Origin of the sequence: Pseudoxanthomonas taiwanensis (assembly GCF_010093135.1) — a bacterium.
Lineage (GTDB): Bacteria > Pseudomonadota > Gammaproteobacteria > Xanthomonadales > Xanthomonadaceae > Pseudoxanthomonas > Pseudoxanthomonas taiwanensis.
This window is the reverse complement of record NZ_PDWK01000016.1, coordinates 1-49,002: the sequence shown is the minus strand read 5'-3', so window position 1 is coordinate 49,002 and position 49,002 is coordinate 1. Positions and strand designations below refer to the sequence as shown.

At 70.6% G+C, this 49,002-nt stretch carries 43 protein-coding genes and 6 pseudogenes; 25 read left to right on the top strand and 24 right to left on the bottom strand.

What is annotated here, in order from left to right; translation table 11 throughout:
- A partial coding sequence (locus tag CR938_RS04880; protein WP_162123924.1) for a GIY-YIG nuclease family protein occupies window positions 1–958 on the bottom strand: 958 nt, incomplete at its 3' end.
- Window positions 959–993: 35 nt separating this feature from the next.
- Window positions 994–1,809, bottom strand: coding sequence for an alcohol dehydrogenase catalytic domain-containing protein (locus CR938_RS04875; protein ID WP_246190975.1), 816 nt, complete (start codon window positions 1,807–1,809; stop codon window positions 994–996).
- Window positions 1,810–2,160: 351 nt separating this feature from the next.
- Between CR938_RS04875 and CR938_RS04870 the strand changes: the two genes are divergently transcribed.
- From CR938_RS04870 to tadA, 5 genes and pseudogenes are all read left to right on the top strand, one after another.
- The gene (locus CR938_RS04870) at window positions 2,161–2,706 is read left to right on the top strand and encodes a dihydrofolate reductase family protein (protein ID WP_162123923.1); all 546 of its coding nucleotides are present in this window, start codon (window positions 2,161–2,163) and stop codon (window positions 2,704–2,706) included.
- Between the two features lie 118 nt (window positions 2,707–2,824).
- A complete protein-coding gene (locus CR938_RS04865; protein WP_162123922.1) occupies window positions 2,825–3,811 on the top strand; it encodes an aldo/keto reductase in 987 nt (328 codons plus the stop codon).
- Window positions 3,812–4,016: 205 nt separating this feature from the next.
- On the top strand, window positions 4,017–4,694 hold the full coding sequence (locus tag CR938_RS04860) for a type 1 glutamine amidotransferase domain-containing protein (protein ID WP_162123921.1): 678 nt from the start codon (window positions 4,017–4,019) through the stop codon (window positions 4,692–4,694).
- A 126-nt stretch (window positions 4,695–4,820) separates the two neighbouring features.
- A pseudogene (locus CR938_RS14565) lies at window positions 4,821–5,213 on the top strand (GNAT family N-acetyltransferase); the annotation flags it as partial.
- Window positions 5,214–5,393: 180 nt separating this feature from the next.
- On the top strand, window positions 5,394–5,846 hold the full coding sequence (tadA, locus tag CR938_RS14560) for a tRNA adenosine(34) deaminase TadA (RefSeq protein WP_246190977.1): 453 nt from the start codon (window positions 5,394–5,396) through the stop codon (window positions 5,844–5,846).
- An 8-nt stretch (window positions 5,847–5,854) separates the two neighbouring features.
- On the opposite strand, the gene CR938_RS04850 is transcribed toward tadA, so the two are convergent.
- On the bottom strand, window positions 5,855–6,310 hold the full coding sequence (locus CR938_RS04850) for a DUF2721 domain-containing protein (protein ID WP_162123919.1): 456 nt from the start codon (window positions 6,308–6,310) through the stop codon (window positions 5,855–5,857).
- 78 nt (window positions 6,311–6,388) lie between these two features.
- Here CR938_RS04850 and orn point away from each other — a divergent pair, with 78 nt between their 5' ends.
- Window positions 6,389–6,958, top strand: a complete 570-nt coding sequence (gene orn, locus CR938_RS04845) for an oligoribonuclease (RefSeq protein WP_162123918.1) — start codon at window positions 6,389–6,391, stop codon at window positions 6,956–6,958.
- A gap of 55 nt (window positions 6,959–7,013) precedes the next feature.
- Window positions 7,014–7,862, top strand: coding sequence for an EcsC family protein (locus tag CR938_RS04840; RefSeq protein WP_162123917.1), 849 nt, complete (start codon window positions 7,014–7,016; stop codon window positions 7,860–7,862).
- A gap of 448 nt (window positions 7,863–8,310) precedes the next feature.
- On the opposite strand, the gene ppsA is transcribed toward CR938_RS04840, so the two are convergent.
- Entirely contained in the window at window positions 8,311–10,692 is a 2,382-nt protein-coding gene (ppsA, locus tag CR938_RS04835) for a phosphoenolpyruvate synthase (protein ID WP_162123916.1), read from the bottom strand.
- 116 nt (window positions 10,693–10,808) lie between these two features.
- On the opposite strand from ppsA, the gene ppsR reads away from it, so the two are divergent.
- The 6 genes and pseudogenes from ppsR (at window position 10,809) to CR938_RS04805 (ending at window position 14,959) form a co-directional block, all read left to right on the top strand.
- A complete protein-coding gene (gene ppsR / locus CR938_RS04830; RefSeq protein WP_162123915.1) occupies window positions 10,809–11,669 on the top strand; it encodes a posphoenolpyruvate synthetase regulatory kinase/phosphorylase PpsR in 861 nt (286 codons plus the stop codon).
- 102 nt (window positions 11,670–11,771) lie between these two features.
- A pseudogene (locus tag CR938_RS04825) lies at window positions 11,772–12,275 on the top strand (DUF1249 domain-containing protein).
- Between the two features lie 10 nt (window positions 12,276–12,285).
- Window positions 12,286–13,287 (top strand): LLM class flavin-dependent oxidoreductase, encoded by a 1,002-nt coding sequence (locus tag CR938_RS04820; RefSeq protein ID WP_162123914.1) that lies wholly within the window; start codon window positions 12,286–12,288, stop codon window positions 13,285–13,287.
- 221 nt (window positions 13,288–13,508) lie between these two features.
- Window positions 13,509–13,718: a cold-shock protein gene (locus tag CR938_RS04815; RefSeq protein WP_024867930.1), complete on the top strand. Its 210-nt coding sequence runs from the start codon at window positions 13,509–13,511 to the stop codon at window positions 13,716–13,718.
- Window positions 13,719–14,075: 357 nt separating this feature from the next.
- A pseudogene (locus CR938_RS04810) lies at window positions 14,076–14,543 on the top strand (glutathione S-transferase family protein); the annotation flags it as partial.
- A 29-nt stretch (window positions 14,544–14,572) separates the two neighbouring features.
- Window positions 14,573–14,959 (top strand): ferritin-like domain-containing protein, encoded by a 387-nt coding sequence (locus CR938_RS04805; protein ID WP_162123913.1) that lies wholly within the window; start codon window positions 14,573–14,575, stop codon window positions 14,957–14,959.
- Between the two features lie 61 nt (window positions 14,960–15,020).
- Here CR938_RS04805 and CR938_RS04800 read toward each other — a convergent pair whose 3' ends face one another.
- The 9 genes from CR938_RS04800 to CR938_RS04765 form a co-directional block, all read right to left on the bottom strand.
- A complete protein-coding gene (locus tag CR938_RS04800; protein ID WP_146472076.1) occupies window positions 15,021–15,479 on the bottom strand; it encodes a DUF421 domain-containing protein in 459 nt (152 codons plus the stop codon).
- Window positions 15,480–15,488: 9 nt separating this feature from the next.
- The gene (locus CR938_RS04795) at window positions 15,489–15,995 is read right to left on the bottom strand and encodes a hypothetical protein (RefSeq protein ID WP_162123912.1); all 507 of its coding nucleotides are present in this window, start codon (window positions 15,993–15,995) and stop codon (window positions 15,489–15,491) included.
- 112 nt (window positions 15,996–16,107) lie between these two features.
- Window positions 16,108–18,225: a peptidase domain-containing ABC transporter gene (locus CR938_RS04790; RefSeq protein ID WP_162123911.1), complete on the bottom strand. Its 2,118-nt coding sequence runs from the start codon at window positions 18,223–18,225 to the stop codon at window positions 16,108–16,110.
- A gap of 36 nt (window positions 18,226–18,261) precedes the next feature.
- Window positions 18,262–18,651: a hypothetical protein gene (locus CR938_RS04785; protein WP_162123910.1), complete on the bottom strand. Its 390-nt coding sequence runs from the start codon at window positions 18,649–18,651 to the stop codon at window positions 18,262–18,264.
- A 61-nt stretch (window positions 18,652–18,712) separates the two neighbouring features.
- Window positions 18,713–18,871 (bottom strand): class IIb bacteriocin, lactobin A/cerein 7B family, encoded by a 159-nt coding sequence (locus CR938_RS04780; RefSeq protein WP_162123909.1) that lies wholly within the window; start codon window positions 18,869–18,871, stop codon window positions 18,713–18,715.
- Between the two features lie 42 nt (window positions 18,872–18,913).
- Window positions 18,914–19,171 carry a hypothetical protein gene (locus tag CR938_RS04775; RefSeq protein WP_162123908.1) on the bottom strand — a complete coding sequence of 86 codons (258 nt, stop codon included), beginning with the start codon at window positions 19,169–19,171 and terminating at the stop codon, window positions 18,914–18,916.
- Entirely contained in the window at window positions 19,168–19,407 is a 240-nt protein-coding gene (locus CR938_RS04770) for a membrane-fusion protein (protein ID WP_246190974.1), read from the bottom strand. The genes CR938_RS04775 and CR938_RS04770 overlap by 4 nt, the downstream gene beginning before the upstream one ends.
- A gap of 37 nt (window positions 19,408–19,444) precedes the next feature.
- Complete coding sequence (locus CR938_RS14785) at window positions 19,445–19,573, bottom strand: hypothetical protein (RefSeq protein ID WP_281350222.1); 129 nt, start codon at window positions 19,571–19,573, stop codon at window positions 19,445–19,447.
- Between the two features lie 76 nt (window positions 19,574–19,649).
- Window positions 19,650–20,915, bottom strand: coding sequence for an HlyD family secretion protein (locus CR938_RS04765; protein WP_162123906.1), 1,266 nt, complete (start codon window positions 20,913–20,915; stop codon window positions 19,650–19,652).
- Between the two features lie 143 nt (window positions 20,916–21,058).
- Here CR938_RS04765 and CR938_RS04760 point away from each other — a divergent pair.
- From CR938_RS04760 to CR938_RS04750, 3 genes and pseudogenes are all read left to right on the top strand, one after another.
- A pseudogene (locus CR938_RS04760) lies at window positions 21,059–21,274 on the top strand (glutathione S-transferase C-terminal domain-containing protein); the annotation flags it as partial.
- Between the two features lie 41 nt (window positions 21,275–21,315).
- Window positions 21,316–22,868: pseudogene (locus CR938_RS04755) on the top strand (protein adenylyltransferase SelO).
- Between the two features lie 45 nt (window positions 22,869–22,913).
- Window positions 22,914–23,462 carry an adenine phosphoribosyltransferase gene (locus tag CR938_RS04750; protein WP_019397330.1) on the top strand — a complete coding sequence of 183 codons (549 nt, stop codon included), beginning with the start codon at window positions 22,914–22,916 and terminating at the stop codon, window positions 23,460–23,462.
- A gap of 108 nt (window positions 23,463–23,570) precedes the next feature.
- Here CR938_RS04750 and dbpA read toward each other — a convergent pair whose 3' ends face one another.
- Both dbpA and CR938_RS04740 read right to left on the bottom strand, forming a co-directional pair.
- The gene (gene dbpA, locus CR938_RS04745; protein WP_162123905.1) at window positions 23,571–24,947 is read right to left on the bottom strand and encodes an ATP-dependent RNA helicase DbpA; all 1,377 of its coding nucleotides are present in this window, start codon (window positions 24,945–24,947) and stop codon (window positions 23,571–23,573) included.
- 62 nt (window positions 24,948–25,009) lie between these two features.
- A complete protein-coding gene (locus CR938_RS04740) occupies window positions 25,010–26,056 on the bottom strand; it encodes a YeiH family protein (protein ID WP_162123904.1) in 1,047 nt (348 codons plus the stop codon).
- 97 nt (window positions 26,057–26,153) lie between these two features.
- Here CR938_RS04740 and CR938_RS04735 point away from each other — a divergent pair, with 97 nt between their 5' ends.
- Together CR938_RS04735 and CR938_RS04730 are read left to right on the top strand one after the other, a co-directional pair.
- Window positions 26,154–27,059: a LysR family transcriptional regulator gene (locus CR938_RS04735; RefSeq protein ID WP_162123903.1), complete on the top strand. Its 906-nt coding sequence runs from the start codon at window positions 26,154–26,156 to the stop codon at window positions 27,057–27,059.
- A 24-nt stretch (window positions 27,060–27,083) separates the two neighbouring features.
- The gene (locus CR938_RS04730) at window positions 27,084–28,952 is read left to right on the top strand and encodes an ATP-binding cassette domain-containing protein (RefSeq protein ID WP_162123902.1); all 1,869 of its coding nucleotides are present in this window, start codon (window positions 27,084–27,086) and stop codon (window positions 28,950–28,952) included.
- Between the two features lie 250 nt (window positions 28,953–29,202).
- On the opposite strand, the gene CR938_RS04725 is transcribed toward CR938_RS04730, so the two are convergent.
- Both CR938_RS04725 and CR938_RS04720 read right to left on the bottom strand, forming a co-directional pair.
- Window positions 29,203–29,643, bottom strand: coding sequence for a barstar family protein (locus CR938_RS04725; protein WP_162123901.1), 441 nt, complete (start codon window positions 29,641–29,643; stop codon window positions 29,203–29,205).
- A complete protein-coding gene (locus CR938_RS04720) occupies window positions 29,640–30,098 on the bottom strand; it encodes a guanyl-specific ribonuclease (RefSeq protein ID WP_162123900.1) in 459 nt (152 codons plus the stop codon). The genes CR938_RS04725 and CR938_RS04720 overlap by 4 nt, the downstream gene beginning before the upstream one ends.
- A 195-nt stretch (window positions 30,099–30,293) precedes the next feature.
- Between CR938_RS04720 and CR938_RS04715 the strand changes: the two genes are divergently transcribed.
- Complete coding sequence (locus tag CR938_RS04715) at window positions 30,294–30,905, top strand: superoxide dismutase (protein ID WP_162123927.1); 612 nt, start codon at window positions 30,294–30,296, stop codon at window positions 30,903–30,905.
- 233 nt (window positions 30,906–31,138) lie between these two features.
- Here CR938_RS04715 and CR938_RS04710 read toward each other — a convergent pair whose 3' ends face one another.
- Genes CR938_RS04710 through CR938_RS04700 form a run of 3 tightly spaced genes read right to left on the bottom strand, consistent with a single transcriptional unit; the run spans window position 31,139 to window position 36,179 of the window.
- A complete protein-coding gene (locus CR938_RS04710) occupies window positions 31,139–34,318 on the bottom strand; it encodes a multidrug efflux RND transporter permease subunit (RefSeq protein WP_162123899.1) in 3,180 nt (1,059 codons plus the stop codon).
- Window positions 34,319–34,354: 36 nt separating this feature from the next.
- Entirely contained in the window at window positions 34,355–35,518 is a 1,164-nt protein-coding gene (locus CR938_RS04705) for an efflux RND transporter periplasmic adaptor subunit (RefSeq protein ID WP_162123898.1), read from the bottom strand.
- 37 nt (window positions 35,519–35,555) lie between these two features.
- Complete coding sequence (locus CR938_RS04700) at window positions 35,556–36,179, bottom strand: TetR/AcrR family transcriptional regulator (RefSeq protein WP_162123897.1); 624 nt, start codon at window positions 36,177–36,179, stop codon at window positions 35,556–35,558.
- A 133-nt stretch (window positions 36,180–36,312) separates the two neighbouring features.
- Between CR938_RS04700 and CR938_RS04695 the strand changes: the two genes are divergently transcribed.
- The 6 genes from CR938_RS04695 to CR938_RS04670 all read left to right on the top strand — a co-directional run bounded on the left by CR938_RS04695 (window position 36,313) and on the right by CR938_RS04670 (window position 46,002).
- Entirely contained in the window at window positions 36,313–41,430 is a 5,118-nt protein-coding gene (locus CR938_RS04695; protein ID WP_211365178.1) for an NAD-glutamate dehydrogenase, read from the top strand.
- Between the two features lie 114 nt (window positions 41,431–41,544).
- Window positions 41,545–42,315 carry an NAD kinase gene (locus CR938_RS04690; protein WP_162123896.1) on the top strand — a complete coding sequence of 257 codons (771 nt, stop codon included), beginning with the start codon at window positions 41,545–41,547 and terminating at the stop codon, window positions 42,313–42,315.
- 58 nt (window positions 42,316–42,373) lie between these two features.
- Window positions 42,374–42,571 carry a hypothetical protein gene (locus CR938_RS04685; protein ID WP_211365177.1) on the top strand — a complete coding sequence of 66 codons (198 nt, stop codon included), beginning with the start codon at window positions 42,374–42,376 and terminating at the stop codon, window positions 42,569–42,571.
- A gap of 13 nt (window positions 42,572–42,584) precedes the next feature.
- Window positions 42,585–44,300 carry a GmrSD restriction endonuclease domain-containing protein gene (locus tag CR938_RS04680; RefSeq protein ID WP_162123895.1) on the top strand — a complete coding sequence of 572 codons (1,716 nt, stop codon included), beginning with the start codon at window positions 42,585–42,587 and terminating at the stop codon, window positions 44,298–44,300.
- Window positions 44,301–44,544: 244 nt separating this feature from the next.
- Entirely contained in the window at window positions 44,545–45,030 is a 486-nt protein-coding gene (locus tag CR938_RS04675) for a hypothetical protein (protein ID WP_162123894.1), read from the top strand.
- 45 nt (window positions 45,031–45,075) lie between these two features.
- Window positions 45,076–46,002 carry a 5'-nucleotidase gene (locus tag CR938_RS04670; RefSeq protein WP_162123893.1) on the top strand — a complete coding sequence of 309 codons (927 nt, stop codon included), beginning with the start codon at window positions 45,076–45,078 and terminating at the stop codon, window positions 46,000–46,002.
- 17 nt (window positions 46,003–46,019) lie between these two features.
- Here CR938_RS04670 and CR938_RS04665 read toward each other — a convergent pair whose 3' ends face one another.
- The 4 genes and pseudogenes from CR938_RS04665 to CR938_RS04650 all read right to left on the bottom strand — a co-directional run.
- Window positions 46,020–47,057: a protein-glutamate methylesterase/protein-glutamine glutaminase gene (locus CR938_RS04665; protein WP_162123892.1), complete on the bottom strand. Its 1,038-nt coding sequence runs from the start codon at window positions 47,055–47,057 to the stop codon at window positions 46,020–46,022.
- Window positions 47,057–47,650 carry a chemoreceptor glutamine deamidase CheD gene (gene cheD, locus CR938_RS04660; protein ID WP_281350221.1) on the bottom strand — a complete coding sequence of 198 codons (594 nt, stop codon included), beginning with the start codon at window positions 47,648–47,650 and terminating at the stop codon, window positions 47,057–47,059. Before cheD ends, CR938_RS04665 begins: the two co-directional genes overlap by 1 nt.
- Window positions 47,647–48,516 (bottom strand): CheR family methyltransferase, encoded by an 870-nt coding sequence (locus tag CR938_RS04655; RefSeq protein ID WP_162123891.1) that lies wholly within the window; start codon window positions 48,514–48,516, stop codon window positions 47,647–47,649. The genes cheD and CR938_RS04655 overlap by 4 nt, the downstream gene beginning before the upstream one ends.
- Window positions 48,517–48,635: 119 nt before the next feature.
- Window positions 48,636–49,002: pseudogene (locus CR938_RS04650) on the bottom strand (methyl-accepting chemotaxis protein); the annotation flags it as partial.

Here is a 49,002-nt window from a genome sequence, read left to right as displayed (position 1 = left end):
CGTCCGTAAGGCGGGGAAACCCGCCAAAAACCGCCCTGCACGGGCGAAATCCGGCTCGAAAGCGACGCCAGGCCGGCGCCACGATGCCGCAATCCGGGCGGCAGAGCGGGTTGTTCAGACCTTCCTTAAGGGAGCGCCCCTTGCTGTCCTTCCACTCGGCGCGTCCATTGGAGGACCGGCCCAGCATCACGCCTGCCGCCGTGGAAGGCGAGTTGAAGGTGTAGTCCTGGCTGAGCCTGTAGGTCTCTCCGTCGGTGACCAGGACGCCCTTGTCGATGAGCGACTTGCGCAGCTCGATCAGATAGGGGTGGCAGGAGGGGACCGTCGCCCGTGCCGCCCGGGACCCGGCAAGCACCACGAAACCCTCGCTGCTGTCGAGGCCGCGCGCCTCTATTCCTTTCGACCTGAGGAACAGCAGATCGCGGTCGGAACGCAAGGCGTCCGCCACGGCCTTTTCGAACAGGTTCACGCCCACCACGGGCAGGCACAGCAACAGGTCGCCCAGGAAGCCCTCGGCGTCGGCGACATCGGCCTCCGACAGGTTGGGGCGCTGGGGGATGTTGCCGTTGTCGAGTTCGGCACGCTTTGCCGCCGCCGCCAGCTCGACAAGCCGGGCTTCCAGATACTGGACGTGGGCCTTGTTGAGGTTCTGGTCCTTGCTGGTGAACACGGCGGCGTGAGTCCAGAAGTCCTTCTGTCTGGCGTGCTGGTCCAGCCTGGGCAGCACGACGTCGCCTTCGCCAATGTACACTCGGGGCAGCTGTCCTGTCTCGCTCGGCCCCCAGAGGACGTAAACACCGGTGCGGCCCACTTCCGGGCGCTTGCGCGCTTCGGCGTACTGCGCCCGCGGAAAGACCAGTCCCTGTCCGGTCCAGTTGGATTTTTCGATGATGCGAAGCCCTTCCGGCTCTCCCGAAGGGATGAAGATGCGGACAGAGAATCCTTTCGTATGGGCCATTGCGTCAAACCTTTGCCAATGAAGTGGATGTGGGTTTACGGCACCACCACCGCCGCCCCGCTGAGTCGGCCCTCGCGCAGGTCGGCCAGCGCCTCGTTGGTGGCGGCGAGCGGGTAGGGCGTGGCGTGCACCTGCAGCGGTTCGCGGGCGGCCAGCTCCAGGAACTCGCGGCCGTCGGCGCGGGTGAGGTTGGCCACGGACACCAGTTCGCGCTCCTCCCACAGCAGGCGGTAGGGGAATGAGGGGATGTCGCTCATGTGGATGCCGCCGCACACCACGCGGCCGCCCTTGCGCACGGCGGCCAGGGCGGCCGGCACCAGCCCGCCGACGGGCGCGAAGAGGATGGCGGCGTCCAGGCGTTCCGGTGGCGGCTCGTCGGAGCCGCCGGCCCAGGTGGCGCCCAGCGTGCGCGCGAAGGCCTGCGCGACCCCGTCACCCGGGCGGGTGAAGGCGTACACACGCCGGCCCTGGCGGATGGCGACCTGGGCGATCAGGTGGGCGGCCGCGCCGAAGCCGTACAGGCCCAGCGTGCGGCCGTCGCCGGCGGCCTTGAGCGCGCGCCAGCCGATCAGGCCGGCGCACAGCAGCGGCGCGGTGTGCAGCGGGTCGGCGTGTGCCGGCAGGGGCAGGCAGAAGCCGGCCTCGGCGATGGCGTGGGTGGCGAAGCCGCCGTCGCGTGTGTAGCCGGTGAAGCCGGGGGCATCGCAGAGGTTCTCGCGCCCGGCGGCGCAGTAGTCGCAGTGGCCGCAGGTGTGGCCCAGCCAGCCCACGCCCACCTTCCGGCCGAGGGCCGGAGCGTCCACGCCTGGGCCGGTGGCCTCCACCACGCCCACGATCTCGTGCCCGGGCACCCGCGGCAGGGCGGGTGGGGCAGTTCGCCGTCCACCACGTGCAGGTCGGTGCGGCACACCGCGCAGGCCAGCACGCGCAGCCGCACCTGTCCCGGGCCGGGCGCGGGCAGCGGCCGTGTCTCCCGCACCAGCGGCTGACCCGGCCGGTGCAGGACCATCGCGTGCATCATTCCCTCTGGCGGCATGCGTGCTTCCCCGGCGCAGGGCGCGGCCCCGTGCCGGCGCCATGACTGCCTCCACATCCTAGCGGCTTGCCGGGTGGTGTGGCCCGCGGGCGGCGCGGTCACCGTGTCGACCGCCCGGCCGTTGGATCGTCCTGCCGGGGGAGTGAGCTCCGACGGAGTCCGCGCCATGCCCCGCATCATCTGCTCGATCAACGCCACGCTCTCCGGCACCTGCCACCACGGGGACGTGGTCGCCGACGCCGACCACCACCGCTATGCCGCCGCGCTGGCGCGCTCGGCCGCGGCGCTGCTGCTGGGCCGGGCCACGTACGAGCTGTTCGCCGCCTTCTGGCCACGGGCGCTGCACCGTCGCGACCTGCCGGCGGAGGTGCTGGAGCTGGCCCGGGTGCTGGATGCAAACCCCCGGATCGTCGTGTCCGGCCGCGAACCGGCCCCGGCCTGGCCCGGCACCACCCGGGTCGCCGGCCTGGAGGCGCTGCGCGCCACGCTGGCCGGCATCGGCGGGAGCGTGGTCCTGTTCGGCAGCCCCGGACTGGCCGCTTCGCTGGCCGCGGCGGGAATGCTCGACGAGGTGCACATCCTCCTGCAGCCGCTGTTTGCCACGCGCGGCCCGCGGCTGCCGCCCCTGCGGGCGGGCCAGGCCTTCCGCACCGTGTCGGCGGAGCGTTTCGGCTCCGGCGTGGTGCTGCTCCGCTGCCGGCCCGCGGGCTGAGGCGGGCCGCGGGCCGCAGGCTTGGGGGGCGCCGGCCCGGTGCTGCATCATGGCCCGGCGGCAGGCCCCGCCGGTGTCCGCCGGCGCCCGCGCGTCTGCCTTCCCCCGAGAGGTTCCCATGCAAAAGAGAGTGTTCGGACGTACCGGCCGCCAGGTCGGCGAGATCGGCTTTGGCGCCTGGGCCATCGGCGGCGCCTGGGGCCGGACCGACGATGCCGAGTCCATGGCGGCCCTGCACGCCGCGCTGGACGCGGGCCTGGACTTCATCGACACCGCCGACGTGTACGGCGACGGCCATTCCGAGCGGCTGATCGCCCGCGTGCTGAAGGAGCGCGACGGCCCGCGCCCGTTCGTGGCCACCAAGGCCGGCCGCCGCCTGCCGGAGCAGGTGGTGGAGGGGTACACCGCACAGAACCTGTCGGCCTGGATCGAGCGCAGCCTGCGCAACCTGGAGGCCGACACGCTGGACCTGGTGCAGCTGCACTGCCCGCCGACCGACGCCTACTACCACCCGGAGATCTTCGAGGCGATGGAGCGCCTGGTGGAGCAGGGCAAGATCCGCCACTACGGCGTCAGCGTCGAGCGGGTGGAGGAGGCCCTCAAGGCCATCGAGTACCCGGGCGTGGCCAGCGTGCAGATCATCTTCAACATGTTCCGGCAGCGCCCGGCGGAGCTGTTCTTCCGGCAGGCGCAGCGCCGCAACGTGGCGGTGATCGTGCGCGTGCCGCTGGCCAGCGGCCTGCTGACCGGCAAGTTCGGCCCGGACACCACCTTCGCCGAGGACGACCACCGCCGCTTCAACCGCCACGGCGAAGCCTTCGACGTGGGCGAGACCTTCGCCGGCGTGCCCTACGAGGTGGGCCTGGTCGCGGTGGAGAAGCTGCGCCCGCTGGTGCCGGAAGGCGCCACCCTGGCGCAGCTGGCGCTGCGCTGGATCCTGATGCACGAGGCGGTGACGGTGGTGATCCCGGGTGCGCGCAACCGCCAGCAGGCGCTGGCCAACATCGCCGCGGCCGGGCTGCCGGCGCTGCCGCCGCAGACCATGGAGGCGGTGGCCCGCATCTACGAGCAGGACATCAAGCCCTGGGTGCACCAGCGCTGGTGATCCGGGCGGGCGGGGCGCCCCCGGCATCCGGCGCGCGCCTGTGAATGCGCTTCAGGATTGGCGCGCAACAATTTGAATTTCCGAGTGTTTATTATCTGGCGCACGGTGGCGGCGGGCGGATGCCCGCCACGCCGCCATGCGGCAAGCTGATGGCACGCGGGCCGGCCACGGCCCGCCTTCCTTCCCCGACAGGAGAGTGCACGGCATGAAGATCCTCATGGTGCTGACTTCCCACGACCGCCTGGGCGAGACCGGCGAGAAGACCGGCTTCTGGCTGGAGGAGCTGGCCGCGCCGTACTGGCGCTTCCGTGACGCCGGGGCGGAGATCGTGCTGGCCTCGCCCAGGGGCGGCCAGCCGCCGCTGGACCCGCGCAGCGGCGCGCCGGAGGCGCAGACGGAGGACACCCGCCGGTTCCAGGCCGACGCCCGGGCCATGGCCGCGCTGGCCGCCACCCGGCCCCTGGCCGAGGTGTCCATGGACGACTTCGACGCGCTGTTCTACCCGGGCGGCCACGGCCCGCTATGGGACCTGGCCGAGGACGCGCGCTCGGTGGCGCTGATCGAGCGCGCCGAGGCCACCGGCAAGCCCATCGGCGCGGTCTGCCACGGTCCGGCCGCACTGCGCCGCGCGCGCCGGCCGGACGGTGCGCCGCTGGTGCAGGGCCGCCAGGTCACCGCCTTCAGCGACAGCGAGGAGGCAGCCGTGGGCCTGACCGCGGTGGTGCCGTTCTCGGTGGAGGCCATGCTGCGCGGAAACGGCGGCCGGTACTCGAAGGCGGCCGACTTCCAGCCCTACGTGGTCACCGACGGCCGCCTGGTCACCGGCCAGAACCCGGCTTCGTCCGCGCCCGCCGCGGAGGCCCTGCTGGCCCTGCTGCGCTGAAACCCCGGCCGGCGCCGTCCTCCGGTGGCGCCCGTTTTTCGGCTCCCCTTTGCCGCCCCCGGTCCGGCCCGCGCCGCGCGCACCGTCCGGCTCCCGGCGCACGCGCCGCCTTCCTCCGCCCGTTCCATGCAGACCGAAGAACCTTCCCTGCGCATCGCCCCCGCCGGACGGGGCGACCGCGACGCCTTGGCCGCACTGCTGGTGGAGACCGTGGCCCACAACGGCTCGGTCGGCTTCATGCATCCTCTGCCGCTGGAGGAGGCGCGCGCCTTCTGGGCCGGGGCGCTGGAGGCGGCCGAGCGCGGCGAGCGCGTGGTCCTGTGCGCCTGGCGCGGCGGCCAGCTGCTCGGCACCGGCTCGCTGGCCCTGGTGCAGGCGCCCAGCCAGCCGCACCGCGCCGAGCTGACCAAGGTGATGACCGCCACCGCCGCGCGCGGACTGGGCGTGGGCGCGGCGCTGGTGCGCGCCCTGGAGCAGGCCGCGCGCGAGCGCGGGCGCCGGCTGATCACCCTGGATGCCTCGCTGGTGGAGGGGGCCAGCGGCTTCTACCGCAGGCTGGGCTACCACGTGGCCGGCGACATCCCCGAGTACGCCTACAAGCCGCTGGGCGGGCTGGGCGCCACCCGGGTGTTCTGGAAGCTGTTGGACGCGCGCGAGCCGCCCGCCGCCGCGGCCGACCCGGCCACGGACGAGCGCTTCATGCGCCACGCCCTGGCCCTGGCCGAACGCGCCGAGCAGGAGTACGACGAGGTGCCGGTGGGCGCGGTGCTGGTGTCGCCGGACGGGGAGGTCGTCGGTGCGGGCTGGAACCGCAACATCCGCGACCACGACCCCAGCGCCCACGCCGAGATCGTGGCCATGCGCCAGGGCGGGGCCCGGCTGGGCAACCACCGCCTGGTCGGCTGCACCCTGTACGTGACCCTGGAGCCCTGCGCCATGTGCGCCATGGCCATGGTCCACGCACGTATCGCCCGCGTGGTGTACGCCGCCACCGACCCCAAGACCGGCGCGGCCGGCAGCGTGTTCGACCTGCTGGCCGACCCGCGCCACAACCATCGCGTGGCGGTGACCGGCGGGGTGCTGGCGGCCGAGGCCGGCACGCGCCTGACCAACTACTTCCGGCGCAAGCGCGGCAAGCCGCCACTGACCTGACCGCGGCCTCAGCCGCGGCGCGCCCGCGGCCGGTGGTCCATCTCCTCCTGGATCGCGGTGACCGCGAGGGTGGATTCGCGGGCGAGCAGCAGGCTGGCCGAGAACATGCACAGCACGCCGCCGCTGGCCAGCCACACCGGCACGACGCCGAGGCGGTGCCCGGTGAAGGCGTCCAAGGCGATGGCCAGGCTGGTGGCGACGAAGAAGGTGATGGCCCCGTACAGCAGCTGGCCGGCGCGCAGGATGATGGTGCTGCGCCGGCGCTGCAGCGCCACCCGCTTCTCGTAGAGGGCGCGCTGGTCCGGGTCGTCCAGCTCGGCCAGCTCGCGCAGCAGGGTGCGGGTGCGGTCGATGATGCGCGCCAGCCGGTTGTTGGCCGACAGCAGCAGCGAGGCGGTGGCGGTCAGGAAGAACGCTGGCGCCAGCATCGCGGTGAGCACGGCGTGGTCGGTGGACGGACTCATCGGCTCCGGTACGCGCGGGGGGCTGCGCTATCATGCCAGCCCACGCGCGGCAGACAAGCGCACACCGGAACACTCGCAATGGGCCAAAACGCAGCACAGGACCGTCTGATCTGGATCGACCTGGAGATGACGGGGCTGGACACGGACCGCGACTCCATCCTGGAGATCGCCACCGTGGTGACCGACGCCAACCTGGAAGTGCTGGCCGAAGGCCCGTCGCTGGCCATCGCCCATCCGCTGGCCACCCTGGAGGCGATGGACGAGTGGAACCGCAACCAGCACCGGTGCTCCGGCCTGTGGCAGCGGGTGCTGGAGAGCGACGTGACCCTGGCCCAGGCCGAGGCGCGCACGGTGGCCTTCCTCAACCAGTGGGTGCCGGCCAAGGCCTCGCCGATGTGCGGCAACTCCATCTGCCAGGACCGCCGCTTCCTGCACCGGCTGATGCCGCGCCTGGAGCAGTACTTCCACTACCGCAACCTGGACGTGAGCACGATCAAGGAACTGGCCCGGCGCTGGGCGCCGCAGGTGCTGGCCGGCGTGCAGAAGCAGGGCGCGCACACCGCCCTGGCCGACGTCCACGACTCCATCGCCGAGCTACGCCACTACCGCCGCTACATGGGCGAGCTGGGCGGCCTGCCTTCCGCCTGAACCGGCGCTGCAGGGGTGCGTTCCGCCCCGCGGCCGCGGCGGCTAGGATGCGGGCATGAGCCTGCCGCTTCCCGCCAACGGTCCGGCGCGCGCCCCGCGCGACTGGGCCGATCTGCAACGCGCCGTCGCCCTGCTGGAGGCGCTGACGCTGACCGCGCGCATGGCCGACCTGGCCGGCGCGCCGCTGGAGTTCGCGGTCAGCCGTCTGCCGGAGGGTGTGTCGCGGCGCATCCACGCCGCCGCCGAGGCGGCGCTGTACAAGGCCGTGCAGGTGGCGCTGTGGAGCCTGGACAACGCTCCCGGCAAGCCCGCCTCCACGGGCTGGCACAAGCTGGCCGCGGCCGGCGCCGGCGCGGTGGGTGGCGCCTTCGGCCTGGGCGCACTGCTGCTGGAGCTGCCGGTCTCGACCACGATCATGATGCGCGCGGTGGCCGATGTCGCCCGCAGTGAGGGCTTCGACCTGCAGGATCCGGAGACCCGCCAGGCCTGCCTGGAAGTCTTCGCGCTGGGCGGCCGCTCGCCGGGCGACGATGCCAGCGAGACCGGCTACTACCTGGCGCGCGGCTTCGTCGCCGACGTGGTCCGCCACCTCTCGGCGGAGCTGGCTGGCGGTGCCGGCGCGCAGGGCCTCACCCTGGGCCTGGGAGCGCGCGAGGCGGGCAAGTGGCTGGCACGGCTGGTGGAGAAGGTGGCCGGCCGTTTCGGCGTGGTGGTGACCGAGAAGTTCGCCGCGCAGGCGGTGCCGGTGATCGGTGCCACCACAGGCGCCACGCTCAACACGCTGTTCACCGGCTACTACCAGGATGTGGCGCGCGGGCACTTCATCGTGCGTCGGCTGGAACGCCGCCACGGCGCCGACGCGGTGCGCGAGGCCTACGCCCGCATCGCCCGCGCCGGGCGCTGAGGCCGGGTTGCGGGTGTCCTGGGCGGCGTGCAACCGCCACGCGGCCGGGGCCTTGCCCTGAAGCGCCGCGTTGGATGCCGGCTCCGGATGGCTCCGTCGGGTCGCCGCTGACGCGGCTCCTACAGCGACGGGCGCTGTTCTGCAGGAGCCGCGTACGCGGCGACCCGGCCGGCGATCCAGGGCGACGGTCAACCGCCACCTGGCCGGGGCCTTGCCCTGAGAAGCGCCACGTTGCATGCCGGCTCCGGATCCCCCGGGTCGCCGCTGATGGTGTTCTGTAGGAGCCGCGTACGCGGCAACCCGGCCGGCGTATCCAGGGCGACGGTCAACCGCCACCTGGCCGGGGCCTTGCCCTGGAAGCGCCGCGTTGGATGCCGGCTCCGGATGGCTCCGTCGGGTCGCCGCTGACGCGGCTCCTGCAGCCGGTGCCCGTGTCCTGGCCCGCCGCTCAGGCGGCGTTGGCGGCCTTCAGCTTGGCCAGGCGCAGCCAGGTGTCCACCACGGTGTCGGGGTTGAGCGAGACCGACTCGATGCCTTGTTCCATCAGCCACTGGGCCAGGTCCGGGTGGTCGGACGGGCCCTGGCCGCAGATGCCGACGTACTTGCCCTTGGCGCGGGCGGCCTTGATGGCCATGGACAGCATCTTCTTGACCGCCGGGTTCCGCTCGTCGAACAGGCCGGCGACGATGGACGAGTCGCGGTCCAGGCCCAGGGTCAGCTGGGTCATGTCGTTGGAGCCGATCGAGAAGCCGTCGAAGATCTCGAGGAACTCCTCGGCCAGCAGCGCGTTCGAGGGCACCTCGCACATCATGATGATCTTCAGGCCGTTCTCGCCCTGGCGCAGGCCGTTCCTGGCCAGCACCTCGATGACCTTGCGGCCTTCCTCGAGGGTGCGCACGAACGGGATCATGACCCACAGGTTGGTCAGGCCCATGTCGTTGCGCACGCGAAGCACGGCCTTGCACTCGAGCGCGAAGGCGTCGGCGAACGAGGGATCGACGTAGCGGCTGGCGCCGCGGAAGCCGATCATCGGGTTCTCCTCGTGCGGCTCGTAGTTGCGGCCGCCGATCAGGTTGGCGTACTCGTTGGACTTGAAGTCCGACAGGCGCACGATCACCGGGTTCGGGGCGACCGAGGCGGTGATGGTGGCGATGCCTTCCTTCAGGCGCTCGACGTAGAAGTCCACCGGCGAGGCGTAGCCGGCCATCTTTTCGTCGATCAGCTTCTTCGTGGCGGCATCCTGGCGGTCGTACTCGAGCAGGGCCTTGGGATGCACGCCGATGTGGCTGGCGATGATCATCTCCAGGCGCGCCAGGCCGATGCCGGCGTTGGGCAGCTGGCCGAAGTCGAAGGCGCGCTCCGGGTTGGCCACGTTCATCATGATCTTGAGCGGGGCCTCGGGCATCGCCGTCAGGTCGGTGGTGGTGCACTCGAAGGGCAGGGTGCCCTCGTAGATGTAACCGGTGTCGCCCTCGGCGCAGCTGACCGTGACCGGCTGGCCGTCCTGGATGGCGTCGAGCGCGTTGCCGGTGCCGACCACGGCCGGCACGCCCAGCTCGCGGGCGATGATCGCGGCGTGGCAGGTGCGGCCGCCGCGGTTGGTGACGATCGCCGCCGAGCGCTTCATCACCGGCTCCCAGTCGGGGTCGGTCATGTCCGCGACCAGCACGTCGCCGGGCTGCACGCGGTGCATGTCGTCGAGGCTGCGCACCACGCGGGCTACGCCGGTGCCGATCTTCTGGCCGATGGCACGGCCCTCGGCGAGCACCTTGCCGCGCTTCTCCAGCGTGTAGCGCTCGATCCGGGTGGCCTTGGCACGCGACTTCACCGTCTCCGGGCGCGCCTGGACGATGAACAGCTTGCCGGTGACGCCGTCCTTGGCCCATTCGATGTCCATCGGGCGGCCGTAGTGCTGCTCGATGGTCAGGGCCTGGCGGGCCAGCTCGTGCACGTCCTCGTCGGAGATCGAGAACGCGCGGCGCAGTTCGGCCGGGGTGTCCTCGATCCGCACGCGCTCGCCCGGCACGTCGGAATGCACCATGCGGATGGCCTTGGCGCCGAGCGTGCGGCGCAGGATGGCCTGCTTGCCGGCCCGGAGCGTGGGCTTGTAGACGTAGAACTCGTCCGGGTTCACCGCGCCCTGCACGACCATCTCGCCCAGGCCGTAGCTGGAGGTGATGAACACCACGTCGCGGAAGCCGGACTCGGTGTCCAGGGTGAACATCACGCCCGAGGCGCCCACGTCCGAGCGCACCATCAGCTGCACGCCGGCCGAGAGGAACACGTCCTCGTGCTTGAAGCCGTGGTGCACGCGATAGGCGATGGCGCGGTCGTTGTACAGCGAGGCGAAGACCTCCTTGACCTTGCGCACCACGTCGTCGGCGCCGGTGACGTTGAGGAAGGTCTCCTGCTGGCCGGCGAACGAGGCGTCCGGCAGGTCCTCGGCGGTGGCCGAGGAACGCACCGCCACCGCGACCTCGCCGCCGCCGTTGTCGGCGCACAGCTTCGCGTAGGCCTCGCGGATGTCCTTGTCGAGCGACGGCTGCAGCGGCGCGTCGATCACCCAGCCGCGGATCTCGCGGCCCGCGGCGGTCAGGGCAGGGACATCCTCGACGTCCAGTGCGGCCAGGCGGTCGTAGATGCGCTGGTGCAGGTCGTTGTGCGCGATGAAGTCCTTGAAGGCCTCGGCCGTGGTGGCGAAGCCGCCGGGCACGGAGACGCCGAGCCCGGCAAGGTTGCCGATCATCTCGCCCAGCGAGGAATTCTTGCCGCCGACGCGAGCCAGATCGGACAAGCGCAGTTCATGCAACCACAGGATGTTCTGGTTCAAGAGAGATGCTCCATGGATCCGTCGCCGCGCGGGGCGGACGGCGGACGTGCCCCGAAAAAGTGGAAGCGTTATGATGCTCGGCGCGTCTACCGCATATCAAGCTGGAAACGGTTTCCATGGACAGCGCAAGCGCCGGGCCGGCAGGCAACGAAACCTCCCCCCCGATCCGGCCGGTGTTCTACATTTCCGATGGTACCGGTATCACGGCCGAAACCATCGGCCACAGCCTGCTGACCCAGTTCACCGGTTTCCGTTTCGTCACCGACCGCATCGCGTTCGTGGACGACCTGGAAAAGGCCCGCGACGCGGCCGCCCGCATCCGCGCGGCGGGCGAGAAATATGGGGTCCGGCCAATCGTCATCAACTCCTGCGTGGACCCGGCGCAGGCCGCGATCCTGGCCGAGAGCGGGGCGCTGCTGCTGGACCTGTTCGCGCCCTTTATCGAGCCGCTCGAACGCGAGCTGAACCGTCCGCGCCAGGCGCGCGTCGGCCAGGCGCACGGCATGGTGGATTTCGAGGTCTACCACCGCCGCATCGAGGCGATGAACTACGCGCTGGCCCACGACGACGGCGTGGCGCCGAACTACGACGAGGCCGACGTGGTGCTGGTGGGCGTGTCGCGCGCGGGCAAGACGCCCACCTGCGTGTACCTGGCGCTGCACTACGGCATCAAGGCGGCCAACTATCCGCTGACCGACGCCGACCTGGAAAGCGAACGCCTGCCGGCGCGGCTGCGCCCGTACCGGCGCAAGCTGTTCGGCCTGACCATCGACCCCGAGCGCCTGCACCAGATCCGCGCCGAACGGCGGCCGGACTCGGGTTACGCGCGGCTGGACACCTGCCGGCGCGAGGTGGCGGCGGCCGAGGCGATGTTCCGCAACGAGCGCATCCCGGTGCTGAGCACCACGCACACCTCGATCGAGGAGATCTCGAGCAAGGTGCTGTCCACCCTCGGCCTGCAGCGCGAGATGTTCTGAAGCAGACGCCCCGGGCGCGCGCGGGCACTCCCCAAGGGTGGGCGCATCGGCGGCGGCGGTCAATCCTGCCGCCGGCCGGCCGCAGCGTGTAGCATCGGGGCCATGCAGCAGGCCGCACCGCTCCTGACCCGTATCCCGCGCCTGAGCCGCTTCGGCTGGCTCATGGCCCTGTATGCGGAGAACCACGCCCGCCTGACCCGGCTGTTCGCGCCGGCGCGGCTGGGCACCGGCTCGTACGTGTCCTCGGTGGGCGACGGCCTGGACCTGCGTCTGGATGTGCTGGAGCGCCACCGCTACACGCTGGAGCTGCGCCTGACCTACGACCTGCGCGACCCGGTCACCGGCGAGCCGGACCCGTCGGCCTTCCTGCGCCTGTACAACGACGCCCGCCAGGTGGAGGCCACCCACTGCTCCGTGGGCCGCCGCGGGCAGTACGTGATCGGGCTGTAGCCGCCGCCGGCCGAGCTGATCGGCCACCGCCTGCGCATGAACACCTTCCTGGGCAAGTGGCTGGAGTACCTGGCCGAGCGCGGCCACGGCGTGGCCACGCTGGTGCCGGCGGACGCGGAGATCCCCGAGGCGGCGCCCGGGGCGCCGCGCCACTAGGAGTCCCCGCATGGCGCGCGTACCCCTGTCGGGGCTGGACCTGGCGCCGGTATGCGAGGGCAGCGACGTGCCCACGGCCCTGGCCAACAGCCTGGACCTGGCGCGGCACGTCGAGGCCTGGGGCTACCGGCGCTACTGGCTGGCCGAGCACCACAACATGCCCGGCATCGCCTCGGCCGCCACCGCCGTTCTGATGGCGCACGTGGCCGCCGGCACGTCCAGCATCCGCGTCGGCGCCGGCGGGATCATGCTGCCGAACCATTCGCCGCTGCAGGTGGCCGAGCAGTTCGGCACCCTGGCTGCACTGCACCCGGACCGCATCGACCTGGGCGTGGGCCGGGCGCCGGGCACGGACGCGGCCACCCTCCGGGCGCTGCGCCGCTATGCCGAGGCCGCCGACCGCTTCCCGCAGGACGTGCAGGAGCTGTTGCACTACTTCGAACCGGCGCAGCCGGGGCAGGCGGTGCAGGCCGTACCGGGGGCGGGGATCGAGGTGCCGGTGTGGATCCTCGGCTCCAGCCTGTTCGGCGCGCAGCTGGCCGCGGCGCTGGGCCTGCCGTACGCCTTCGCCTCGCACTTCGCGCCCGACGCGCTGGAGCAGGCGCTGTGGCTGTACCACCGCGATTTCCGCCCCTCGCGCCGGCAGCGCCAGCCGTACGTGATGCTGGCCGTGAACGTGGTGGCCGCGGCCACCGACGCCGAGGCCAGGCGCCTGTTCACCACGCCGCAGCAGGCCTTCGTCAACCTGCGCCGCGGCCGCCCGGGGCTGATCCCGCCGCCGGTGGACGACATCGAGGCCTACTGGACGCCGCAGGAGAAGGCCGGCGTGGAGCGGGCGCTGGCCTGCAGCGTGGTCGGCGCCCCGGAGACAGTGGCGCGCGGGCTGCAGGAGTTCGTGGACCGGTACCGCCCCGACGAGCTGATCGTGGTGGCCAACCTGTACGACCACCAGGCCCGCCTGGAGTCCTACCGGATCCTGGCCGAGGTGTGGGGCCTGGAACGCCGAGCCTGAACGGGTCGGGCGGTTCCGTTCATGTTCGGCTCGCTATTGCCCGCGAATACGGGTATAGTGCGTCCACTGTGTTTGCATGGGTCACCGTGAATCGTGGCCTGATGCAGTCGATCTGACGATCGCGCTACATCGTTCCGCTTTGCCTAACACCTGCAACCAGTACCCGTCGTGGATGTCCCGCGGCAGGTTTTTTCCATATATCCGTTGAGGAGTTAGCAAACATGTCCGATCGTCAGACCGGTACCGTCAAGTGGTTCAACGACGCCAAGGGCTTCGGCTTCATCACCCCGGAGAGCGGCGCCGACCTGTTCGTGCATTTCCGCTCGATCCAGGGCACCGGCTTCAAGTCGCTGCAGGAAGGCCAGAAGGTCTCCTTCGTCGTCGTGCAGGGCCAGAAGGGCCTGCAGGCCGACCAGGTCCAGGCGCTGTAACCGACTGCCGTTCCCGGTTCGCGCCGGGATCGCAGACCAGGAACGCCGGGGGCGCAAGCCTCCGGCGTTTTCCGTTTCGGGGCGCGCGTTCATGCCGCAACGGTGCAGGCGCACCCGCCACGACGGGTTGGGATCCGTCGCGTCGCCATCGATACGCCCGCTGCAGGAGCCGCATACGCGGCGACCCGGCCGGCGCATCCGGTGCCCGCGCTCGAGCGCCACGTCACAGGGCCCCCGGATCCGGCCCATCCGGCCGGACGGGCATGCGCAGGCCCCTGCACCGCCGGGCCCGTTCAGGGACCGCAAGGGCCGGCAAACGCGCCCGTGCGAGGATTGCCCGGAAAACAGGAGCCGCCGATGCTGACCGTCCACCACCTGGAGAATTCCCGCTCCCAGCGCGTGCTGTGGTTGCTGGAGGAGCTCGGGCTGCCGTACCACGTGGTGCGCCACGCGCGCGATCCGGAGACCCTGCTGGCGCCGCCGGCGCTGCGCGCCGTGCATCCCCTGGGCAAGGCCCCGGTGCTGGTGGACGGGGACCAGGTGCTGGCCGAGTCCGGGGCGATCATCGAGTACCTGGTCGAGCGCTACGACACCGGCCATTTGCTGTCGCCGCCGCCGGAACCGGTCACCGCCGGAGAACGGCTGCGGTACCGCTACTGGCTGCATTACGCCGAGGGCTCGGCGATGCCGCCGATGTTCCTGACCCTGGTGCTGCGGCGGCTGCGCAACGCGCCGATGCCGTTCTTCGCCCGACCCATCGCCCGGGCCCTGGTCGACCGCACCCTGGCCGGCTTCGTCTTCCCGCAGGTGAAGCTGCATCTGGACTGTCCTCGGAAACCGCGCTGCCGAAGGGGATGACGCTGGCGGCGCTGCAGGAGATCCGCGACGAGGAGGCCGCGCATTTCGCCATGCTGAGCGATGCGATCGAGAAGCTCGGCGGCGATCCCACCACGCAGACGCCGTGGGCCGACGCCACCGGCGTGCAGAGCATGGGCCTGTTCCAGGTGATGTCCGATCCGCGCACCACGGTGGCGCAGGCGCTGCAGACGCTGCTGTCGGCGGAGCTGATCGACGTGGCCTCGTGGGAGCTGCTGATCCAGCTCATCGAGGGCTTCGGCCAGGACGAGCTGGCCGAGCGTTTCGCCGCCGCGCTTGCGGCCGAGAACCGGCACGAAGCGACGGTGCGCGGCTGGCTTGCGACCGCGCTGGAGGAATCGGCGCACCTGGGCGGCAGCGAATAGATCCCGGCCGCGCCGCGATCCGGTCGCCGGATCGCGGCCGCGCGCGGCCGACGCGCCGGCCTCAGCCGCCGCCCTTCTTGCGCCGCACGACGACCGAGATCTCGCCGTTCTCCTCGACCACCGCATGCTCGATCTGGTCGAGCCGCTCCACGCCCTCCTGACGCCGCGCCGAGGACAGCACGTCGTCGTCGTCCACCCGCAGCTCGCGCATCAGCTCGCGGTCGGGCTGCCCGCTGCGCACCACCGCCACCGGCAGTCCGTCGAGCCATTTCGACACCGCCGGCCAGCGGTTCTTCATCACCGACAGCAGCAGGCTGGTGCCGACCAGCGTCACCACCAGCAGGAACGCGTTGGTGACCGAATGGTCCTGATCGACCAGCGCTTCCTGCACCGTCTCGGAGATGATCAGCAGCAGCACCAGCTCGAAGTTGGTCGCCTGCGCCAGCGTGCGCTTGCCGGCGATGCGGAACACGATCAGCAGGAACGCGTACACCACCAGCGCGCGCAGCACCGAATCCATCGCGGCACATCAGGGATAGACGAACTGACGGAAGTCGAGCCGCTGCGGCCCGACCGCGACGCTCGCCACGAGCGGCCCGAACCGCTTCGGCCGGAAGAACATCCGCACCCGCGCCGGTTTGCCGGGCACCGTGGCGAACGCGAACAGCAGCGCCTCGCCGTCGGCACGCACCTGCTGCGGCGCAGGCTCGAAGCGCTCGATCTCGATGCGCGCAAGCAGCGCCGGTTCCACGCGCAGGACGAGCACGCCGCCGGCAGCGAGCGCCGGCATCGCGCCGATGTCGTATTCGCTGGGCGCCTGGTAGCGCTCGAAACGCTGATGGCGCACGGTGAGCGCGCCGTCGGCGCTGGCGCTCGCGGTCTCGCTCAGCGGACCGTGACCGAACAGCCCCAGCACCGCGGCCAGCAGGGCGAGCGCCATCAGCGCCCAGCCCACGCGCTGCAGCTTCCACTCGCGCCGCTCGTGCGCCAGGTCCTCGTGCAGTTGCAGGCTGCCGATCGTCTTGAACCGCGTCATCGCCGGCCCTCCTACGGTCGAGCCGTTCTACGCCCGCCGGCGGCAAAGACGGGTGAATCCGCGCGGCCTCACCGAACCCGGCGTCCACGCGGCAGAAGCTGCCTGCGCTCGGTCAGGCGACGGCTTCGGCCCGCGCCGGGGCCTGCGCCTGCTGGGGCCGGAACTCATGCGCGACCTTGCCCCCTTCCAGCACCAGCACGCGGTCGGCGCTGGCGATGGTCTCCGGCCGATGCGCCACGATCACCTTGGTCAGCTTCAGGTTGCGCACCGCCTCGTTGACCAGCCGCTCGCGCATCACGTCCAGATGGCTCGTGGCCTCGTCGAGGAACAGGATCCGCGGATCGCGGTACAGCGCGCGCGCCAGGATGATGCGTTGCTTCTGCCCGCCCGACAACGCGCTGCCCATGTCGCCGATCAGGCCGTGATAGCCCATCGGCATGGCCGCGATGTCCTCATGCACCGCCGCCAGCCGCGCCGCCTTCTCGACCCGCTCGAAGTCGATCTCCGGGTCGAAGAAGGCGATGTTCTCGGCGATGCTGCCCGCGAACAGTTGATCGTCCTGCATCACCGCGCCGACGATCTTGCGCACGTTCTGCGGGCCGATGCGATGGAGGTCTTGGCCTCCGACCTTGATGGTGCCCTCGCTGGGCTTCAGCAGACCCAGCATCAGCTTGACCAGCGTGGTCTTGCCGCAGCCGGATGCCCCGATGATGGCAACCGATTCGCCCGGCTCGACCGTGAAGCTGCAATCCTTCAGCACCCACGGCTCGCCCTCGGCATAGCGGAACGACAGCCCGCTGACTTCGATGCGGGTGTCCGCCGGCGGCGGCAGGTCGGGCAGGGCGAGACTTTCTTCGGGCGGCGTCAGCACGATGTCCGCCAGCCGCTCGCCGTGCAGGCGCAGCATGCGGAACTCGATCCACTTGTCGATCAGCCCGGAAACGCGCTGCGCGAACTGGTCCTTGTAGGCGAGATACGCGATCAGCATGCCGGCGGAAAACACGTTCGACAGCGCCAGCGTCGCGCCGATCCAGATCACCGCGATCCGCTCGATGCCGAACACCAGTTGGCTGGCGGTGTTGAACCCGAGGCCCATCCGCGCCAGCCGCACCTCCTGATTCACCGTCTCGGTCATCAGATTGGCGTAGGTCGCCTGCCGGGTCGGCTCGCTGCCCGCGAGTTTCAGGCTCTGCATGCCGCGCAGGGTTTCCAGCAGATGGGTCTGCTGCTTCGCCGCCGCCACCAACTGCTGTTCGGTGCGGTCGCGCACCGGCCGATAGGCGATGGCCCGCAGCCCCAGATACAGCCCCACCGCCAGCAGCGTCACCAACGCCAGCTTCCAGCTGTACAGCAGCATCATCCCCAGGGTCACCACCGCCATCAGCCCGTCGATGATGGCCTCGACGAAGCTGGTGGTCAGCGTCTTCTGGATCGCCTGCACCGATTGCATGCGCGAGGTGATGTCGCCCAGGTGCCGTTTCTCGAAGAAATCGAGCGGCAGCCTGAGCAGATGGGCGAACACGTTGCCCATCCACTGCAACCCCAGCTGCGAGGACAGATAGACCACCGACCATCCGCGCAGCAGCCCGGTCCCCACCTGCAGCAGCAACGCCAACCCGAACCCAAGCCCCAGTACCACCAGCAGATCGCGGTCGGCCGACACCAGCACCTGGTCCACCACCCACTGCAGGTAGAACGGCCCCAGCAGCACGAACACCTGCAGCGCAACCGACAGCAACCCGATCAGCGCCAGCGAGCGCCACCAACCGGACACCTTGCCGGTCAGCTGCCGCAACGACACCGCAGGCATCGCGCGCTGCGGCTTGAATTCCAGCCCCGGCGTCAACTCCAGCGCCACACCGGTGAAGTGCGCCGAGACTTCAGCGAAGGACAGCTTCCGCTCGCCCACCGCCGGATCGAGGATCGTGACCTTCGACCGGCCGACCTTGGCGAGCACCACGAAATGATTCAGATCCCAATGCAGGATGCACGGCAGCTTGAGCTTGCCCAGGTCCTCCATCTCCAGCCGCAGCGGGCGGGTGGCGAACCCCAGCTGCCGGGCGATGTGGATCAGGTGGCTCAGCTTGGCGCCCTTGAGCGACAGCGGGAAGCGCTGCCTCAGCTCCGGCAGCCCGATCCGCAGCTCGTGCGCTTCGGCCACCATCGCCAGACAGGCGAGGCCGCATTCGGCGGCTTCGGATTGAATAACGGGCCGTGCTTGGCATTTCATCCGAAGCGAACTCCATTTCTATCGCCGAAATGCGCCTCAAATTCCGCCATTGTCGTCTTCAACTTGCAGATCGGCTTTGTCGCCGAAAACCAGAATAACAATGATACCCACGAGCGCAGCCGCCCCCACTAAAACAACTAGCTTTATAGGCATTCCGAACCCATACATCCCTAATGCATATGCAAGCACAGATATCAGAAGAGGAAACGAAGACCTCTCTACTCGGTCAATAATCGCATAGCAAACGATCGCTGTGACAAACGCAACCCCCGGAAAAAGCAACGCGTACACCCCCCCAGGGCTGGAGGCTTGAAACCTGCCCAAAAACCCTGCGAACAACATCAACCCCGCTGTCAACCACATCCCCATCAGAGCCCAGCGATAAAATTTTCTGTTTCGCTTATCAAAACCAGGTGCGATTCTCATTTTTGTCCCACCTACCAGGTGAATGGTGACGGGCCAAAAAACACGTCACCATTGGCGCCGCTCAGCTTGTCAGAAGCTCAAAAGCCTCGACCGCGACATGAACGGCAGCAGCGACACCAACTCCCGCCACAAAACCCTTGCCGAACGCGATTGCAACGGGAATCAATGGAGCTACGCCGCCAGAAACCTGTTCAATTTCTTCCAACGTCAGATCAACCATGGCATTATCCTCAGTTTTGTAGTTGGAAATCGAACTAGCCTCTTATTTCTGTGCAACCAGAGCGTACGCACCTGCACCAATCATGGCCCCGGTGTAGAACGCGACATTGGTCCAGCTGACCTGAGAAAGAATGACCGCGCCAACAAACAGCACGGGAGCGATGGCGCCATCAACATTCTCGACTTCCTGAATGGTCAATTCACGCATTTCAACATCTCCTTGAATTGTGGCGCAGTCCCCCTGCGCCATGGGACCGGGAACACACCCGGCAATTCCTTCCCCGGAGCGAATGACGCTCATTCCGCCATCCTCCCCGTGAGCGAATACAGCGGCTCGCGCACCCACTCGAACAGGCGGCGGCGTTCGCCCAGGCTGTCGGCCTCCAGCAGCATCTCGGGCTTGAGCGGCTCGGGCTTGCCGTAGGCCGTGATGGCTTGAGCGCGCAGTTCGACCCGCACCCGATAGAGCGGCCCGCTCGTTTGCGAATTCCCCGCAGGTGCGGCCAGTTCGCCGCCGCTCAGCACACTGCGACTCACGCGCGTTACGCGGCCCGCGTAGCAGCATCTCTTGTGTTCAACCAAGCCGGGCATTCGCCAGCCACAAACCAAGCAACACACCGCTCCCGAAGAACGCCGACGTCACACTTGCAACCAACAGCGTTTCAGGATTGGTCAGATCCAGACGGATTTTTTGGCCAGTCATAACGCCTCCTGAGTTGCGCAGCTCCCCTGCGCCTGGGGCCGGGAACACACCCGGCAATCCGTTGCTCCGGTGAAGGTCAGCCGCTGCCGACCTTCCCCTTGAGCGAATACAGCGGCTCCAGCACCCATTCGACCAGCGCGCGTCGCTCGCCCAGCACGTCCGCATCGAGCAGCATCCCGGGCTTGAGCGGCTCGGGCTTGCCGTAGGCGGTAATGGCTTGCGCGGCCAGTTCGACGCGCACTCGATAGAACGGCTCGCTCGCCTGCGAATTCCCCGCGAGCGCGGCCAGTTCGCTGGCGCTCAACGCGCTGTGGCTGATGCGCGCGACGCGCCCGGCGTGGTGGCCGAACTTCTGGTAGGGGAACGCCTGGTAGCGCAGCAGCACGGGGTCGCCCGGTTCGATGAAACCGATGGCGCGGCTCGGCACCAGCAGCTCCGCCTCCAGACGGCCATCGCCTGCGATCAGGCTCATCACCGACTGCCCCGCCTGCACCGACTGGCCGGCCTTCAGCACCTTGGTGGCCACCACGCCCGCAACCGGCGCGACGATGGCCAGCTCGCCGCGCGCTTCGGTTTCGACCTGCTCCTGATCCAGCAGGGCGCGATCGCGGCGGTAGGTGGAAACGGCCAACTGACGCTGCGCCGGGAGCTCACGCAACGCCTGTTGCAGTTGGGCCTGCAGGCGGCGCGTCTCGGCGGCCTGGCGTTGCAGCGCCTGCATGACCGCCCTGTGTTCGAGCATGGCGCTTTCCTGCTGCTTGACCTGCAGCTCGCCCACGTACCGGTTGCGCTGCAGTTCGCGCAGGCGTTCCAGCGATTCGCGCGCGATGCGCACCTGTTCGCCACGCGTGGCGATTTCGGATTGCAGTTGGCGCAACTGGCGCTCGGCCGCGTCGAGCTGACGCGCAAGGCCGCGTTCCTGGGCATCGAGCAGCGCGTCCTGGGCCTGCCGGGCCTGATCCAGACCCTGCATGCGCTGCCGCAGCTGCGCTTCGAGTGCGGCCACGGTGTCGCCGGTGGCCGGGGTGGCGCGCGGGACGCTCAGCACCGCGAGCAGTTGGCCCGCCTCGACGCGTTGGCCTTCTTCCACCAGGATGCGGCTGAGGACTCCCGATGCGGGTGCGGTGACCGTGGCCAGGCCCTCGACGGGCACGAGCTGGCCGACCACCCGGGTGCGGCGGGTGTAGGTGCCGAAGATCAGGAACAGGAGGATCGAGGCGGCGGCGACCACCGCGAACGCGGTGAGCACCCACGCGGGTAGCGGCTGGGCAAGCGAGATCGGCCCGAGCCAGCTGGTGCGCTTGGCCTCCAGCACTTCCTTGCGGAACAGCGACTCCGCCATTTCCCCTACGTCCGTGCAGCGGCTCCCCTGCCGCTCGTGTCCTTCGACGGAATGGGATGGCGATCACCCCACCTCGTGTTCGCGATGCTTCTACGAAATCGGCGCCGTTGTCAACCCTGCGAGCCGGCGCTTCACTTTAAGGATGGATGGAGCAGGCGCTGGACGGCGGCGGCTGGTTCGCAGGCGAGCGCTTCACCGCCGCCGACATCCAGATGAGCTTCCCGGTCGAGGCCGTCGCGGTGCGCACCGACCTGCGCGGGCACCCGAACCTGCGCGGCTTTCTCGAGCGCATCCATGCGCGCCCGGCCTACCACCGGGCGCTGGAGCAGGGTGGCCCGTTCGCGGTGGCCACCGGCTGAGGATGCGAAGGCGCCTGCACCGGCAGGCGCGTCCCCGGCACATGCGGATCGAGTTCGACAACAGCTTCCTGCGCGACCTGCCCGGCGACGCCGAGGCCGGACCGCGGGTGCGCGAGGTCTTCGCGGCCTGGTCGCGGGTGGATCCCACCCCGGTGGCCGCGCCGCGGGTGCTGGCGTGGTCACCGGAGGCCGCGGCCCTGGTCGGGCTGGACGCCGCCGACGCCGGGCACTCGGACTTCGCCCGCGTGTTCGGCGGCAACGCGCTGCTGCACGGCATGCAGCCGTGGGCGGCCAACTACGGCGGGCACCAGGTCGGCCGCTGGGCCGGGCAGCTGGGCGATGGCCGCGCCATCTCGCTGGGCGAGGCGATCGGGCCGGACGGCGGACGCGGGAGCTGCAGCTCAAGGGCGCCGGGCGTACGCCGTACTCGCGCTTCGGCGACGGCCGCGCGGTGCTGCGCTCCTCGATCCGCGAGTTCCTGTGCAGCGAGGCCATGCACCACCTGGGCATCCCCACCACGCGCGCGCTCAGCCTGGTCGGCACCGGTGAGGAGGTGGTGCGGGACATGTTCTACGACGGCCATCCGCGCCCGGAACCCGGTGCCGTGGTGTGCCGCATTGCGCCCGGCTTCCTGCGCTTCGGCAGCTGGCAGCTGCCGGCCTCGCGCGGCGACACCGTCCTGCTGCGGCGGCTGGCCGACCACGTGCAGCGCCACCACTTCCCGGAGCTGCACGGCAGGGGGCCGGATGGCGACGCCGAGTGGTTCGCGCAGGTGTGCGAGCGCACCGCGTGGATGGTGGCCGGCTGGATGCGGGTGGGCTTCGTCCACGGGGTGATGAACACCGACAACATGTCCATCCTCGGCCTGACCATCGACTACGGTCCCTATGGCTGGCTGGAGGACTACGACCCGGACTGGACGCCCAACACCACCGACGCCCACGGCCGCCGCTACCGCTATGGCGCCCAGCCGCAGGTGGCGTACTGGAACCTCACCCGGCTGGCGCAGGCGCTGGCGCCGCTGTTCGGCGGGGCCGCGCCGCTGGAGGCCGGGCTGCAGCGCTACCTGGACGCCTGGGCCCGGGCCGAGCGGGAAATGGTGGCCGGCAAGCTGGGCCTGGCCCGCGCCGGCGCCGGTGACGTGGCCCTGTTCGAGGACCTGTGCCGGGTGCTGCAGGCCGGGCAGTTCGACCTCACCACGTTCTTCCGCCAGCTTGGGGAGGTGGATCCGGCCACGGCCAGGCCGGCGGACTTCGCGGCGGTGTCCTACGACGCCGTCGCGGCCGCGGCGGTGTCGCCGGCGTTGCAGGAGTGGCTGGCACGCTACGCCGCGCGCCTGGCCGACGACCCGCTGGCGCCACCACGGCGGCGCGAACGCATGCGCCTGGCCAATCCGCGCTACGTGTTGCGCAACTGGCTGGCGCAGGAGGCCATCGACCGTGCCGAGGCCGGCGACCTGGCGTCGGTGGCGACGCTGCTGGAGGTGATGCGCCGCCCGTACGAGGACCAGCCTGGACGGGAGCACTACGCCGGCCTGCGCCCCGAATGGGCGCGCCATCGCGCCGGCTGCTCGATGCTGTCCTGCAGCTCCTGACGGCGTTACCGTTTGCGCATCCCGTCCGTCCGGAGAGCTTCCCCGATGTCCGCAACAATCGCCGAACCCGCCACCCAGCCGGCCTGGGCCTCGCTGGTCCGCGAGATCCCGGACTTTCCCTCGCCGGGCATCGTGTTCCGCGACATCTGCCCGCTGCTGGCCGATGCCGACGGCCTGGCCGCGATGCTCGACGACCTGGCCGCGCCATGGCGCGGCGTGGCGATCGACCTGGTGGCCGGGATCGAGGCGCGCGGCTTCATCCTCGGCGCCGCGCTGGCGCCGCTGCTGGGTGCCGGCTTTCTGCCGCTGCGCAAGCCGGGCAAGCTGCCCGGGCCGGTGGTCGAGGAACAGTACGCGCTGGAATACGGCAGCGACCGGCTGCAGCTGCAGGCCGGCGCGGTCGCGCCGGGCACCCGCGTGCTGCTGGTGGACGACGTGCTGGCCACCGGCGGCACCCTGGCCGCGGCGGCCCGGCTGCTGGCACAGCAGCAGGCCCGGGTGGTCGGGGCGGGGGTGCTGATGGAGCTGGTGGCCCTCGGTGGCCGTGCCCGCTGGGAAATCGACGCGCCGCTGGTGGCCTTGCTGAGGCACTGAGGCGGGATCGGGTTCGGGATTCGGGATTCGTGGTTGGTGCTTCGCGGGGCGCGTAGTCCGGACAACGCGGCGCATCCGGGGGCGCGACGCGCGCCCCGGTAGGCAGGGTCAGAGCCTGCGTACGCGGAAGCGGCGGCCCTTGATCCTGCCGGCTTCCAGCCGCTGCAGGGCGCGTTCCGCCTGTGCGTTGGCGATGGCCACGTAGGAGCGGGTGGCCGCAATCACGATCTTGCCGATGGCCGATCCGGGCAGGCCGGCCTCGCCGGTCAGGGCGCCGAGGATGTCGCCGGGGCGCAGCTTGTCGGTCTTGCCGCCGTCGATGCGCAGGGTGGTCATCGGTGCCCGTGCCGGCGGGGCGGGGCGGCCGGTGGCCAGCGGGGCGTTCTCGCGCGGCGGCGGGCTGTCCTGGGCGGCGGCGATCATCTCCGCGCGCGCGTTCTCGCGGCCGGCGACCAGGCTCAGGGCCAGGCCACGGCGGCCGGCACGGCCGGTGCGGCCGATGCGGTGGCGGTAGGCGTCCACGTCGGTGGGCAGCTCGTAGTTCACCACCGCGGCCAGGTCCTCCACGTCCAGGCCGCGCGCGGCCACGTCACTGGCGACCAGCACGTTGCAGCTGCGGTTGGCCAGCTGCAGCAGCCCTTCGTCGCGGTCGCGCTGCTCCATGTCGCCATGCAGGGCCAGGGCGGAAAAGCCGAACTGGCGCAGCGAGCCGGCGACCTCGTCCACGTCCTTGCGGGTATTGCAGAACACTACCGCCGATTCGGGGCGATGGCGCAGCAGCAGGCCGGCCACGGCCTTCTGCCGGAACTGCGCATCCACGTCGAAGAAGCGCTGCTCGATGTCCGGCGCCGATTCACCGCCGTCCACCGAGACCTCCACCGGATCGCGCAGCAGCTGGCGGGCGAGTTCGCGGATCGCATCGGGGAAGGTGGCCGAGAACAGCAGGGTCTGGCGCTGGCCGTGGCAGCGGTTGGCGATCTCGCGCACCGGCTCCTCGAAGCCCATGTCCAGCATGCGGTCGGCCTCGTCCAGCACCAGGGTGCGGACCACGCCCAGGTGCAGCACGCGCTTGCGGGCCAGCTCCTGCACCCGGCCCGGCGTGCCCACCACCACCTGCGGGTCGTGCGCCTCCAGCGACGCCAGCTGCGGGCCCAGCGGCACGCCGCCGGTCAGTACCAGCAGCTTGAGGTTGGGGATGCCGGTGGCCAGTTTGCGCAGCTGCCGGCCGACCTGGTCGGCCAGTTCGCGGGTAGGGCACAGCACCAGCGCCTGGGTACGCAGGGTGGCCGGGTCGAGCCGGTTCAGCAGGCCCAGGCCGAAGGCGGCGGTCTTGCCGCTGCCGGTGGGAGCCTGGGCGATCACGTCGCGCCCGTCCAGGATGGGCGGCAGGCTCTGTGCCTGCACCGGGGTCATGGCGGTATAGCCCAGCGCGTCGATGCCGGGTGCGAGGGCCGGGATCAGCGGCAACGAGGAGAAATCGGTCATGCCGTATTTTCGCAGATGCCGGCGGGCCGTGCCGCCCTGGTGGCCGCCGCGGCGCGCCCGATTCAGGACAGCGCACGTACCGCGAGGTTGATCAGCAGACCGCCGCCGAGCAGCCAGGCGGCCAGCAGCGCGGCCAGCAGCATCGGCCGCGGACCGGCCTGGCGCAGGGCCGAGACATGGGTGGTCAGGCCCAGCGCGGCCATCGCCATCGCCAGCAGCGCGGTGTCCAGCTCGACCAGGGCGGCGACCAGCCCGGCGGGCAGCAACTGCAGCGAGTTGAAGCCGACCATGCCGATGAAGCCGAACGCGAACCAGGGCACGGCGATCCTGGAGCGCGGGCCCTGGCGGCCGCGCGCCAGCAGTGCCGACAGGCACACCAGGAACGGCGCCAGCATCATCACCCGCACCATCTTGGCGATGACCGCCGCGTCGGCGGCCGGCTGGCTGACCGCGCGGCCGGCGGCGACCACCTGGGCCACCTCATGCACGGTGGAGCCGGTGAATACGCCGTAGCCGGTTTCGTCCAGCGGCATCCAGCCGGCATGCAGGCCCCACTGGTACAGCAGCGGGTACAGGAACATCGCCAGGGTGCCGAACACGACCACCGTGGCCACGGCGATGGCAACCTGCTCGGCGCGGCCCTTGACCACCGGCTCGGCGGCCATCACCGCCGCGGCGCCGCAGATGGAGCTGCCGGCGCCGATCAGCAGCGCGGTGTTGCGCTCCAGCCCAAGCACGCGGGTGCCCAGCCACCACGCCAGGGCGAAGGTGGAGCACAGCACCAGCGCGTCGATCAGCACCCCGGCGACGCCGACCTGGCCGATGTCCTGCACGGTCAGGCGCAGGCCGTAGAGGACGATGCCGGCACGCAGCAGGGTCGCCTTGGAGAAGCCCACGCCTGCCGCCGCGCGCGGCGCCAGCCTGCCGTAGGCGGTGTTGCCCAGGGCGATACCGAGCAGGATCGCCAGCGTCAGCGCACTGATGCCATGGGCCTGCAGCCACGGCAGGGTACCCAGCCACAGGGAAAGCATGGCGATGGCGGCGGTCAACAGCAGGCCGGGGAGGCGATGTGGGTGGGCCGGGGCGTGGCCCTGGAGGGCGGTGTTCATGACGGACGGTTATGAGGAGATGGCCCATCCTGCCGTCGCGCCAATAATCTGTAAAACAGATAATATTCGTATGGATAAACAATATTTCAGGTAAGTAATGCATCTCTCCCTGCGCCAGCTGCAGATTTTCTCCGCCGTCGCCGAGACCGGCACGACCACCGCCGCGGGCGAGGCCATCGGCCTGTCGCAGTCGGCGGTAAGTGCGGCCCTGGGCGAGCTGGAGAGCCTGCTCGGGCTGGCCGTGTTCGACCGCGTCGGACGCCGGCTGGTGCTCAACGGCCACGGCCGGGCGCTGCTGCCCGAGGCACGGGCGCTGCTGGCGGCCGTGGACGATATCGAGCGCCGCTACGGCCGGGCCGGGGAGGCCGCCGCGCCGGTGCGCTGGCGGGGCGGCGCCAGCACTACCATCGGCAACTACCTGATGCCGTCGCGCATCGCCGACCTGCGCGAGCGCAACGACCAGGCCCGGGTCGACCTGGTGATCGGCAATACCCGCGAAGTCGCCGCTGCGGTGCAGCGGCTGGAGGTGGACATCGGCCTGATCGAGGGCCCGTGTCACGAGCCGGGGCTGGACGTGGCGCCCTGGCGCGAGGACGAACTGGTCGTCGTGTTCGGCGATCGCCACCCGCACGCGGCGGCACTGCGGGCCGGTGCGGACATGGCGCGGCTGCGCGGTGCCTGCTGGTTGCTGCGCGAGCCGGGCTCGGGCACCCGCGAGGCGGCCGAGCAGGCGCTGCTGCCGCACCTGCACCGGTTCGCCGAGGTACTGCAGCTCGGCGGTACCGAGGCGATCAAGCAGGGCGCCGTCGCCGGGCTGGGCCTGGCCTGCCTGTCGCGGCACGCGGTGGCCGATCTCATCGCACTGGGCCGGCTGCACGTGCTGGCCACGCCGTTGCCGCCGCTGCGGCGGCAGCTGTGGGTGCTGCGGCACCCGGGCAGGCCGGTGGCGGCCAGCCTGCGGCGGCTGCTGGCGCTGGATCCGGGCACGTTCGCCGACGCCTGAGCGCGGCTCCCGTACAATGCGCGCATGCCTTTGATCACCCTGCAGAACGTCGACTACAGCGTCGGCGGCCCGTTGTTGCTGGAGAAAGCCGAACTGTCGATCGAAAGTGGCGAGCGCATCGCCCTGATCGGCCGCAACGGCGCCGGCAAATCCACCCTGATGAAGCTGATGGCCGGCGAACTGAAGCCGGACGACGGCGAAGTGCGCGTCCAGCAGGGCGTGCGCGTCACCCGCCTGGAGCAGGAGGTACCGCATGGCGCCGCCGGCAGCGTGTTCGACGTGGTCGCCGATGGCCTGGGTGAACTCGGCCACTGGCTGGCCGAGTTCCACCGGCTGAGCCATGCCGACGTGTTCGATGGCGATGCCATGGGCAAGGTGCAGGCCAGGATCGACGCCGCCGATGGCTGGGCGCTGGACCAGCGCGTGTCCGAACCCCTGACCAAGCTGGAGCTGGACGGCGATGCCGAGTTCGGGCGCCTGTCCGGCGGCATGAAGCGCCGCGTGCTGCTGGCGCGCGCGCTGGTCGCCGGGCCCGACGTACTGCTGCTGGACGAGCCGACCAACCACCTGGACATCGAGGCGATCGACTGGCTGGAGGGCTTCCTGAAGGAGTGGAGCGGCAGCGTGGTGTTCGTCACCCACGACCGCCGCTTCCTGCGCGCCCTGGCCACCCGCATCGTCGAGATCGACCGCGGCCAGGTCACCAGCTGGCCGGGCGACTGGGCCAACTACGAGCGCCGCCGCGAGGAGCGGCTCAACGCCGAGGCGCAGGAGAACGCGCGCTTCGACAAGCTGCTGGCGCAGGAGGAAGCCTGGATCCGCCAGGGCATCAAGGCCCGCCGCACCCGCGACGAGGGCCGCGTGCGGCGGCTCAAGGCCATGCGCGCGGAGCGTGCCCGCCGTCGCGAGCTGGCCGGCAACGTGCGCATGGAGGCGGCGCAGGGCGAGGCCTCCGGGCGCAAGGTGATCGAGGCACGCGACCTGCACTTCGCCTACGGCGACCGCGTGCTGGTGCGCGGCTTCTCCACCACCGTGCTGCGCGGCGACCGCATCGGCCTGGTCGGCCCCAACGGCAGTGGCAAGACGACCCTGCTGAAGCTGCTGCTGGGCCAGCTGCAGCCGCAGTCGGGCGAGGTGAAGCTGGGCACCAACCTGCAGGTCGCCTATTTCGACCAGTACCGCGCCACCCTGCGCGAGGACTGGAACGCGATGGAGAACGTGGCCGAGGGCCGCGACTTCGTCGAGATCAACGGCAGCCGCAAGCACGTGCTGGCCTACCTGCAGGACTTCCTGTTCACCCCGGAGCGGGCGCGCGCGCCGATCACCCGCCTGTCCGGCGGCGAGCGCAACCGCCTGCTGCTGGCGCGCCTGTTCGCGCAGCCATCCAACCTGCTGGTGATGGACGAGCCGACCAACGACCTGGACGTGGAAACCCTGGAGCTGCTGGAAGACCTGCTGGCCGACTACAACGGCACCCTGCTGCTGGTCAGCCACGACCGCGACTTCCTCGACAACGTCGTGACCTCTACGTTGGTGATGGAAGGCGAGGGGCGGGTGGGCGAGTACGTGGGCGGCTACAGCGACTGGGAGCGCCGGCGCCCCGCGCCGGCAGCCAGGTCCGCGTCCGCACCGAAACCGGCCGCGGCGGTGCCGGCGGCCGGTGCCCGGCCGGCCCGGCGCAAGCTCAGCTACAAGGATGCGCGCGAGCTGGAGCAGCTGCCGGCGCGGATCGAGGCGCTGGAGGCGGAGCTGGCGGGCCTGGCCGCGGCCATGTCCGATCCGGCCTTCCACCGGCAGGCCCCGGGCGTGGTGGCCTCGCACGGCCAGCGCATGGCCGAGGTCCAGGCCGAGCTGGACGCCGCCTACGCCCGCTGGGCGGAGCTGGAAGGCTGAGCCTTGCCGCCGGCCCCGTGCCGGCAGCAGCGGAGGGCAGGGCGATGGCGGGACGGGCCGGCATGCGGTGGCGGCGCCTGGCCTGGCTGGCCGCGCCCGCGGCGGCGGGGGCGAAGGTGCTGGATCCCGCGCCGGCGGGCTTCACCGTGGCGGACACGCGCAGCGTGCCGGTTCCGCCCGAGCGCGCCTGGCAGGCGCCGGTGGCGGAGGCGGACCGGGCGATGGCGCAGCAGATGGGCGGCCTGGCGGACTACCTGGGCCGGCCCTGGCCGCGTGCCAGGCTGTCGGCCGCGAGGAAGGCCCAGAACGGCACCCCGGCCTCGGCCCACCAGCGCGAGGCCTCGTCCAGTACGCCGACCAGCGTTTCCAGCTCCTTCGGCCTGCCGGCCTGCAGGCTCGCCAGGCCGTCCAGGGCCAGCAGGTAGCCCGGCGCCGGCGCCCAGGACAGGTCGCGCAGCGCGTCCAGCAGCCCGTCCCAGTTGCGGCCCCAGCCGGCCGGCAGGTCCAGCGTGGTGGCCAGGCGCAGCAGCAGGGTGGCCTTGTCGGCGCAGCCGTCCAGGTCCACGTGCCGCACCAGCAGGCCGGCATCGCGCGCGGCGGCGGCCAGCGGCGGCAGGTCGGCGGCCGCCACCTCGTACACGCCGGCCTGCGCCGGATCGTCCAGGCCAAGGTCGAATCCGTGCCGGCTCATCGATGCGTCTCCGTGGCGGTGACCCGGAAGGGGCGGAAGGTCTCGTAGTGGTCGGCGGTGTAGTACCACTCCGTGGGCGGATCGCCGCCGGTGACGATGCGCCGCGCGCCGCGGTGCGACAGCCCCGGCGTGGGCACGGTGTACTCGCGGTAGTGGCCGCGCGGGCGCGGCGGCAGGCGGCCTTCGCGGTTGCCGAACACGGCGCCGTCCTGGCGGTAGGGGAACGGCCCGCCGCGCAGGATGCGCTCGACCACCGGGCCGGCCTCCGGCGGCAGGAAGTCCGGCAGCGCCGGCCCCTCGTGCGCCGGGGCGGAAGGGCGCACGTCGCCAGCGGCGGGGGGCGTGGCCGGCACGTCCGCGCCGGGGCGCTGCAGCCAGGCCAGGCCGGCGACGAGCAGCAGGGCGGCCAGCCACCGCAGGCCGCGGGACAGGGAAGGAGGGCGGCGCGAGGACATGCGCCGCAGTATGCGGCGTGCCGGCGCGCAATGGCATGCGCCCGGCGCGCATTTCCTTCACGTGCCGGTCACGCCACGCGCGGGCGCGACCCGGCGGAACGCGGCTTTCCCCGGCGGCGGCTTGGATGCCCGTGGTGCGATCCCTACACTGTAGGAGCGCCCGGATGTTCCGGGCAAACGATCAAGGAGATGACCGTGGCCTACACCCTCCCCGAGTTGCCGTACGCCTACGAGGCGCTCGAGCCGCACATCGATGCGGAGACGATGAAGATCCACCACACCAGGCACCACCAGACCTACATCAACAACCTCAACGCGGCGGTGGAAGGTACCGAGTACGCCAACCTGCCGGTCGAGGAGCTGGTGGCCAAGCTCAAGACCCTGCCGGAGAACCTGCAGGGCCCGGTGCGCAACAACGGCGGCGGCCATGCCAACCACAGCCTGTTCTGGACGGTGATGTCGCCCAACGGCGGCGGCCAGCCCAAGGGCGGCGTGGCCCAGGCCATCGACCGCGACCTGGGCGGCTTCGAGAAGTTCAAGGAGGCCTTCACCAAGGCCGCCGTCAGCCGCTTCGGCAGCGGCTGGGCCTGGCTGAGCGTGACCCCGGACAAGAAGCTGGTGGTCGAGAGCACCGCCAACCAGGACAGCCCGCTGATGGAGGGCAACACCCCGATCCTGGGCCTGGACGTGTGGGAGCACGCCTACTACCTGAAGTACCAGAACCGCCGTCCGGAATACATCGCCGCGTTCTACAACGTCATCAACTGGGACGAGGTCGAGCGCCGCTACCAGGAGGCGACCAGGTAAGCCTCGCGGGTCCACTGGATCCCATGAAGCGCCCCGGCCCCGCCGGGGCGTTTTTTTCATCCTCCGTCGCCGCGGCCTGCGCCGCTCCTGCAGCAGCCCCAGCCCCTCTCCCGGCGGGAGAGGACCGGAAGGCTGTTTCCCGGGGGCGGCGGAAGGCGCGGTGGAAAAGGAAAGCCCCGGCACCAGGCCGGGGCTTTCCTGTATGGCCGCGCAGGCAGGCCTGCGCTGGGGCGTCACTGGGTGATCGCGGTGGCCTGGCGCTTCTGCTGCTCCAGGTACTCCTTCGACGGTTCGTCCATCTTGTCGCCGAGGACGCGGCGGACGGAGACGAAGAACACCGGGATCAGCAGCAGGCCCAGCAGGGTGGCGAACAGCATGCCGCCGATCACGCCGGTGCCGATGGCGTGGCGGGAGTTGGCGCCGGCGCCGGTGGAGATGGCCAGCGGCACCACGCCCATGATGAACGCGAAGGAGGTCATCAGGATCGGGCGGAAGCGCAGGCGCGCGGCCTCGACCACCGCGTCGTGCAGGGTCTTGCCGTGCTGGCGCTCCAGCACCGCGAACTCCACGATCAGGATCGCGTTCTTCGCGGCCAGGCCGATGATGGTGATCAGGCCGATCTTGAAGAAGATGTCGTTGGGCAGGCCGCGCAGCATGCTGAACACCACCGCGCCCAGCGCGCCCAGCGGCACCACCAGCAGCACGGCCACCGGGATGGACCAGCTCTCGTACAGCGCCGCCAGGCACAGGAACACCACCACGATGGACAGCACCAGCAGCAGGGTGGCCGCGTTGCCCGCCAGGATCTCCTGGTAGGACATGCCGCTCCAGTCGTAGCCGAAGCCGGCCGGCAGCTGCTCGGTCACGATCCGCTCCATCGCGGCCATGGCCTCGCCGGAGCTGTAGCCCGGGGCCTGCGAGCCGACGATGTTCACGGCCGAGTAGCCGTTGAAGCGGGTCAGGGCCGGCGGCTGGCTGATGATCTGGTCGTGGTCCACGACCGCGCTGAGCGGGATCATCGCCGGGTTGCCGTCGGCGTCGGCCTGCTGGCTGCTGGGGGTGTAGAAGCTGGCCAGCGCCTCCGGGCCGGTGCGGTACGGGGCGTCGGCGCGCATGTTCACGCGCTTGATGCGGCCCTCGTAGAAGAAGTCGTTGACGTACACCGGGGCCAGCATCAGCTGCACCGCGCTGTAGATGTCGTTGACCGACAGGCCCATGGCCTGCGCCTGCACGCGGTCCACGCTCAGGCGCAGCTGCGGGGCGTCCTCCAGGGTGTTGGGGCGCACGCCGGTCAGCGCCGGGTTCTGCGCCGCCTGGCCCAGCAGCATGTTGCGGGCCTCGGTCAGCGCGGCGTGGCCGGCGCCTGCGCGGTCCTGCAGCCACATGTCGAAGCCGCCGAACTGGCCCAGGCCCTGCACGGTCGGCAGGTTGACCACGAAGATGGTGGCCTCCTTGATGCCGAACAGGGCGCCGTTGGCCTGCTGCAGGAACTCGGTGATGGTGGACTTGCGCTCATCCCAGTGCTTGAGGCGGATGAACGCCATGCCCACGTTCTCGCCCTGGCCGACGAAGCTGAAGCCGGCCACCTGCATCATGCTGTCGAAGCCCTCCAGCTGCTGCAGGCGCTCGCGCACCTGGTCGAACACCGCGTTGGTGCGCTGCAGGGTGGCGCCCGGCGGCAGCTGCACGATGGCCAGCGCGTAGCCCTGGTCCTCCTCGGGCAGGAAGCTGCCGGGCATGCGGGTGAACAGCACGCCGCACAGCACCGCCAGCACCGCGAACACCGCCATCCAGCGCGGGGCGTGGCGGATGGCCCGGCCGACGTGGCCGACGTAGGTGCGGCTGGCGCGCTCGTAGACGCGGTCGAACAGGCGGAAGAACGCGTTCTTGTGGCCCTCCTCGCCGTGCGGCGGGTGCTGCTTGAGCATGGTCGCGCACAGCGCCGGGGTGAAGCCCAGCGCCAGGAAGGCCGAGAAGGCCATGGCGATGGCGATGGTCAGGGCGAACTGCTTGTAGATCTCGCCGGCCGCGCCGCCCTGCAGGGCGGAGGGGATGAACACGGCGGCCAGGACCACGGTGATGGCCACCACCGCGCCGGTGATCTGCTCCATCGCCTTGACCGTGGCCTCCAGCGGCGGCAGCCGCTCCTCGGCCATGATGCGCTCGACGTTCTCGATCACCACGATCGCGTCGTCCACCACGATGCCGATGGCCAGCACCATGGCGAACAGCGTCAGCTGGTTGATGGTGAAGCCGATGATGCTCAGGCCGACGAAGGTGCCCAGCAGCGCCACCGGGATCACCAGGGTGGGGATGATGGTGGCCCGGAAGTTCTGCAGGAACACCAGCATCACCAGGAACACCAGGATGATGGCCTCGACCAGGGTCTGGACGACCTCCTTGATCGAGATCTTCACGAAGGTGGTGCTGTCGTAGGGCGAGAACCAGGTCACACCCTGGGGGAAGCTGGCCGACAGGTCGTCCATGCGTGCGCGCACGGCCTCGGCCACGTTCAGCGCGTTGGCGCCCGGCAGCAGCTGCACGGCGAAGGCGCCGGTCGGCTGGCCGTTGAACTTGGTGTCGAAGCCGTAGGCGGACGCGCCCATCTCGATGCGGGCCACGTCCTTCAGGCGCACGGTGGTGCCGTCGCGGTCGGCGCGCAGGATGATGTCGCCGAACTGCTCGGGGCTGCTGAAGCGGCCCTCGGCCGAGACGGTGGCGGTGAAGCCCTGGCCCGGCGGCATCGGATCCGAGCCGATCGCGCCGGCGGCGAACTGCACGTTCTGGCCGCGCACGGCCGCCAGCACCTGGGTCGCGGACAGGCCGTAGCCCTGCAGCTTCTCCGGGTTCAGCCAGATGTTCATGGCGTACTCGGAGCCGAACTGCTGCACGCTGCCCACGCCGGGGATGCGCGCGATCTGGTCGAGCACGCGCGAGCCGATGATGTCGTTTAGCTGGTTGCGGTCCACGTTCGGGTTCTCCGAACGCAGGGCCACCACCATCAGGAAGCCGGCGTTGGCCTTGGCCACGACCACGCCCTGGTCGACCACCTCGGCGGGCAGGCGCGGGGTGGCCAGGGCCACCTTGTTCTGCACCTGCACCTGGGCGATGTCCGGGTCGGTGCCGCTCTGGAAGGTGAGGGTGATGCTCGCCCGGCCGGTGGAGCTGGACGAGGAGCTGAAGTACAGCAGGTTGTCGATGCCGGTCAGCTGCTGCTCGATCACCTGGGTGACCGCCTTCTCGACCGTCTCGGCGTCGGCGCCGGGGTAGGTGGCGTTGACCGTCACCTGGGGCGGGGCGATGTTCGGGTAGGACTCGACGCCCAGCCCGAGGATGGAGATCACGCCCGCGAGCGAGATCAGGATCGCCACGACCCAGGCGAAGACCGGGTGATGGATGAAGAACTTGGGCATTGGGAAGGATCCTTCAGGTCGTCGGCTCGGGTGCCGTCACTTGGCCGGCGCGGCCGCGGCGGCGGCCGGCGCCTGGGCCTTGCCGGCATCCGGCTGCCACGGCACCGCCTTGGCCGGGGCGCCCTCGCGCACCTTCTGCACGCCGGCGACGATCACCTGGTCGCCGGCGGCCAGGCCGGCGGTCACCAGCCAGCTGCCGTCGCGGGTGCCGCCCAGGGTCACGTCCTTGCGCACGACGTTGCCGTCGCCGCCGACCACCAGGGCGTAGGCGCCGCGCGCGTCGCGCAGGATCGCCGCCTGGGGCACCAGGAAGGCGTCGCGCTGCTGACCGAGGTTGGCCTTGAGGGTGACGAAGCTGCCCGGCAGCAGGCTCAGGTCCGGGTTGGGGATGCGCGCGCGCAGCGAGACCGAGCCGGTGGACGGGTCCACCACGGCGTCGGAGAAGTCCAGCACGCCCGGTTCGCCGTAGGGCGTGCCGTCCGGCAGCACCACCTGCACGGTGGCCTGGCCGGTGCCGGCCAGCTCGACGTTGGCGGCGCTGCGCAGGCTGGCCAGCTCGTTGGCGCTGATCGAGAAGTTGGCGTACAGCGGGTCGAGCTGGTCCACCGTGGTCAGCAGGGTGGCCTCGCCCTGGCCGACCAGGGCGCCCTCGGTCACGCGCTGCTTGCTGGCGCGGCCGGAGATCGGCGCGGTGACGTTGGCGTAGCCCAGGTTGATCTCGGCGGTGCGCACGGCCGCGCGGGCGGCCTCGACCGCGGCGGCGGCGGTGCGCTCGGCCGACTCGGCGTTGTCCAGGTCGTTCTGCGAGACGAACTTCTGCGGGGCCAGCTGGCGGGCGCGCTCGGCCAGGGTCCGGGCGTTGGCGTAGGTGGCCTCGGCCTGGGCCAGCTGCGCGCGGGCCTGGTTGAGGGTGGCCAGCAGCGGCGCCGGGTCGATCCGGAACAGGACCTGGCCCTCCTTCACGTCGCTGCCTTCGGCATAGGCGCGCTCGATCAGCACGCCGGCCACGCGGGCCCGCACGTCGGCGCTGCGGTACGGGGACAGGCGGCCGACCAGTTCGCGCTCCAGCGGCACGGTCTGGGGCTTGGCCTCGACCACGGCCACCTCGGGCGGCGGCGGGGCGGCGGTCTGTTCTTCCTTGCAGGAGGCCAGGGCCAGCAGGCAGCAACTGGCCAGGAGCAGGGAGCGGAAGCGGGTCATGGTCACTCCGGGGGATGAGGTCAACGTTGGAATGTGTTCAGGAAAGCGGGCTGGGTGGGGCGAAGGCGCGCAGGAACGCGTCGATGGCGAACTGCGCCCACTGGCTGCGCGCCTCCGGCGACGCCCGGTGCGGCACCAGGTGCCGCTGCCGGTCGAAATCGAGGCCGACGATCATGCCCAGAAGCAGCTCTGCGGCGAAGTGCGGATCGTCATGCCGTAACAGGCCACGGCGCATGGCCTGCTGCAGCCATCCGGCCAGGCAGGCCTGCAGGGTACCAACACAGCCCTCGTAGAGGGCGGCAATGTCCTCCGGGTACTCCAGGGCCTGGGCGCTGACCAGCCGGGCGGCCCCCACCGCGGCCGGCTCGGCCAGGCGTGCCAGGTGCTCCTCGGCGAAGGCCACCAGGCTGGCCTGCAGGGTGTCGGCGGTGGGTACCGGCGGCAGGCGCGCGGTGGCCAGGCTCTCGGACACCACGCGCAGCAGCAGGGCGCGCTTGGAGCCGTAGTGGGCGTACAGTGTCTGCTTCGAGCAGCCGACGCGCGCGGCGACGGCATCCATGCTGATCTGCAATCCCTGCTCGGCGATGAGCGCGCGCACGGCATCGCACACCTGGCGGTGGCGGTCGTCGTCGGCCGGGCGCTCGCTGTGGGCGGGATCCATCGGGCTGGACTATACCGTCCAGTTCACTAAATGAAAAGGGCGCTTTTTTGCGCTTTGCGTCAAGGCAAGCGCGACGGCGGGGGCTACAATCCGCGCACCGCTGAACTTCCCAACCTCAGGTGAAGCGATTCCCATGAATTCCAAGCGTCCGGCGGCGAAGGCCGCCAAGCGTGCGTCCCGTTCCGTGGCCAAACCCGCCGTCGGCACCGCCGCGCGCGGCAAGGCGGCCAAGCCCGACAAGGCCGCCAAGCCCGACAAGGCCGCCAGGACCGCAAGGCCGGCCAACACCGCTCCCCAGGCCACGACCGCCGCGGCGCCCGCCGCCCAGGCCGCGACCTTCTCGCTGGAGCCGATCTTCGCCGCCGCGCGCAAGCTCGTGCCGGCCGCGCGCCACGCCGAGCTGCGCGAGTTCCTGGCCGCCTTCTACATGCGCATGGAGGCCGACGAGTACCCGTACCACGCGCCCGAGACCTGGGCCGCGATCGGCCTGGACATGCTCGAGTTCGCCCGCAAGCGCAAGCCCGGCACCGCCAACGTGCGGGTGATCAACCCGACCCGGGCCCGCAACGGCTGGGAGTCGCAGTACACCGTGCTGCAGATCGTCAACGACGACATGCCGTTCCTGGTGGACTCGGTGAGCATGGCCCTGTCCGAGATGGGCGTGGGCGTGCACGTGCTCGGCCACCCGCTGGTGCGCCTGGAGCGCGACCGCGCCGGCAAGCTGGTCGAGGTGGGCCAGGGCAAGGCCGAGTCGCTGATGCTGCTGGAGATCGACCGCCAGCCGCCGGAGGCGATGGAACGGATCGAGCAGCGCATCCGCCAGACCCTGGAGGAGGTGCGCGTGGTGGTGGCCGACTGGGGCCTGATGCGCGACCGCATGCAGACCCTGGCCGACGACCTGGCCACCCGCCGCATGCCGGAGTCGGTCAGCGACGCCGCCCGCCGCGAGGCCCAGGAGTTCCTGCGCTGGGCCGCCGCCGACCACTTCATCCTGTTCGGCTACCGCGAGTACCGCGTCGAGCGCCAGGGCGGCGAGGACGTGCTGGCGCCGGTGGAGGGCTCGGGCCTGGGCCTGATGCGCGGCAAGGACCGCTCGGCGCCGCGCCCGGTCCGCACCCTGGCCGCGCACGGCCTGAACCAGGCCGGCTTCAGCGAGCCGCTGATCCTGACCAAGACCAACGCCCGCTCGCGCCTGCACCGCAAGGGCTACATGGACTACATCGGCGTCCTGGAGTTCGACGCCAGGGGCCGCATCGTCGGCGAGCAGCGCTTCCTGGGCCTGTACACCTCCAGCGCCTACAACCGCCGCCCGTGGGAAATCCCGCTGGTGCGCGAGCGCTACGAGTACGTCATGCGCCGCTCCGGCCTGGCTCCGAACAGCCACAGCGGCAAGGCCCTGCGCCACATCCTGGAGACCCTGCCGCGCGAGGAGCTGTTCCAGGCCACCGAGGAGGAGCTGTACCGCACCGCGATGGGCGTGCTGAGCCTGCAGGAGCGGGTGCGCAGCCGCCTGTTCCTGCGCCGTGACCGCTACGGCCGCTTCTTCTCGGCGCTGGTCTACATCCCGCGCGAGCGCTTCAACACCGACGTGCGCCTGCGCGTGGAGTCGATGCTGCGCGAGGCCCTGGACGGCGAGCACGTGGACTCGGCCGTGGTCCTGGGCGAGTCGCCGCTGGCCCAGCTGCACCTGATCGTGCGCCCGCGCGGGGGCCAGGTGCCAGAGGCCGACATCGCCGCCATGGAGCAGCGCCTGGCCCACCTGCTGCGCAACTGGCAGGACGACCTGCGCGAGCTGTTGATCTCCCGCCACGGCGAGGCCGAGGGCCTGCGCCTGGCCAACGTCTACGGCCGCGCCCTGCCGGCCGGCTACATCGAGGACGTCTCGCCCGAGCTGGCCGCCAACGACGTCGAGCAGCTGGCCGCGCTGGCCGGCCCCGAGGACCTGCGCCTGAGCCTGCAGGCGGTGGCCCGCGAGGGCACCAGCGGCCTGCGCCTGAAGCTGTACCGCCAGCACGACGACATCCCGCTGTCGGACGTGCTGCCGCTGATGGAGAACATGGGCCTGCGGGTGATCTCCGAGCACCCGTACCGCCTGCAGGCCAGCCTGCCCGACGGCAGCAGCCAGCCGATCTACATCCAGGACTTCGAGGTCGAGCGCAGCACCGGCGGCGACGTGGCCGCCCTGGCGCCGGTGTTCGAGCGCGCCTTCGCCGCGATCTGGTCCGGCGAGGCCGAGAACGACGGCCTCAACCGCCTGGTCCTGGCCGCCGGCCTGGAGTGGCGCCAGGTGGCGCTGCTGCGCGGCTACTGGAAGTACCTGCTGCAGACCGGCGTGCCGTTCTCGCAGGGCGCGGTCGAGCAGACCATGGCCCGCTATCCGCTGCTGGCCCGTCTGCTGGTGGAGCTGTTCCAGGCCCGCTTCGACCCCGCGCTGGCCCGCCAGTCGGCGGCGCAGGTGCGCGAGGCGCAGGCGCAGCTGGAATCCCGCCTGCGCGCCCTGGCCCTGGGGGGCAACGACGAGGGCGTGGTGCGCGTGCTGCAGGAGGTGGTGGCCGCCCGCGCCGGCGACCGCGCCACCCAGGAGCAGGCCATCCATGAGGCCCTGCTGAAGCTGCTGGACCGCGTCGAGAGCCTGGACGACGACCGCATCCTGCGCGCCTTCATCGGCGTGATCATGGCCACGCTGCGCACCAGTTACTTCCAGGTCAAGGCCAACGGCCGCCCGGCGCCGACCATCGCCTTCAAGTTCGACTCGGCCAAGGTGCCCGACCTGCCCAAGCCGCGCCCGTACCGCGAGATCTTCGTCTACGGCCCGCGCGTGGAGGGCGTGCACCTGCGCTTCGGCCCGGTGGCGCGCGGCGGCCTGCGCTGGTCCGACCGCCGCGAGGACTTCCGCACCGAGGTCCTGGGCCTGGTCAAGGCGCAGATGGTCAAGAACACCGTGATCGTGCCGGAAGGCGCCAAGGGCGGCTTCTACGTCAAGCAGCCGCCGGTCTCCGGCGACCGTGACGCCGTGCTGGCCGAGGGCGTCGCCTGCTACCGCCTGTTCATCCAGGCGCTGCTGGACGTCACCGACAACATCGTCGACGGCAGAATCGTGCCGCCGCGCGACGTCGTCCGCCACGACGGCGACGACCCGTACCTGGTGGTGGCCGCCGACAAGGGCACGGCCACGTTCTCCGACATCGCCAACGAGCTGGCCATCGCCCACGGCTTCTGGCTGGGCGACGCCTTCGCCTCCGGCGGTTCGGTCGGCTACGACCACAAGGGCATGGGCATCACCGCCCGCGGCGCCTGGGAGTCGGTCAAGCGCCACTTCCGCGCCCTGGGCCGCGACTGCCAGAGCGAGGACTTCACCTGCGTCGGCATCGGCGACATGTCCGGCGACGTGTTCGGCAACGGCATGCTGCTGTCCAAGCACATCCGCCTGGTCGCCGCGTTCGACCACCGCCACATCTTCCTGGACCCGAACCCGGACGCGGCCCGCTCCTACGAGGAGCGCAAGCGCCTGTTCGCCCTGCCGCGCTCCAGCTGGGCCGACTACGATCCCAAGCTGATCAGCAAGGGCGGCGGCGTGTACCCGCGCTCGGTCAAGTCCATCACCATCACCCCCGAGGTGCGCGAGGCCCTGGGCCTGCCGGCCGAGGTCAGGTCGCTGGCGCCGACCGAGCTGATCAGCGCCATCCTCAAGGCGCCGGTGGACCTGCTGTGGAACGGCGGCATCGGCACCTACGTCAAGGCCAGCACCGAGAGCAACGCCGACGTCGGTGACCGCGCCAACAACGCCCTGCGCGTGGACGGCCGCGACCTGCGCTGCAAGGTGGTGGGCGAGGGCGGCAACCTCGGCTTCACCCAGCTGGGCCGCATCGAGGCCGCCCAGCACGGGGTGCTGCTGAACACCGACTTCATCGACAACTCGGCGGGCGTGGACACCTCCGACCACGAGGTGAACATCAAGATCCTGCTCAACGACGCGGTGCGCAGCGGCCAGCTGACCATGCCGGCCCGCAACAGGCTGCTGGCCTCGATGACCGACGAGGTCGCCCGCCTGGTGCTGCTGGACAACTACCGCCAGAACCAGGCGCTGAGCCTGATGGAGCGCATGAGCGTGCGCCGCCTGGGCTCCAAGCAGCACTTCATCCGCACCCTGGAGGAGCAGGGCCTGCTCGACCGGCAGATCGAGTTCCTGCCGTCCGACGCCGAGCTGGCCGCGCGCAAGGCCCGCGGCCAGGGCCTGACCCGGCCGGAGCTGGCGGTGCTGCTGTCCTACGCCAAGCTGGTGGCCTTCAAGCAGCTGCTGGACTCGGACATCCCGGAGGATCCGTACCTGTCCAAGGAGCTGCAGCGCTACTTCCCGCAGCCCCTGCAGAAGAAGTTCGCGCCGCTGATGGAGAAGCACCGCCTGAAGCGCGAGATCATCGCCACGGCGGTGACCAACCAGACCATCAACCGGATGGGCGCGACCTTCCTGCTGCGCATGCAGGAGGACACCGGCCGCAGCCCGGCCGAGGTGGCCAAGGCCTACACCATCAGCCGCGAGGTGCTGGGCGCCCGCGACCTGTGGGCGCAGATCGACGCGCTGGACGGCAAGGTGGCCGAGTCGGCGCAGATCGACGCCCTGCAGGTCATCTGGCACCTGCAGCGCTCGTTCGTGCGCTGGCTGCTCAACCGTCCCGGCCCGGTGCCGAGCATCGCCGCGGCGGTGGAGCGGTACCACGACGCGTTCAACGACATCCGCCAGGCCTCCGGCGTGCTGCCCGACTCGCAGCGCCCGACCTACGAGGCCGCGCTGCGCGAGTGGAAGGACAAGGGCATGCCGCCGGTGCTGGCCCAGCAGCTGGCCGAGCTGCCGTACCTTGAGCGCGCCTTCGACATCATCGAACTGGCCCGCGAGCGCAAGCTCAAGCCGGTGGACGTCTCGCGCGTGCACTTCCGCCTGGGCGAGGCCCTGCGCCTGCCGTGGCTGTACGAGCAGATCGACGCGCTGGCGGTGGACGGCCGCTGGCACGCGGTCGCCCGCGGCGTGCTGCGCGACGAGCTGGCCAACCACCACCGCGTCCTGGCCGGCCAGGCCATGGCGCAGCCGGCCGGCGACGCCGACGGCAAGGTGCGGATGTGGCTGGAGCGCGAGGACCCGGTCCTGCGCTTCACCCTGCGCATGCTGGCCGACCTGTCGGCGCAGAAGACGCTGGACTATCCGACCCTGTCGGTGGCGGTGCAGAAGCTCGGCCAGCTGGCCGCACTGGGCTGAGGACCGCCTGGTCCGGGCGCCGGTCCGCCACCGGCGCCCGGACGACGATCCGGCCGCGGCCTGCGCGCCGCGGCCGCCAGGCGGGTATGCTGCGCATGCAGACGGAGACCGACGATGAGCCGATCGCCCCGCATCGCCTTCCTGGCCAGCACCGCCGCCAACGCCCAGCAGGCCCTGGCCACGCTGGTGGAGCGCCACGGCCAGTGCCGGCCGGAGGAGGCCGAGATCCTGTGCGCCCTGGGCGGCGACGGCTTCATGCTGCAGACGCTGCACCGCCATGGCGGCCTGGGCAAGCCGGTGTATGGAATGAAGCTGGGCACCGTCGGCTTCCTGATGAACCACTACCACGAGGACGACCTGCTGGAGCGGCTGGCCGCGGCCGAGCCGACCACGCTGCGTCCGCTGGAGATGGTGGCGCAGACCGAGTCGGGCACCAGCATCGGCTCGCTGGCCTACAACGAGGTCTCGCTGCTGCGGCAGACCCGCCAGGCCGCGCACATCCGCATCGGCCTGAACGGCCAGACCCGGCTGGACGAGCTGATCTGCGACGGCGTGATGGTGGCCACTCCGGCCGGCAGCACCGCCTACAACTTCTCGGCCCACGGCCCGATCCTGCCGCTGGGCTCCAACACCATCGCGCTGACCCCGATCGCGGCGTTCCGGCCGCGGCGCTGGCGCGGTGCCATCCTCAAGGCCGACACCGAGGTGCGCTTCGAGGTCCTGGACCCGTACAAGCGGCCGGTCAGCGTCACTGCCGACTCGCACGAGACGCGTGACGTGGTCGAGGTGGTGATCCGCGAGTCGGAGACGCGCACCGTCACCCTGCTGTTCGACCCGGAGCACAACCTCGAGGAACGCATCCTCAGCGAGCAGTTCGTGGTGTAGTTTTGGGGCCGAATGCGCCGATGATGCCGAGCGGCTGGATGCCTTTAACGGTCTGCTGGTGGCCAATCTGGATGCGTTGTTTGATCGCTTTCTGATCAGCTTCGACGATACCGGGCACTTGCTGACCAGCACCCGCCTGTCCGCTGGCGATCTGCAGGGGCTTGGCATTCAGCCGGGCATGAGGCTGCGCTGGCTGGCCAGCGAGCACCTGCAGTATCTGCAATGGCACCGCGAGCGCTTCCTGCTCGCATCCTGATCGAGGAAATAGCATGGCCAAGGCCGAAGCAAGCGTTGAAGAACTGGTTTCCATGATCGAGCGCGGCGAGCTGCGCTTGCCGGAAATGCAGCGCCAGTATGTGTGGCGTTCTACACGGGTGCGCGATTTGCTGGATTCGCTGTATCGCGGCTACCCATCGGGCGCCATCCTGCTTTGGGAAACGGATGAAGCCGTGCCGCTGCAGGATTTCGCGGTCAGCCAGAGCACGAACCCCTACCAAAGCACGCGGCTTCTGCTGGATGGTCAGCAGCGTCTGACATCACTCTCGGCCGTCATTCGCGGCGAGCCGGTGTCGGTGCGCGGCCGTCGTCGTCCCATCGACCTGTTGTTCAACCTCGAGCATCCCGACCAACTGGCGGTTGTGACCGAAGTGGAAGAAAACGGTGGCGATGAGGAGGATTTCGATGAGGACGGCGAACTGATCGGTGACGAGACGGACTCGACCGAGGACGAACTGCTCAAGCGCTTCAACAAGATGACCTTCGTGGTGGCAACCCGCAAGCTGGAGCAGCTGCCGCAGTGGGTGAAGGTATCGGACGTGTTCAAGACCGACAACGATGCGCCGTTCCTCAAGCGTGCCGGCGTCAGTGGTTTTGACGATCCGCGTTACGAGAAATACAGCCAGCGCCTGGCCCGGCTGCGAGGCATCCGCAAGTACGTTTACCGGATGGATGTACTGGAGCGCACGCTTTCATATGACGAGGTCACGGAAATCTTCGTTCGCGTGAATTCATTGGGCGCCAAGCTGCGCAGTTCCGACCTGGCGCTGGCACAGATCACCGCCAAGTGGCGGCACTCGCTGCAGACGTTCCAGGATTTCCAGCAGGCCTGTGCAAAAACGGGCTTTGACCTGGATCTCGGCTTGCACTTGAAGAACCTGATGGCGTTTGCCACCGGTCAATCGCGGTTCCAGATCGTCGCCAGCCTTAGTGTGGAGAAGCTGCAGAAGGCATGGCAAGAAGCCTGCGAGGGAATGGAATTCGCGCTCAACTTCGCCCGGAGCAACCTGGGCATCGATAGCCCGGCGCTGCTGTCGTCGCCCTTCCTGTTGGTCGTTCTGGCGTACTTCGGGCACAGCCGCAACTATGCGCTTGGCAATGACGAGGCGCAGCAGTTGCGCTACTGGGCCTTGGCCGCCAATGCCAAAGGCCGTTTCTCCCGGGGTTCCAGTGAGACCATTCTGGATCAGGATTTGGCGACCATCCGCAATGGCGGCGGCGTCAATGAACTGATCGACCGGCTGCGTCTGCAGTTCGGTCGCCTTGACATCACGCCGGAAGAGCTGGAGGGGCGCAACCAGCGCAGTGCGCTGTTCAAGACCATGTTCCTGGCATTTCGTGCGGCAGGTGCCAAGGATTGGCGCAGCCACCTGGCCATTGCTCTGGACCACTCGGGCAGTCAGCACCGCTTGCAGTTTCATCACATTTTCCCCAAGGCATTGCTGCGCGGCAGCTACACCCCTCGCGAGGCCGACGACATCGCCAACCTGGCTTTCATCGGCGGCAAAACCAATCGTGCGATCAGCGACAAAGCGCCTGTGACCTACCTGTTGCCGCTGGTGGCGAAGCACGGTGTAGCACCATTCGCCGCACAGTGCATTCCGGTAGAGGAGGAACTGCTGGCACTGGATCACTACAAGGCGTTCTTGCAAGAGCGCCGTAAACGCATCGCGGCGGCACTGAATGCTTTCATCCATGCGGTCGCTTGAACTGTCAGCGCCACCTTGTTGCCACACGGTGACCCACATGTCGCCACAACGCTGCCGCCATGTTCACCACATTGACGCCACTTTGTGCACACAGTGTTGCCACCATGCCTGACACATTCCGGCCGGGACGCAGCCCGAGAGTCGCTTGTCCCCAGCACGATGAGCAGAGCCAGTTTTTTCGCACCCTTGCGCAGGGCCTGGTGCGGCAAGGGGGAGGGGACCATCCAGGCCTGGAGGGGGAGCAGTGAAACTCTGGCACCTGCTGCTGCTCGCCGCCATGCCGATGCAGGCGGCGATCGGCTGCCCGATCAAGAGCAACGTGCATCCGTTCCCGGCCAGCGGCCCGTGGATCGACACCACGGAGCTGCCGGCGCCGGTGGTGGAGAAGGTGAGCGTGACCCGCGGCCTGGACGGGGCCGGCAGTTGCGACCGGCTGGGCCTGCTTTCGATCCAGCTGCGCTGGCCACGCGCCAAGGGCGTGGACGTGGAGAACGTGGGCTTCGAGTACCGCGTGCTCCGCGGCCGGGCGCCCGAGGGCATGCTGCCGGATGCCGCGGTCGCGGCCCCGCCGGTCAGCGGCCGGCGCACCGAGCACCTGCTGACCTGGGACGACGGCCCGCAGGTGCGGGGGCAGCCGCTGGACCTGCTGGTGGAGGTCCGCGCCATCACCCGCGACTACCGGCGCGGCCCGCCGGCGGTGTTCGTCATCGACGAGGTGCGCAGCCGCTGAGGCTGCCGTCTCAGCCGGTGCGACGGGCGGTGCGATAATGCGGGCATGGACACCCGCATCCGCCAGCAGGACGACAACGCGCCACGGCTGCTGACCGTCGCGGTCACCTCGCGCGCGCTCTTCGACCTGGAGGAAAGCCACGCTCTGTTCGAACGCGAGGGCGTGGAGGCCTATGCCGAGTACCAGCGCCAGCACGAGGACGTGGTGCTCGAGCCGGGCGTGGCCTTCCCTGTGGTGCGCAAGCTGCTGGCGCTGAACCGGCGCCTGCCGGCGGAGGTGCCCAGGGTCGAGGTCATCCTGCTGTCGCGCAACTCGGCCGACACCGGCCTGCGCATCTTCAACTCGGTCCAGCACTACGGGCTGGACATCGTGCGCGCGGTGTTCACCTCCGGCGGGCCGACCTGGCCATACGTGACGCCGTTCGGCACCGACCTGTTCCTGTCGGCCAACCCGGAGTCGGTGCGCCGCTCGCTGCAGCACGGCGTGGCCGCGGCCACCATCCTGCCGGCGCGGGCGGTGGACGCCCCGCGCGACCAGCTGCGCATCGCCTTCGACGGCGACGCGGTGATCTTCGGCGACGAGAGCGAGCGCATCTCGCGCGAGCAGGGCGTGGAGGCCTTCGGCCTGCACGAGCGCCAGCGGGCGCGCGAGCCGCTGTCCGGCGGGCCGTTCCGCGGCTTCCTGGCGGCGCTGCACAAGCTGCAGGCGGCGTTCCCGACGGGCGAGGACGCGCCGATCCGCACCGCCCTGGTCACCGCGCGCTCGGCCCCGGCGCACGAACGGGTGATCCGCACCCTGCGCGAGTGGGGCGTGCGCCTGGACGAGGCGCTGTTCCTGGGCGGCCGTGACAAGGGGCCGTTCCTGGCCGCGTTCGGCGCCGACATCTTCTTCGACGATTCGGCGCACAACATCGACAGCGCCCGCCAGCACGTGGCCGCCTGCCACGTGCCGCACGGCGTGGCCAACCAGTAGCCGCCGGGCGCAGGGTCTCAGACCGAGGCCAGCTCCAGCAGCCGCGCCGGGATCCGCTCCAGCGGCAGGATCTCCTGCGCCGCGCCCAGGCGCACCGCCGCGCCGGGCATGCCCCCGACCACCGCGGTGGCCTCGTCCTGCACCAGGGTGGCGGCGCCGGCCTGGCGCAGCTCCAGCAGGCCGCGGGCGCCGTCGTCGCCCATGCCGGTGAGGATCGCCGCCACCGTCTTGGCGCCGGCGGCCTCGGCCAGCGAGTGGAACAGCACGTCCACCGAGGGCCGGTGCCGGTTCACCCGCGGGCCGTCGTCGATCCGGCAGCGCCAGCGGCCGCCCTCGCGGACCACGCGCAGGTGGCGGTCGCCCGGCGGCAGGTAGGCGTGGCCTGGCACGATCAGCTCGCCGTCCTCGGCCTCACGCACCACCAGCGGCGAGTGCCGGTCCAGGCGCTCGGCGAAGGCGCGGCTGAAGCCGCCGGGGATGTGCTGGGTGAGCACCACCGGCGGGCTGTCGGCCGGCATCTGCTCGAGCACCTCGCGGATGGCCTCGGTGCCGCCGGCGGAGGCGCCGATGGCGATGATGCGGTCGCCGCGGGGCACGGGGCGGCGCGGCGGCGCGGCCGGGGGACGGGCGCCGCCGCAGCGCAGCGGCGACTGCACGCGTGCCCGCGCCGCGGCCTTGACCTTGGCGGCCAGCTCCTCGGCGTACTCCTCCAGGCGCTGCTCGCCCAGGCGCGGCTTGCTGATCACGTCCACCGCGCCCAGCGCCAGCGCCTGCAGCGTGGTGTCGGCGCCGCGCCCGGTCAGGGTGGAGACCATCACCACCGGCATCGGCCGCAGGCGCATGATGTTCTCGAGGAACGCCAGGCCATCCATGCGCGGCATCTCGACGTCCAGGGTCAGCACGTCGGGGTTGAGCCGCTTGATCTTCTCGCGCGCCAGCAGCGGGTCGGCGGCGGTGCCGACGACCTCGATCTCCGGGTCGCGGCCCAGCAGCTCGGTCAGCAGCTGGCGGATGACGGCCGAGTCGTCGACCACCAGGACACGGATCCGGCCCATCAGAACAGCTCCACGCCGCCGCTGACCGGGGCGCGCGACAGGCGCGCGCGGGCCGCCGACTCGGCCGCGGCCACCTCGGCGTCATGCGCGTGGGGCAGGCGGTGGACCATCACCTTGCCGGTCTGCGGGAAGAACCACACCTTGCGCGGGTGGATGCCGCACAGGTCCTCGGCCACCACCGGGATGCCCTCGGCGTCCAGGTAGCTGCGCACGAACTCGGCGTTGCGGGTGCCCACCGGGTTGCTGGTGAAGCCCTTGAGCACGTTGGCGCCGCCGAACACCTTGGCCTCCAGGCGCTTGCGGCTGGCGCCGCGCTTGAGCAGTTCGTTGATCAGTACTTCCATGGCGTAGCTGCCGTAGCGCGCCGGCGCGCCGCCATCGGCGCCGTTGCCGTCCGGCAGCAGGAAGTGGTTCATGCCGCCCAGACGCAGCACCGGGTCGCGGATGCAGGCGGCCACGCACGAGCCCAGCACGGTGACCAACGCCGTGCCGTCGTCCACCACCAGGTACTGGGTGGGCAGGAGCTTGGCCGCCGGGACCTGGAACTGCGGGTCCATGTAGCGGAGGATGCCGTCGTTCTGCACGGCGCTCACCCGGCCACCGCCCTGGGATTGCGGCGATAGAGCGTGCGCCCGCACGGCTGGATCAGGTCGGCGGCGTGCAGGTAGTTCTCCGAGTGTCCGGTGTACAGCAGGCCGTCGGGCTCCATGTGCCGGACCAGGCGCGAGAGGATCGCCCTCTGGGTCGGCTTGTCGAAGTAGATCATCACGTTGCGGCAGAAGATCGCGGCGAACGTGCCGCCGACGTCGTAGCGCTCCTCCAGCAGGTTGAGTGGGCGGAACTCGACCAGCGCCTGCAGGGCCGGATGCGCCCGGCAGCGGCCCTCGTTGGGGCCGGTGCCGCGCTGGAAGTAGCGGCGGCGCAGGCCGTCGTCCAGCCCGGCGATGCGTTCCAGCGGGTAGATCCCCCGGCTGGCGGTGGCCAGCACCTGGGTGTCGATGTCGGTGGCGAGGATCCGCACCGGCGGGGTGAGCGAGCCGAACGCCTCGCAGGCGGTGATGGCCATGGAATAGGGTTCCTCGCCGGTGGAGGCCGCGCAGGACCACAGCCGGATGGTGCCGCGCCCGCTGTCCAGCTGGCGCAGCTGCGTCTGCAGGTGCTCGAAGTGGTGCGGCTCGCGGAAGAAGGCGGTCAGGTTGGTGGTCAGCGCGTTGGTGAAGGACTGCCACTCGTCGCTGTCCGGGTCGGACTCGAGCATGTCCAGGTACTGCGAGAACTTGGCCAGCCCCAGGGCACGCAGGCGCCGCGACAGCCGGCCGTAGACCATGTCACGCTTGCCCGGCGCCAGGGCGATGCCGGCGCGGTTGCGGATCATCTGGCAGACGCGCCGGAAGTCGCGGTCGGTGAAGGCGAACTCGCGCTGTTCCACGGGCGGGTGCGGCAGGGGAGAGGCGCTCATGTCGATCGGTGCGTCGGGGCGTCGTCCGGGCTGACCGGTCTTCCTCCTGTATCGGCACGGCGCCCGTCGGACTGAAGCGGTGCCGGATCCGGCGGCGATGCCGGACCCGGGCGCGGGCATCAGAACTCGGCCCAGTCGCCGTCGGGGCCGACGGCCACCGGCCGCGCGACCGGCAGGTGCGGCACCGGCGCCGGCCGGCCGCGCGCCGGCACGCCGGCCGCCGGGGCGGGCGCCGCGGCCAGCGCCGCGGCATCGGTGCGGAAGGCGGCGATGGCCTGTGCGAGGCTGGCGGCCTGGTCCTCCATGGCCCGGGCCGCGGCCGAGGCCTCCTCCACCAGCGCCGCGTTCTGCTGCGTGGTCTCGTCCATCTGCACGATGGTCTGGTTCACCTGCTCGATCCCCGCCGCCTGCTCCTGCGAGGCCGCCGAGATCTCGCCCATGATGTCCGTCACCCGCTGCACCGAGGCCACGATCTCCTCCATGGTC

Bases quoted from the DNA above. Each gene is read 5' to 3' on its own strand.
- CR938_RS04870 (WP_162123923.1), top strand. From the start codon at position 2,161: ATGCCCCGCATCATCTGCTCGATCAACGCCACGCTCTCCGGCACCTGC.
- CR938_RS04865 (WP_162123922.1), top strand. From the start codon at position 2,825: ATGCAAAAGAGAGTGTTCGGACGTACCGGCCGCCAGGTCGGCGAGATC.
- CR938_RS04860 (WP_162123921.1), top strand. From the start codon at position 4,017: ATGAAGATCCTCATGGTGCTGACTTCCCACGACCGCCTGGGCGAGACC.
- tadA (WP_246190977.1), top strand. From the start codon at position 5,394: ATGCGCCACGCCCTGGCCCTGGCCGAACGCGCCGAGCAGGAGTACGAC.
- CR938_RS04850 (WP_162123919.1), bottom strand. From the start codon at position 6,310: ATGAGTCCGTCCACCGACCACGCCGTGCTCACCGCGATGCTGGCGCCA.
- orn (WP_162123918.1), top strand. From the start codon at position 6,389: ATGGGCCAAAACGCAGCACAGGACCGTCTGATCTGGATCGACCTGGAG.
- CR938_RS04840 (WP_162123917.1), top strand. From the start codon at position 7,014: ATGAGCCTGCCGCTTCCCGCCAACGGTCCGGCGCGCGCCCCGCGCGAC.
- ppsR (WP_162123915.1), top strand. From the start codon at position 10,809: ATGGACAGCGCAAGCGCCGGGCCGGCAGGCAACGAAACCTCCCCCCCG.
- CR938_RS04820 (WP_162123914.1), top strand. From the start codon at position 12,286: ATGGCGCGCGTACCCCTGTCGGGGCTGGACCTGGCGCCGGTATGCGAG.
- CR938_RS04815 (WP_024867930.1), top strand. From the start codon at position 13,509: ATGTCCGATCGTCAGACCGGTACCGTCAAGTGGTTCAACGACGCCAAG.
- CR938_RS04805 (WP_162123913.1), top strand. From the start codon at position 14,573: ATGACGCTGGCGGCGCTGCAGGAGATCCGCGACGAGGAGGCCGCGCAT.
- CR938_RS04800 (WP_146472076.1), bottom strand. From the start codon at position 15,479: ATGGATTCGGTGCTGCGCGCGCTGGTGGTGTACGCGTTCCTGCTGATC.
- CR938_RS04795 (WP_162123912.1), bottom strand. From the start codon at position 15,995: ATGACGCGGTTCAAGACGATCGGCAGCCTGCAACTGCACGAGGACCTG.
- CR938_RS04790 (WP_162123911.1), bottom strand. From the start codon at position 18,225: ATGAAATGCCAAGCACGGCCCGTTATTCAATCCGAAGCCGCCGAATGC.
- CR938_RS04785 (WP_162123910.1), bottom strand. From the start codon at position 18,651: ATGAGAATCGCACCTGGTTTTGATAAGCGAAACAGAAAATTTTATCGC.
- CR938_RS04780 (WP_162123909.1), bottom strand. From the start codon at position 18,871: ATGGTTGATCTGACGTTGGAAGAAATTGAACAGGTTTCTGGCGGCGTA.
- CR938_RS04775 (WP_162123908.1), bottom strand. From the start codon at position 19,171: ATGAGCGTCATTCGCTCCGGGGAAGGAATTGCCGGGTGTGTTCCCGGT.
- CR938_RS14785 (WP_281350222.1), bottom strand. From the start codon at position 19,573: ATGACTGGCCAAAAAATCCGTCTGGATCTGACCAATCCTGAAACGCTG.
- CR938_RS04765 (WP_162123906.1), bottom strand. From the start codon at position 20,915: ATGGCGGAGTCGCTGTTCCGCAAGGAAGTGCTGGAGGCCAAGCGCACC.
- CR938_RS04750 (WP_019397330.1), top strand. From the start codon at position 22,914: ATGTCCGCAACAATCGCCGAACCCGCCACCCAGCCGGCCTGGGCCTCG.
- dbpA (WP_162123905.1), bottom strand. From the start codon at position 24,947: ATGACCGATTTCTCCTCGTTGCCGCTGATCCCGGCCCTCGCACCCGGC.
- CR938_RS04740 (WP_162123904.1), bottom strand. From the start codon at position 26,056: ATGAACACCGCCCTCCAGGGCCACGCCCCGGCCCACCCACATCGCCTC.
- CR938_RS04735 (WP_162123903.1), top strand. From the start codon at position 26,154: ATGCATCTCTCCCTGCGCCAGCTGCAGATTTTCTCCGCCGTCGCCGAG.
- CR938_RS04730 (WP_162123902.1), top strand. From the start codon at position 27,084: ATGCCTTTGATCACCCTGCAGAACGTCGACTACAGCGTCGGCGGCCCG.
- CR938_RS04725 (WP_162123901.1), bottom strand. From the start codon at position 29,643: ATGAGCCGGCACGGATTCGACCTTGGCCTGGACGATCCGGCGCAGGCC.
- CR938_RS04720 (WP_162123900.1), bottom strand. From the start codon at position 30,098: ATGTCCTCGCGCCGCCCTCCTTCCCTGTCCCGCGGCCTGCGGTGGCTG.
- CR938_RS04710 (WP_162123899.1), bottom strand. From the start codon at position 34,318: ATGCCCAAGTTCTTCATCCATCACCCGGTCTTCGCCTGGGTCGTGGCG.
- CR938_RS04705 (WP_162123898.1), bottom strand. From the start codon at position 35,518: ATGACCCGCTTCCGCTCCCTGCTCCTGGCCAGTTGCTGCCTGCTGGCC.
- CR938_RS04700 (WP_162123897.1), bottom strand. From the start codon at position 36,179: ATGGATCCCGCCCACAGCGAGCGCCCGGCCGACGACGACCGCCACCGC.
- CR938_RS04695 (WP_211365178.1), top strand. From the start codon at position 36,313: ATGAATTCCAAGCGTCCGGCGGCGAAGGCCGCCAAGCGTGCGTCCCGT.
- CR938_RS04690 (WP_162123896.1), top strand. From the start codon at position 41,545: ATGAGCCGATCGCCCCGCATCGCCTTCCTGGCCAGCACCGCCGCCAAC.
- CR938_RS04680 (WP_162123895.1), top strand. From the start codon at position 42,585: ATGGCCAAGGCCGAAGCAAGCGTTGAAGAACTGGTTTCCATGATCGAG.
- CR938_RS04670 (WP_162123893.1), top strand. From the start codon at position 45,076: ATGGACACCCGCATCCGCCAGCAGGACGACAACGCGCCACGGCTGCTG.
- CR938_RS04665 (WP_162123892.1), bottom strand. From the start codon at position 47,057: ATGGGCCGGATCCGTGTCCTGGTGGTCGACGACTCGGCCGTCATCCGC.
- CR938_RS04655 (WP_162123891.1), bottom strand. From the start codon at position 48,516: ATGAGCGCCTCTCCCCTGCCGCACCCGCCCGTGGAACAGCGCGAGTTC.